Annotated in this window: 52 protein-coding genes, 2 tRNA genes and 1 pseudogene (1 of these 55 running past the window's edge); 18 read left to right on the top strand and 37 right to left on the bottom strand. The window is 71.5% G+C overall.

The window, feature by feature from the left end:
- On the top strand, window positions 1-404 hold the 3' portion of the coding sequence (locus tag AB0937_RS26995) for a type II toxin-antitoxin system PemK/MazF family toxin (protein ID WP_366714903.1). It extends 43 nt beyond the left edge of the window; only the last 404 of its 447 coding nucleotides appear in the window; its start codon lies beyond the left edge, outside the window; it ends in the stop codon at window positions 402-404.
- A gap of 126 nt (window positions 405-530) precedes the next feature.
- Here the strand turns inward: AB0937_RS26995 and AB0937_RS26990 are convergent, their stop codons facing one another.
- From AB0937_RS26990 to clpS, 7 genes are all read right to left on the bottom strand, one after another.
- Entirely contained in the window at window positions 531-1481 is a 951-nt protein-coding gene (locus AB0937_RS26990) for a cysteine synthase (RefSeq protein WP_366714901.1), read from the bottom strand.
- Between the two features lie 6 nt (window positions 1482-1487).
- Window positions 1488-1766: a MoaD/ThiS family protein gene (locus AB0937_RS26985; RefSeq protein WP_248507851.1), complete on the bottom strand. Its 279-nt coding sequence runs from the start codon at window positions 1764-1766 to the stop codon at window positions 1488-1490.
- 115 nt (window positions 1767-1881) lie between these two features.
- Window positions 1882-1977, bottom strand: coding sequence for a putative leader peptide (locus tag AB0937_RS26980; RefSeq protein ID WP_317926516.1), 96 nt, complete (start codon window positions 1975-1977; stop codon window positions 1882-1884).
- A 98-nt stretch (window positions 1978-2075) separates the two neighbouring features.
- Window positions 2076-2498 carry a M67 family metallopeptidase gene (locus AB0937_RS26975; RefSeq protein ID WP_031140077.1) on the bottom strand — a complete coding sequence of 141 codons (423 nt, stop codon included), beginning with the start codon at window positions 2496-2498 and terminating at the stop codon, window positions 2076-2078.
- A gap of 132 nt (window positions 2499-2630) precedes the next feature.
- The gene (locus AB0937_RS26970; protein WP_366714898.1) at window positions 2631-4055 is read right to left on the bottom strand and encodes an amino acid permease; all 1425 of its coding nucleotides are present in this window, start codon (window positions 4053-4055) and stop codon (window positions 2631-2633) included.
- A 365-nt stretch (window positions 4056-4420) separates the two neighbouring features.
- Window positions 4421-5029 carry a DUF2017 domain-containing protein gene (locus tag AB0937_RS26965; protein ID WP_366714896.1) on the bottom strand — a complete coding sequence of 203 codons (609 nt, stop codon included), beginning with the start codon at window positions 5027-5029 and terminating at the stop codon, window positions 4421-4423.
- A 32-nt stretch (window positions 5030-5061) separates the two neighbouring features.
- On the bottom strand, window positions 5062-5379 hold the full coding sequence (gene clpS, locus AB0937_RS26960) for an ATP-dependent Clp protease adapter ClpS (protein WP_010039975.1): 318 nt from the start codon (window positions 5377-5379) through the stop codon (window positions 5062-5064).
- Window positions 5380-5486: 107 nt separating this feature from the next.
- Here clpS and AB0937_RS26955 point away from each other — a divergent pair, with 107 nt between their 5' ends.
- On the top strand, window positions 5487-6833 hold the full coding sequence (locus tag AB0937_RS26955) for a nicotinate phosphoribosyltransferase (protein WP_366714894.1): 1347 nt from the start codon (window positions 5487-5489) through the stop codon (window positions 6831-6833).
- A gap of 122 nt (window positions 6834-6955) precedes the next feature.
- A complete protein-coding gene (locus AB0937_RS26950) occupies window positions 6956-7546 on the top strand; it encodes a nicotinamidase (protein ID WP_366714892.1) in 591 nt (196 codons plus the stop codon).
- A gap of 24 nt (window positions 7547-7570) precedes the next feature.
- Here AB0937_RS26950 and AB0937_RS26945 read toward each other — a convergent pair whose 3' ends face one another.
- Window positions 7571-7915, bottom strand: coding sequence for a hypothetical protein (locus AB0937_RS26945; protein WP_366714890.1), 345 nt, complete (start codon window positions 7913-7915; stop codon window positions 7571-7573).
- Between the two features lie 122 nt (window positions 7916-8037).
- The gene (locus AB0937_RS26940) at window positions 8038-10386 is read right to left on the bottom strand and encodes an immune inhibitor A domain-containing protein (protein WP_366714888.1); all 2349 of its coding nucleotides are present in this window, start codon (window positions 10384-10386) and stop codon (window positions 8038-8040) included.
- A gap of 466 nt (window positions 10387-10852) precedes the next feature.
- Here AB0937_RS26940 and AB0937_RS26935 point away from each other — a divergent pair, with 466 nt between their 5' ends.
- Window positions 10853-11125 carry a hypothetical protein gene (locus AB0937_RS26935; protein WP_366714886.1) on the top strand — a complete coding sequence of 91 codons (273 nt, stop codon included), beginning with the start codon at window positions 10853-10855 and terminating at the stop codon, window positions 11123-11125.
- A 44-nt stretch (window positions 11126-11169) separates the two neighbouring features.
- Here AB0937_RS26935 and AB0937_RS26930 read toward each other — a convergent pair whose 3' ends face one another.
- Window positions 11170-11901, bottom strand: coding sequence for an RDD family protein (locus AB0937_RS26930; protein ID WP_366714884.1), 732 nt, complete (start codon window positions 11899-11901; stop codon window positions 11170-11172).
- Window positions 11902-11962: 61 nt separating this feature from the next.
- Window positions 11963-13744: an RDD family protein gene (locus AB0937_RS26925; RefSeq protein ID WP_366714882.1), complete on the bottom strand. Its 1782-nt coding sequence runs from the start codon at window positions 13742-13744 to the stop codon at window positions 11963-11965.
- Window positions 13745-13990: 246 nt separating this feature from the next.
- On the opposite strand from AB0937_RS26925, the gene AB0937_RS26920 reads away from it, so the two are divergent.
- On the top strand, window positions 13991-14401 hold the full coding sequence (locus AB0937_RS26920) for an SsgA family sporulation/cell division regulator (RefSeq protein ID WP_366714880.1): 411 nt from the start codon (window positions 13991-13993) through the stop codon (window positions 14399-14401).
- A gap of 11 nt (window positions 14402-14412) precedes the next feature.
- Here AB0937_RS26920 and AB0937_RS26915 read toward each other — a convergent pair whose 3' ends face one another.
- The gene (locus tag AB0937_RS26915) at window positions 14413-15828 is read right to left on the bottom strand and encodes an FAD-linked oxidase C-terminal domain-containing protein (protein WP_366714878.1); all 1416 of its coding nucleotides are present in this window, start codon (window positions 15826-15828) and stop codon (window positions 14413-14415) included.
- A gap of 92 nt (window positions 15829-15920) precedes the next feature.
- Here AB0937_RS26915 and AB0937_RS26910 point away from each other — a divergent pair, with 92 nt between their 5' ends.
- Window positions 15921-17357, top strand: a complete 1437-nt coding sequence (locus AB0937_RS26910) for a tetratricopeptide repeat protein (protein ID WP_366714876.1) — start codon at window positions 15921-15923, stop codon at window positions 17355-17357.
- A gap of 155 nt (window positions 17358-17512) precedes the next feature.
- Here the strand turns inward: AB0937_RS26910 and hppD are convergent, their stop codons facing one another.
- Complete coding sequence (hppD, locus tag AB0937_RS26905; protein ID WP_366714874.1) at window positions 17513-18658, bottom strand: 4-hydroxyphenylpyruvate dioxygenase; 1146 nt, start codon at window positions 18656-18658, stop codon at window positions 17513-17515.
- Window positions 18659-18780: 122 nt separating this feature from the next.
- On the opposite strand from hppD, the gene AB0937_RS26900 reads away from it, so the two are divergent.
- From AB0937_RS26900 to AB0937_RS26870, 7 genes are read left to right on the top strand one after another with little or no spacing between them, the layout of a single operon-like run.
- Window positions 18781-19251 carry an Lrp/AsnC family transcriptional regulator gene (locus AB0937_RS26900; RefSeq protein WP_053669862.1) on the top strand — a complete coding sequence of 157 codons (471 nt, stop codon included), beginning with the start codon at window positions 18781-18783 and terminating at the stop codon, window positions 19249-19251.
- Window positions 19252-19270: 19 nt separating this feature from the next.
- Window positions 19271-19918: an ABC transporter permease gene (locus tag AB0937_RS26895; protein WP_366714872.1), complete on the top strand. Its 648-nt coding sequence runs from the start codon at window positions 19271-19273 to the stop codon at window positions 19916-19918.
- A complete protein-coding gene (locus AB0937_RS26890; RefSeq protein WP_366714870.1) occupies window positions 19911-21170 on the top strand; it encodes a betaine/proline/choline family ABC transporter ATP-binding protein in 1260 nt (419 codons plus the stop codon). Before AB0937_RS26895 ends, AB0937_RS26890 begins: the two co-directional genes overlap by 8 nt.
- Entirely contained in the window at window positions 21167-21967 is an 801-nt protein-coding gene (locus tag AB0937_RS26885; RefSeq protein WP_366714868.1) for an ABC transporter permease, read from the top strand. Before AB0937_RS26890 ends, AB0937_RS26885 begins: the two co-directional genes overlap by 4 nt.
- Window positions 21964-22929, top strand: a complete 966-nt coding sequence (locus AB0937_RS26880) for a glycine betaine ABC transporter substrate-binding protein (protein WP_366714867.1) — start codon at window positions 21964-21966, stop codon at window positions 22927-22929. Before AB0937_RS26885 ends, AB0937_RS26880 begins: the two co-directional genes overlap by 4 nt.
- Window positions 22930-22980: 51 nt before the next feature.
- Entirely contained in the window at window positions 22981-23556 is a 576-nt protein-coding gene (locus tag AB0937_RS26875; protein ID WP_366714865.1) for a helix-turn-helix domain-containing protein, read from the top strand.
- Window positions 23557-23569: 13 nt separating this feature from the next.
- Window positions 23570-23740: a hypothetical protein gene (locus AB0937_RS26870; RefSeq protein ID WP_366714863.1), complete on the top strand. Its 171-nt coding sequence runs from the start codon at window positions 23570-23572 to the stop codon at window positions 23738-23740.
- On the opposite strand, the gene AB0937_RS26865 is transcribed toward AB0937_RS26870, so the two are convergent.
- From AB0937_RS26865 to AB0937_RS26845, 5 genes are all read right to left on the bottom strand, one after another.
- A complete protein-coding gene (locus AB0937_RS26865) occupies window positions 23737-24528 on the bottom strand; it encodes a S16 family serine protease (RefSeq protein ID WP_366714861.1) in 792 nt (263 codons plus the stop codon). The two genes, AB0937_RS26870 and AB0937_RS26865, sit on opposite strands and share 4 nt — an antisense overlap.
- Window positions 24529-24712: 184 nt before the next feature.
- A complete protein-coding gene (locus tag AB0937_RS26860) occupies window positions 24713-25354 on the bottom strand; it encodes a helix-turn-helix domain-containing protein (RefSeq protein ID WP_031106728.1) in 642 nt (213 codons plus the stop codon).
- Between the two features lie 361 nt (window positions 25355-25715).
- Window positions 25716-27515 (bottom strand): DEAD/DEAH box helicase, encoded by a 1800-nt coding sequence (locus tag AB0937_RS26855; protein ID WP_366714858.1) that lies wholly within the window; start codon window positions 27513-27515, stop codon window positions 25716-25718.
- A 137-nt stretch (window positions 27516-27652) separates the two neighbouring features.
- The gene (locus AB0937_RS26850) at window positions 27653-28036 is read right to left on the bottom strand and encodes a type II toxin-antitoxin system death-on-curing family toxin (protein ID WP_366714856.1); all 384 of its coding nucleotides are present in this window, start codon (window positions 28034-28036) and stop codon (window positions 27653-27655) included.
- On the bottom strand, window positions 28033-28233 hold the full coding sequence (locus AB0937_RS26845) for a hypothetical protein (RefSeq protein WP_366714854.1): 201 nt from the start codon (window positions 28231-28233) through the stop codon (window positions 28033-28035). Before AB0937_RS26845 ends, AB0937_RS26850 begins: the two co-directional genes overlap by 4 nt.
- 293 nt (window positions 28234-28526) lie before the next feature.
- Between AB0937_RS26845 and AB0937_RS26840 the strand changes: the two genes are divergently transcribed.
- Both AB0937_RS26840 and AB0937_RS26835 read left to right on the top strand, forming a co-directional pair.
- Window positions 28527-28625 (top strand) — tRNA-OTHER (locus AB0937_RS26840).
- A 21-nt stretch (window positions 28626-28646) separates the two neighbouring features.
- Window positions 28647-28721: transfer RNA gene (locus AB0937_RS26835), tRNA-Cys, on the top strand.
- Window positions 28722-28777: 56 nt separating this feature from the next.
- Here AB0937_RS26835 and AB0937_RS26830 read toward each other — a convergent pair.
- Window positions 28778-29215 (bottom strand): annotated as a pseudogene (locus tag AB0937_RS26830) (DUF6083 domain-containing protein); the annotation flags it as partial.
- Between the two features lie 162 nt (window positions 29216-29377).
- On the opposite strand from AB0937_RS26830, the gene AB0937_RS26825 reads away from it, so the two are divergent.
- Window positions 29378-30670, top strand: a complete 1293-nt coding sequence (locus AB0937_RS26825; protein WP_366714852.1) for an LPXTG cell wall anchor domain-containing protein — start codon at window positions 29378-29380, stop codon at window positions 30668-30670.
- 10 nt (window positions 30671-30680) lie between these two features.
- Here the strand turns inward: AB0937_RS26825 and AB0937_RS26820 are convergent, their stop codons facing one another.
- From AB0937_RS26820 to AB0937_RS26775, 10 genes are all read right to left on the bottom strand, one after another.
- Window positions 30681-31847 (bottom strand): SUKH-4 family immunity protein, encoded by a 1167-nt coding sequence (locus tag AB0937_RS26820; RefSeq protein ID WP_366714850.1) that lies wholly within the window; start codon window positions 31845-31847, stop codon window positions 30681-30683.
- A gap of 333 nt (window positions 31848-32180) precedes the next feature.
- Complete coding sequence (locus AB0937_RS26815) at window positions 32181-34499, bottom strand: molybdopterin cofactor-binding domain-containing protein (protein WP_366714848.1); 2319 nt, start codon at window positions 34497-34499, stop codon at window positions 32181-32183.
- Window positions 34496-36775, bottom strand: a complete 2280-nt coding sequence (locus AB0937_RS26810; RefSeq protein ID WP_366714846.1) for a 2Fe-2S iron-sulfur cluster-binding protein — start codon at window positions 36773-36775, stop codon at window positions 34496-34498. The genes AB0937_RS26815 and AB0937_RS26810 overlap by 4 nt, the downstream gene beginning before the upstream one ends.
- Entirely contained in the window at window positions 36772-37665 is an 894-nt protein-coding gene (locus tag AB0937_RS26805) for an FAD binding domain-containing protein (RefSeq protein ID WP_366714844.1), read from the bottom strand. The genes AB0937_RS26810 and AB0937_RS26805 overlap by 4 nt, the downstream gene beginning before the upstream one ends.
- Window positions 37666-37924: 259 nt before the next feature.
- Window positions 37925-39547, bottom strand: coding sequence for a beta-N-acetylhexosaminidase (locus AB0937_RS26800; RefSeq protein ID WP_366714842.1), 1623 nt, complete (start codon window positions 39545-39547; stop codon window positions 37925-37927).
- Between the two features lies 1 nt (window position 39548).
- Window positions 39549-40394, bottom strand: a complete 846-nt coding sequence (locus AB0937_RS26795; RefSeq protein WP_366714840.1) for a carbohydrate ABC transporter permease — start codon at window positions 40392-40394, stop codon at window positions 39549-39551.
- Window positions 40391-41242 (bottom strand): sugar ABC transporter permease, encoded by an 852-nt coding sequence (locus tag AB0937_RS26790; protein WP_366714954.1) that lies wholly within the window; start codon window positions 41240-41242, stop codon window positions 40391-40393. Before AB0937_RS26790 ends, AB0937_RS26795 begins: the two co-directional genes overlap by 4 nt.
- Window positions 41243-41394: 152 nt before the next feature.
- Window positions 41395-42693, bottom strand: a complete 1299-nt coding sequence (locus AB0937_RS26785) for an extracellular solute-binding protein (RefSeq protein WP_366714838.1) — start codon at window positions 42691-42693, stop codon at window positions 41395-41397.
- Between the two features lie 211 nt (window positions 42694-42904).
- A complete protein-coding gene (locus AB0937_RS26780) occupies window positions 42905-43180 on the bottom strand; it encodes a DUF3039 domain-containing protein (protein WP_053669953.1) in 276 nt (91 codons plus the stop codon).
- Window positions 43181-43209: 29 nt separating this feature from the next.
- Window positions 43210-43782: a YqgE/AlgH family protein gene (locus AB0937_RS26775; protein WP_366714952.1), complete on the bottom strand. Its 573-nt coding sequence runs from the start codon at window positions 43780-43782 to the stop codon at window positions 43210-43212.
- A 252-nt stretch (window positions 43783-44034) separates the two neighbouring features.
- On the opposite strand from AB0937_RS26775, the gene murA reads away from it, so the two are divergent.
- Window positions 44035-45375, top strand: a complete 1341-nt coding sequence (murA, locus tag AB0937_RS26770) for a UDP-N-acetylglucosamine 1-carboxyvinyltransferase (RefSeq protein WP_234845601.1) — start codon at window positions 44035-44037, stop codon at window positions 45373-45375.
- Window positions 45376-45661: 286 nt separating this feature from the next.
- Here the strand turns inward: murA and AB0937_RS26765 are convergent, their stop codons facing one another.
- The 8 genes from AB0937_RS26765 to AB0937_RS26730 all read right to left on the bottom strand — a co-directional run bounded on the left by AB0937_RS26765 (window position 45662) and on the right by AB0937_RS26730 (window position 55749).
- Window positions 45662-45943: an HU family DNA-binding protein gene (locus AB0937_RS26765; protein WP_003990598.1), complete on the bottom strand. Its 282-nt coding sequence runs from the start codon at window positions 45941-45943 to the stop codon at window positions 45662-45664.
- A gap of 343 nt (window positions 45944-46286) precedes the next feature.
- Window positions 46287-47720 carry an NAD-dependent malic enzyme gene (locus tag AB0937_RS26760; RefSeq protein ID WP_366714832.1) on the bottom strand — a complete coding sequence of 478 codons (1434 nt, stop codon included), beginning with the start codon at window positions 47718-47720 and terminating at the stop codon, window positions 46287-46289.
- Between the two features lie 331 nt (window positions 47721-48051).
- Entirely contained in the window at window positions 48052-50349 is a 2298-nt protein-coding gene (locus tag AB0937_RS26755; RefSeq protein ID WP_366714830.1) for a UvrD-helicase domain-containing protein, read from the bottom strand.
- A gap of 125 nt (window positions 50350-50474) precedes the next feature.
- Window positions 50475-51305, bottom strand: a complete 831-nt coding sequence (locus AB0937_RS26750) for an anti-sigma factor (protein WP_281403871.1) — start codon at window positions 51303-51305, stop codon at window positions 50475-50477.
- The gene (locus tag AB0937_RS26745) at window positions 51305-51826 is read right to left on the bottom strand and encodes a sigma-70 family RNA polymerase sigma factor (protein ID WP_010039908.1); all 522 of its coding nucleotides are present in this window, start codon (window positions 51824-51826) and stop codon (window positions 51305-51307) included. Before AB0937_RS26745 ends, AB0937_RS26750 begins: the two co-directional genes overlap by 1 nt.
- A gap of 352 nt (window positions 51827-52178) precedes the next feature.
- Window positions 52179-52772 (bottom strand): ABATE domain-containing protein, encoded by a 594-nt coding sequence (locus AB0937_RS26740; RefSeq protein WP_366714827.1) that lies wholly within the window; start codon window positions 52770-52772, stop codon window positions 52179-52181.
- Window positions 52773-53020: 248 nt separating this feature from the next.
- Window positions 53021-54169, bottom strand: a complete 1149-nt coding sequence (locus tag AB0937_RS26735) for a uroporphyrinogen-III synthase (RefSeq protein ID WP_366714825.1) — start codon at window positions 54167-54169, stop codon at window positions 53021-53023.
- A 194-nt stretch (window positions 54170-54363) separates the two neighbouring features.
- Entirely contained in the window at window positions 54364-55749 is a 1386-nt protein-coding gene (locus tag AB0937_RS26730) for a nitrate/nitrite transporter (RefSeq protein WP_366714823.1), read from the bottom strand.
- A 179-nt stretch (window positions 55750-55928) separates the two neighbouring features.
- On the opposite strand from AB0937_RS26730, the gene AB0937_RS26725 reads away from it, so the two are divergent.
- Window positions 55929-56121, top strand: a 193-nt coding sequence (locus tag AB0937_RS26725) for a hypothetical protein (protein ID WP_366714821.1), incomplete at its 3' end; no start/stop codon positions are given.

Here is a 56121-nt window from a genome sequence, read left to right as displayed (position 1 = left end):
TCGCGCTCATCGCCACGCTCGTCGACGGCTGGGGCCGGGGCCGGCGGCCCACGGCCCGGCGGAGCCGGGCGGCCGGCCCCGTGCTCACGGAGAGCCGGCCGCAGCCGGCGGAGATCTGGTGGGCCGACGTGCCCTACGAGGACGAGGACCGTACGAAGGACCGGCCCTGTCTGGTGCTCGCGGTGCGCGGGGAGCGGGCGACGGTCGCGAAGATCACCACGCGGTTCCGCGACGAGCGCAGCGGGATGATCCCGCTGCCGCCGGGCTCGGTCGGCGACGCCCGGGGCCGCGCGAGCTACCTGGACACGGACGAGTTGCGGGAGGTCCCGGTGTGGGGCTTCCGGCGGCGGGTCGGCGTGGTGGATCCGACGCTGTGGGACCAGGTGCGGTACCTGGCGGGCTGACCCAGCGGAAGAGGGGCGCCCGAGCAGGAGCTGGGTGAACGGCACGGAAAAGGGCTGGAGTCGTGGACTCCAGCCCTTCGTGTCGGTGCCGCCGGCCGTTCCGGCCGCCGGGCTGCTCGCCGTCGGTCACGCCCAGAGCTGGCCCTGGAGCGTGTCGATGGCCTCCTCCGTCGTGGCCGCCGTGTAGACGCCGGTCGAGAGGTACTTCCAGCCGCCGTCGGCGACGACGAAGACGATGTCGGCCGGCTCCCCGGCCTTGACGGCCTTCTTGCCGACGCCGATCGCGGCGTGCAGCGCGGCGCCCGTGGAGACACCGGCGAAGATGCCCTCCTGCTGGAGCAGCTCGCGGGTGCGGGTGACGGCGTCCGCGGAGCCGACGGAGAAGCGGCTGGTGAGGACGGACGCGTCGTACAGCTCGGGGACGAAGCCCTCGTCGAGGTTGCGCAGGCCGTAGACCAGGTCGTCGTAGCGCGGTTCGGCGGCGACGATCTGGACGTCCGGCTTGTGCTCGCGCAGGAAGCGGCCGACGCCCATGAGGGTGCCGGTGGTGCCGAGGCCGGCCACGAAGTGCGTGACGGACGGCAGGTCCGCGAGGATCTCGGGGCCGGTCGTGGCGTAGTGGGCGCCCGCGTTGTCGGGGTTGCCGTACTGGTAGAGCATCACCCAGTCGGGGTTCTCGGCCGAGAGCTCCTTGGCGACGCGCACGGCGGTGTTGGAGCCGCCCGCCGCCGGGGAGGAGATGATCTCCGCGCCCCACATGCCCAGCAGGTCCCGGCGTTCCTGCGAGGTGTTCTCGGGCATCACGCACACGATGCGGTAGCCCTTGAGCTTCGCCGCCATCGCCAGGGAGATGCCGGTGTTGCCCGACGTCGGCTCGAGGATGGTGCAGCCCGGGGTCAGGCGGCCGTCCTTCTCCGCCTGCTCGATCATGTGCAGGGCCGGACGGTCCTTGACCGATCCCGTGGGGTTGCGGTCCTCCAGCTTCGCCCAGATGCGGACGTCGGCGGACGGCGACAGCCGCGGCAGGCGCACCAGGGGGGTGTTGCCGACCGCGGCCAGGGGGGAGTCGTAGCGCATCGTCGATCAGACCATGCCGCCGGCCACGGCCGGCAGGATCGTGACGTTGTCGCCGTCCGACAGCTTGGTGGTGATGCCGTCGAGGAAGCGGACGTCCTCGTCGTTCAGGTACACGTTGACGAAGCGGCGCAGCTGGTCGCCGTCCACGATGCGGGCCTGGATGCCCGGGTGCCGGGTCTCGAGGTCGTCGAAGAGCTCGGCGAGGGTGTCGCCCTTACCCTCCACCGCCTTCTGACCGTCGGTGTAGGTGCGGAGGATGGTCGGGATGCGGACCTCGATGGCCATGGCTTCAGGGCTCCTGTCGGGAGTAGTCAGTCGGGGCGCGCGGCAGCGCAGGAACAGCAGGTGGTGCGTGTGTGCAGCGCCGCGGCTCACGGCCGTACGGCGGCAGGGACCGGCGTCAACAGATGGCGCTGGCGAGCCTGCACAGGTCGACGTGCAGCCGCGCCACGAGCAGCGTGCCCGGCGTCTTGTCGCTCACGTCGTGGAAAACCATGGGGTCATCGTATCGATTCCCGGTCCGGGTACTGGAATGTGATCCCACATCGCGGACGATTTCGGATCGGGGAGTGAGACCGTGCTGTTCAGGGGCCCTCAGTAGGCCTCGACGACCTGGACCTCTTCCTCCGTGACCTCGCCCTCGACGATCCGGAAGGAGCGGAACTGGAACTCGCCGGCCCCGTCGGTGTCGGCGGTGGAGACCAGGACGTAGTGGGCGCCGGGCTCGTTGGCGTAGGAGATGTCGGTGCGCGAGGGGTAGGCCTCGGTGGCGGTGTGGGAGTGGTAGATGACCACCGGCTCCTCGTCGCGGTCGTCCATCTCGCGGTAGAGCTTGAGCAGGTCGCCGGAGTCGAACTCGTAGAACGTGGGCGACATGGCCGCGTTCAGCATGGGGATGAAGCGCTCGGGCCGGTCCGATCCGGCCGGTCCGGCGACGACGCCGCACGCCTCGTCGGGGTGATCCTTGCGCGCGTGGGCGACGATCTGGTCGACGAGGGCCTGGGTGATGGTCAGCATGCTCGCCAGGATAAGCAGAAGGGCCGTTCCGTACCGAGGGTTGGTACGGAACGGCCCATATGCCGGACGCCCTGAGCGGCGGCCGCAGGGAGTGCCACGAGTACTCCCTGCGGCGGGCGTCCCGCGGGTTGGTCAGCCGACCTGCTCGAACTCCGGGTCGCGGCGCTCGGTGAGCTGCGGGTTGCGGCGCTTGAGGAACGCCCAGCCGATGCCGAGGGCGACGGCCCAGCCGGCAGCGACGTACAGGCAGACCCGGGCGTCCTTGTCGTAGGCGATCATGCAGGTCACGCCGATGAGGAAGAGGAGCGCGACCCAGCTGAAGAGCGCTCCGCCGGGGGCGGGGAAGGACGAGGCGCGCAGCCGGCCCGCGTCGACCGCGGCGCGGTAGCGGATGTGGCTGACGAGGATCATCATCCAGGTCCAGATGCCGGCCGCGGTGGCGACGGAGGTGACGTAGAGGAACGCCTTCTCCGGGACGACGTAGTTCAGGACGACACCGATGCCCATGAGCGCCACGGAGACGGTGATGCCGACGGCGGGCGTCTTGCGGGCGTTGAGCTTGCCGAACGCCTGCGGGGCCTCGCTGTTGGCGGCCAGGTCGCGCAGCATGCGGCCGGTGGAGTACATGCCCGAGTTGCAGGACGACAGGGCCGCGGTGAGCACGACGAAGTTGACGATGCCGGCGGCGAGCGGGATGCCGATCTTGCCGAAGGCGTGCACGAAGGGGCTCTCGCCGGCGGAGAACTCGGTCCACTTGACGACGGAGAGGATCACCAGCAGCGCGCCGACGTAGAAGACGATGATGCGCCAGGGCAGGGTGTTGATGGCCTTGGGCAGGGTCTTCTCGGGGCTCTCGGACTCGCCCGCGGTGACACCGACGAGCTCGACGGCGAGGTAGGCGAACATGACGCCCTGGAGCGTCATCAGGCTGGAGCCGATGCCGTTCGGGAAGAAGCCGTCGTGCGACCAGAGGTTGGAGACGGCGGCGGTGTCACCGGCGTCGGAGAAGCCGAGGGTGAGCACGCCGAGACCGATGACGATCATGCCGATGATGGCCGTGACCTTGATCATCGAGAACCAGAACTCGACCTCGCCGAAGATCTTGACGGAGATCAGGTTGACGCCGAAGAGCACCACCAGGAACACCAGGGCGCTGACCCACTGCGGGATCTCGGGGAACCAGAAGTGGATGTAGATCGCGGCGGCCGTGAGTTCGGCCATGCCGGTGACCACCCACATGAGCCAGTACGTCCAGCCCGTGACGTACCCGAAGAACGGGCCGAGGAACTCGCGGGCGTACTCGGCGAAGGAGCCGGAGACCGGACGGTAGAGCAGCAGCTCGCCCAGGGCTCGCATGATGAAGAAGATGATCACGCCCGCGAGGGCGTACATGAGGATGATGCTGGGCCCGGCCTTGGCGATGTTCGCCCCGGCTCCCATGAACAGGCCGACGCCGATGGCGCCGCCGATCGCGATCATCTGGACCTGACGGCTGCCGAGTCCGCGCTCGTAGCCCTCTTCAGGTGCCTTCTCCGTGTCGACCTGCGCAGAGGTCATGTGTGGTGCGCCTTTCTCCATGCCGACCCGGGCCTCTCGTCGGCCTCGGATCGGGTTTCGATCCCCCCGGAATGATGGAGCTGAGCGGGCCCGCGAGCCCGCTCGTGCCTGGCCGGCGGTTGCCGGCTCGGTGGCGCACCCGGCTGAACATTCGGGTGGTGTTCTGCCGGGCGGTCGTGAAGATTTATCACGCCCGAAACACTGATCACGAGGGCACGATGTGGCGCACCACACAGGGAAAAGCAGACAAAACGCACCCGAAGTGGCCATAGAAGGCGGGTGCGGTGACGCGATCGTTATCCGGATTTGAGTGTCCTCTGAGCGAACACAGTTCGGTCACCCGCCGGTCACAGGACCTGCACCGATCAGGGCATAAGGGTTCCGACCAGCGTTTCCTGGAGTCCGCCCAGCCAGAGGTAGGCCATCACCATCGGCTTGCGCGGGTCGTCGTCCGGAAGGCGGTAGAGGAGGTCGGTGTCCTCGTCGTCGGTGATCTCCAGCCGGGAGCCGATCGCGAGCCGCAGGTCGTTCAGGGCCCCGAGCCACTGCTGGGACTCCGCCGGCGACAGCTTCAGCACCGCGCCGCCCTCACCGGCGGAGGCCGAGGAGAGCGCGTCGAGGGAGCGGATCACGGCGAGGGCGCTGTCGCGCTTGCCGGCCCGCAGGTCGTTCTCGGTGTAGCGGCGGAACTCCGCCGAGAGCGCCCGCTGCTCCTCGGCGTCCCGCGGCGAGGCGGGCTGCTCGGGGTCGCTGTAGGCGTCCGGGAAGAGCCGCCTGAGCACCGGATCGCCGGGGGGCTCGCTCGGCCCCTCGGCGAACAGCTCGGCGAGCGGGTCGTCGGAGGCGTCCTCGGCGGGGCCGGGGCCGATGAGCTCCAGGAGCTGGACGGCCAGCGACCGGATGATGGAGATCTCGACGTCGTCGAGGGCGACGGCCGCGCCGCCGCCGGGGAGCGGTTCGAAGGTTCCGGGCATGAACGCCTTTTCGCTGCTGGGCGGGATGCTGGCTACTTGCGGTCCTGCTGGAGGGTGGCCCACAGGCCGTAGCCGTGCATGGCCTGCACGTCGCGCTCCATCTCCTCGCGGCTGCCGCTGGAGACGACCGCCCGGCCCTTGTGGTGGACGTCGAGCATGAGCTTGGTGGCCTTGTCCTTGGAGTAGCCGAAGTACGTCTGGAAGACGTACGTCACGTAGCTCATGAGGTTGACCGGGTCGTTGTGGACGATCGTGACCCACGGGACGTCCGGCTCGGGAACGGCGAAGACCTCCTCCGCCGACTCGGTGCGTTCGATCTCCAGGGGCGCGGGTGACGTCACACTGCCCATGCTGCCACCCGAGGGGGGTAGTCGCACAAACGGGCCTGGCCGCAAGGCGATCGCGTGCCCGAGGACTGCAATCGTCAGATTGACGAAATGGGGGTACGCTCCCTTCCATGAACACAGCGGACCTTGGGCTGCCGGTGGACGTCCCCTCGACGGCGCTCTTCACGGACCAGTACGAGCTGACGATGCTGCGGGCCGCCCTCGAGGCGGGCACCGCCGAGCGGCGGAGCGTGTTCGAGGTCTTCACCCGGCGGCTGCCGGAGGGGCGCCGCTACGGCGTCGTGGGAGGCACCGGCCGGGTGCTGGACGCGGTGGAGAACTTCCGCTTCGACACGGGCGTGCTGACTTTCCTGCGCGAGCGGGGGATCGTCGACGAAGAGACCCTGCGGTGGCTCTCCGGCTACCGGTTCAGCGGCGACATCTGGGGTTACCCCGAGGGCGAGGTGTACTTCCCGGGCTCGCCGATCATGCGGGTCGAGGGCACCTTCGCCGAGTGCGTCCTGCTGGAGACGGTGATCCTGTCGATCCTCAACCACGACTCGGCGATCGCGGCTGCCGCCTCGCGCATGTCGGCGGCCGCGGGTGACCGGCCGCTGATCGAGATGGGTGCCCGGCGCACCCACGAGCTGGCGGCGGTGGCGGCCTCCCGGGCCGCGTACGTCGGCGGCTTCGCGACCACCTCCGACCTGGCGGCCGGCTTCCGCTACGGCATCCCCACCGTCGGCACCTCCGCGCACGCCTTCACCCTGCTGCACGACAGCGAGCGGGACGCCTTCCAGGCCCAGGTGCACACGCTGGGCCGCGGCACCACGCTGCTGGTGGACACCTATGACGTCGCCGAGGCGGTCCGCACGGCCGTCGAGGTCGCCGGGACCGAGCTGGGCGCGGTGCGGATCGACTCCGGCGACCTGCTGCTGGTCGCCCACCGGGTGCGGCAGCAGCTGGACGAGCTGGGCGCGAGGGACACGAAGATCGTCGTGACCTCGGACCTGGACGAGTACGCGATCGCCTCGCTGGCCGCGGCGCCGGTGGACGCGTACGGCGTCGGCACGCAGCTGGTGACCGGCTCCGGCCACCCCACCTCCTCGATGGTCTACAAGCTGGTCGCGCGGGCCGAGTCGTCCGACCCGAAGGCGCCGCTGGTGCCGGTGGCGAAGAAGTCCACCGGCGGCAAGACGTCGGTCGGCGGACGCAAGTGGGCCGCGCGGCGGCTGGACTCCCACGGGGTCGCCGAGGCCGAGGTGATCGGCACCGGGCCGGTACCGGGCGGGCTCGCGGACCGGCAGCTCCTGGTCGAGCTGGTCAAGGGGGGCGAGGTGGTGGCGCGTGAGCCCCTGGACACGGCGCGCGAGCGCCACACGAGGGCGCGCGCGGGGCTGCCGATGTCGGCCACGCAGCTCTCGCGCGGGGAGCCCGTCCTGCCCACGGAGTACCTGCACGACAGCTCGGGTAGCTAAAGGCGGTGTGCCGATGCGCCGAGCCGAGACCCCTCCCGACCGCTCCGCTTTGTCAATAGGCTCGGTGGTTCACCGGCCGGGCTTGCCGACCTCATAGACCTCAGAGCCGAAGGACACCGACCATGCGCCGCGCCTTGATCGTCGTCGATGTGCAGAACGACTTCTGCGAGGGGGGCAGCCTCGCGGTGTCCGGCGGTGCCGACGTGGCCGCCGCCGTCACGGAACTGATCGGGCAGGCCGCCGGGTCCGGCTACCAGCACGTCGTGGCCACCCGCGACCACCACATCGCCCCCGGCGGCCACTTCTCCGCCAACCCGGACTACGCCCGCTCCTGGCCCGCGCACTGCGTCGCCGGCACGGAGGGCGTCGGCTTCCACCCCAACTTCGCCCCCGCGGTCGCCTCCGGCTCGATCGACGCCGTGTTCGACAAGGGGGCGTACTCGGCGGCGTACAGCGGCTTCGAGGGCACCGACGAGAACGGCACGCCCCTGGCCGACTGGCTGCGCTCCCGCGAGGTCACCGAGGTCGACGTGGTCGGCATCGCCACGGACCACTGCGTACGGGCCACGGCCCTGGACGCCGCCCGCGAGGGCTTCCGAACGCACGTCCTGCTGGACCTGACGGCCGGAGTGGCCCAGGAGAGCACCGAGCGGGCCCTGGAGGAGCTGCGCGAGGCGGGTGTGGAGCTGTCGGGCAAGCCGGTCGTGCAGTAGTCCGGCGGCCCGGCCCCCGGTGGGTCAGGTGTGGGCCGGCGGGCGCCGCAGGAGGGCTCTGATCGGGCGCCACAGCTCCTGGACCAGGTCGGGGCCGGACGCGACACCGTTGTCGGGGGCCGTGCGCCATATGAGGCCGTCCGGGTGGTGCAGGACCGCGGTGATCTCGTCGGGGGTCGGCGGAGCGGCGTTGCCGCGCAGGTAGACCGATCGCAGACCGAGGTTGCGGAGCCTGGTCAGGGCCCGGGCGCGGTTCACGGAGTGAACAAGGACACGGACGGCGCCGGGGCCGTCGACGGCGGGGCTGGGCAGGTTCAGTGCCACCACCACGGTGCCGTTCGGCAGCTTGCAGAAGCCTCCTGCGGCCATGCGCTCATCCCCCCGTGTCGGTCGGTGTCAATAAGAGAGCCACAGGACGCACCTAAACACGGATCGGCGGTGACCCGCCAGTGGGTCACCGCCGATCATGTTCTGACCTGCAAGAACGCGGATTACTTACCCGCGGCGCCAACCTCCAGCTCGATCGTCGAGCCGTCCTTGGCTTCCTTGAGGATCTTGATCTTCGTGTTGGTGTCAGTGATCTTGACACCCGCGGTCGGGTTCGACTCGTCGTAGTAGTCGTTCTTCCGGTCGTTGAAGACCGAGACGCCCTTCGAGCCCGGGATGTACTTCGCCACGTCCGCCTTGTGCAGCGTCATGCCGTCGGTGCGGTAGAGGCTGAACGGCGAGTCGTAGGCCTGGACGCGGTTGCGCATCAGCGTGCCGTCGGCCCACTTCAGCTGGTCCGGGTGCGAGTCGATCGGCAGGACCAGACCGGTGCCCTTGTGCTGGCTGGTGTTGTTGTCCGCCTGGGAGGTGTCCCACTTCCAGATCAGCAGGCCGTTCTGGTACGCGTAGTGCTCCACCCAGTCCGGGCGCGCCGTGAAGCCGAAGTTGTACGGGCCGACCTTCAGCGTCTTGTCGTACGAGACGTACTGCCGGTTCTCGGCGATGTAGTACTGCGCGTAGTCCTTGGTGAAGGACGCGCCGATGCGGGAGAAGCCGTTGGCCTTCCACGCGGCGTCCGCGCTCTCGGCGTTGTCGGAGAAGACCGGCGTGCCGTCGGCGGTCACCGTGATCGAGTCGGCCGCGAAGCCCTTCTGGGCCACACCGCCGTCGGTCTGGTAGCGGAAGCGCAGGTCGATCTTCTTGCCGGCGTAGGCGTCGAGCGAGAAGGCGAGCTTCTTGTAGCCGTCGACCGTGCCGGTCAGGACCGGCTTGTCGCTGCCGTCGCGCGGGATCGGCTGGCCGTCCACCGTGCCGTCGAGAGCGGTCCAGTTGGCGCCGCCGTCGGTCGAGACCTCGGTGTAGAGGTAGTCGTAGTTGGCCTCGATGTCGTACCAGCCGTCGAGGGCCAGCTGCGCCTTGGACTTGCCGGTGAGGTCGACCGAACGCGTCAGCGTGTTCTTGAGGTTGTCACCGCTGCCGCTCCACCACTGGGTCTTGCCCTCGGCGGGGGCGACGATCTCGGTGGTGACCGCCTTCTTGGGCAGGTCGACGACCAGGGCCTGCTTGTGCTTGGTGTTGTACTCGGCCACGCCCAGCTTGTGCCAGGAGTTGACGCCGGCCTTGGCCTTGTCGTAGTTCAGCCAGCCGAGCTGCAGCTTGTCCCAGGCGGTCATGTCGCCGGGCAGGTCGCCGATCTCGTTCTTGCCGGTGCCGAGCCAGGAACCGGACGACATCAGCGTCCAGAAACCGGTGGAGTTCTCGCCGCCCGAGGTGTCGTAGTGGTCCGGCAGACCGAGGTCGTGGCCGTACTCGTGGGCGTAGACGCCGAGTCCGCCGTTCTCCGGCTGGACGGTGTAGTCGCCGACCCAGATGCCGGTGTCGCCGATCTTCGCGCCGCCGAGCTTGTTGTTCTCGGGGCCGGTGGCGCCGGCGTCGGTGCCGAAGGCGTACCAGCGGTGGGCCCAGATCGCGTCGGTGGCCTGGGCGCCGCCGCCCGCGGACTCGTCCTCGCCCGCGTGCACGATCTGGAAGTGGTCGATGTAGCCGTCGGGCTCGTTGAAGTCGCCGTCGCCGTCGAAGTCGTAACGGTCCCACTCGTCGAACCGGGCGACGTCCGCCTTGATCTGGGCGTCGGTGCGGCCCGCGGCCTTCTGCTGGGCGACCCAGGCGTTCAGACCGTCACTGACGACGTTCCACACGCTGGGGCAGTTGGTGTCACCGCAGGCGTTGTTGCCGTAACGAGCCTCGTTGTAGGGGACCTTGACCCAGTCGGAGACCTCACCGTCGACGGAGTAGCGGCCCGAGGACTGCTTCTCGTAGTAGGTCTTGACCGAGTCGACGCCCTTGCCGTGACCGAAGTACAGGTCCTGGAAGTACTCCTGGTCGTAGTCGGCCCTCCACGCCGTGGAGTTGTCCTTCTTGCGGTCGGGCTTGGGTATCGCGTTGTGCAGCGGGCCCGCGGTGCCGCCGTAGCGGCTGTCGACCTTGTCCCCGAACTCGACCAGGATCGTGAAGATCTTGTCGGTCTTCTCGCGGCCGAGCTCGACGTACTTGTCGTCGCCCTTCTTGCCCTTGAGCTGGACGACCTTCGAACCCTCGCGGTTCTTGACCTTGTTCTTGCCCGATATGACCTGCTTCAGGGCCTCCTGGCGCTGAGCGTCCTGCGTCTTGCTCAGCGGGCCTTCGAGGTCGTGCTCGTCGTGGTGACGATCCGCCGGGTCGTGCCGGTCCACGGTGGTGGACCGGGGGGCCGAGGCGTCGTCGGCCACCGCGTACGTGGAGGCGGTGGCGGTGGCCGCCGCGAGCGCCACGCTTATGGCGGCCGCTCTGAACGTCCAGGGTCTACTGGTCACTTGAGATCCTCCCCCGCGTTCGGGCGCGCGGCAGGCAGGGTCCCGGTCATGGAAATCCGCGCGCGCGTGATCAACGCGTGTAGTCAAGTGACGACATTTGACTAGAGGTTTAGAAGAAAAGACAGACCTTGACTTGGACAGGTCAAGTGCACTATGCGGAGGCAACGTTCGTTTTACGGACAACCAAACGGTTGTCCCGCGACCCTCCCCACCGGCCGTGCGGCACCGTCCCGTCGGCCGTGCCGGGCCGCCCCACCGGCCGTGTGGGCGCGTGCACCTGTCCACTGGATGGACATCATGACTCCGTGCGCCCCCTGTGCACCGCCCTTGTTGATTAGGTCACGCTTACCGCCGGTTCCGGTCGGGCACCCTGCCCGAGAGAATGTCGTTCGGCAAAACGCCCGGAAGCCGGCGGAATGCCAGGCCGACACCCCCGTGGACCCCCACTTTCGAGGACATGATGGCCATGCCCCGTCCGACCGCCGCACAGCTCGCCTACGGCTCATGCACCGTGATCTTCTCGACCCTCGCCATGCTGCTGCTGTCCCAGACGAGTTCGGGTGCGGGGATCGCCATCATCGCCCTCGCGGCACTCGCCCTGGGGCTGCTGGTCGCCATGACCGTGCCACTGCCCGGGAAGCGCCCGGCCGCGGTGGAACAGCCCGCGCCCCCCGAGCCGCTCCGGGCCTCGGTCCCTTCACAGGCCCCGGAGCCGGTCCGCGAACGGGCGGCCTCCTGACCGCCCGCTGACCCTTCTTCACCGACTGCGGTTCGCCGGCTCCCTCATCTGGTGCTGACCACGACCGTCTTGGCCGCCTTGTCGTGCAGGCCCTGCTTGTAGGGCCGGTCGAAGTAGCTCCAGCCGCCCGAGATCGCGGTCCAGAAGCAGAAGCAGCAGAAGGCGAACGGGATCCACAGCACCGCGGCCCGCAGCAGCGCCATCTGCACGGAGGGCGTCGCACCGTTGTCCAGGTTGGCCACGCGCATGCGCAGCAGCTGCTTGCCGAGGGTCTGGCCGTTCCGCGCGGTCATGACGGTGTCGTAGGCGATGTAGAGGACGGCGGCGACGGCCGCCTGCCAGAGCGACTTGCCGACCTCGATGCGGTTGCTGTCCACGTCGTACTCGTCGACGTTCAGGGCCCAGGTGAGCAGCCAGACGACGGCACCCACCAGGATCATGTCGATGATGCGCGCGAGCGTGCGCAGGACGCTGTCGCCGAGCGGGGGCATGCCGGCGAGGGGGTCGGTGGGATAGGGGCCGCCGCCGTAAGGGCCACCGCCGGGGGGAACGCCACCACCAGGGGGACCGCCGCCGGGGGGACCTCCGCCGAAGCCGCCGCCCGGGCCGTCGGCAGGACCGCCGGGACCGCCCGGGCCGCCGCCCCCGTAGGGCGGGGGTTCGCTGCCGTAGGGGGGTCCCGTGCCCTCGCCCGGAGGCTCGTTCGGGGGGCGCTTCCTGAACGGGTCGTCTTCCGGCGGTTCCTGACCGGGGCCGGGGGGCGGTTCACTGCTCATGGCCCGAGTCGACCGCGAACCCCCGGGCTCCGCATCCGGCGGACGGCTGTCCGAGGGAGCCTCAGCCCGCCACGAACGTGTGCGCCGCCTTGTCGTGCCAGCACTGGCGCCAGGGCCGGTCGAAGAGGCACCAGGCGACGCCGACGATCCCGACGACGAGGAGCCCGGGCACGCTGTAGACCAGCCAGCGGCGCAGGGCCGCGCCGAACTCCGGGGAGTCGTGGGCCTCGATGTCCCGCACTTCCAGGCCCATCAGCTTCTTGCCGAGCGTGCGGCCCCACTTGGCGGTCGGCAGCACCTCGCACAGGACACCGGCGAGCAGCAGGACGGCCAGGATGATGCCGAGGTGGACGGAGGTGGTGCCGTCGAGCAGCCAGACCGTGACGGTCTCGCCGGAGAGCTTGGCCGCGTCGATCTTCTCGTTGACGTGGTCGATCGCCGCGGTGCCGAGCGGTACGGCGGCCGTGGCGGTGAGGGCCGCGAGCACGACGGTGTCCAGCAGCCGGGCGGCCAGGCGCTTGCCGAGCCCGGCGGGGCGTGCCTCCGCCTGGCGCCGGGCGGCCGCCTGGAACACGTCCTCGACGGGCGGTTTCCAGGGCGCGACGGGCTGCTCGTCCCCGCCGGCGGCTCCGGCCAGCCGGTGCACCTGCTGCGCCCAGGAGGACTGGCCCCCGCCCGGGCCCGGGCTGAGCGGGGTGCCGGACGGGGAGGCGGCGGTACCGGGCCGGGCGGTGCCGGGTCCGCCGGACTGCGGAGGGACGGTGGGTGCCGCCTGGGGTCCGGACAGTGCGGCCGGGGCGGCCCCGGAGGCCGGTGCGCCGGCGCTCCCGGCCCCTGCCTGAGCGGTGGTGGCCCGGGCGGCGGCCGCCTTGCCGGCGCCGAAACCGGGCCCCGCGGAACCGCTCCCCGGACCGGTCGGCCCGGCCTGCGGGCCGAACGTGGGTCCCGACGGGCTCCCGCCGGAGTCCGCCGAACCGGGCCGGCCTCCGAAGGCCGGCGCCGCACCGCCCGAGCCGGGCGGCCCGAAGCCACCGCCGGACGCCCCGCCCTGCGCGCCGAACCCGGACGCCGCCGAGCCGCTGCCCGATCCGCCCGCACCCGCCGGTCCGAAACCCGGAGCCGGAGAACTGCCCCCGGAGCCACCGGCACCGCCCTGCGCGCCGGCCGCGGCCGCGCCACGGTCCCCGGCCCCCGGTCCCCCGGCCGGTTCCGCACCGCCGGCCGGGCCCGTACGCGGGGACACCGCGCGGAACGTCATCGTGCCGTCGTCGGGCGCGTCGGCCGGCGCCCCTCCCCCGGACTTCCCCGTCGGGCGGCGGAACACGAACGTGCTGCCCCTCGCCGCGGCGTTCGCCTCCCGGTCGGCCGGGGAGGCGTCCGTCGTGCCGGTGCGCGCGGACTCCCCGTCGGGTCGCTGGCCGGTGTGCGGCAGCCTCGGGTCGGCGCCCTGGGCGCCCTGCGGGGCCGCGGCCTGTGCACCCTGCGGCGCGCCCCACGAGACACGGCGGTCCTGGCCGCCGCCGAAGCCGGACTGGCGGGAACGGTCGGCGCCCCAGGCCGAGGCCGGTTCGGGACGGCTGCCGTGCTGGGCGTCGGCGGCGGACGGCTCCTCGACCGGGTCCTCGTCGAAGAAGTGCGGGCCGGTCTCCTCGACCGGGGCGGGCTGCGCCGCACCCGCTCCGGGCGGCGGCGCGAGCGACTCGCCCTCCCCGGGCGCCGGACGGCTGGTGCCCGGCACCCAGGAGGCACCGTTCCAGTACCGGACATATCCAGGAATGGAAGGGTCCGGGTAATACCCTTCGCGGGGCCTGTCGTCACCGGGGGCCGGGGTTGGGGCGCTCATGTCCGTCGTCCCGTATCTGCTCGGGGGTCAAATGGGGGCCTCCACATCTATCAGACCCGCGCAAGCCACACCGCCGCTCCCACCGGACCCGACCCTTTCGAGCACCGATGTGCTACGCACCGCACCGCCGCCGCGGATCCCCCTGCGGGAAAACTCCCGGCAAGTCGCGTAATGCCGCGGCCGTGGCCCGCTCTCTCCTCCTGACCGGCCCGCAACGGGCAGCCGTCAGGAGAAGGGAAGACCGCCATGCACACCGTCGTGGAGCGGGAACTGGAGCTGAAGCTCGTCCTGTCGCCCGCACGCAGGGTCCCGGTGCCCGCCCGGCTCGGGTACCTCACCGACGACCCCTACGCCGTCCACGTCACCTTCCACATCGACACCCAGCACCCGGTGTACTGGACGTTCGCCCGGGACCTGCTGGTGGAAGGCGTCTTCCGGCCCTGCGGGCAGGGGGACGTGCGGGTGTGGCCGACGAAGACGGAAGGGCGCGGCGTCGTGCTGATGGCGCTGAGTTCACCCGACGGGGACGCCCTGCTGGAGGCTCCGGCGGCGGCGGTGTCGGCCTGGCTGGAGCGCACGCTGCGGGTGGTCCCGCCGGGGACGGAGGGCGAGCAGCTGGGGCTGGACGACGAGCTGGCCCAGTTGCTCGCCCAGTGAGGGCGGGGGCTTCAGAAGAGCTTGCCCGGGTTCAGGATGTTCAGCGGGTCGAAGGCCTGTTTGACGGCCCGTTGCATCTCCATGCCCACGGGGCCGATCTCGCGCGCCAGCCACTCCTTCTTCAGGACGCCGACGCCGTGCTCGCCGGTGATGGTGCCGCCGAGTTCCAGGCCGAGGGCCATGATTTCGTCGAAGGACTCGCGGGCGCGCCGGGACTCGTCGGGGTCCGCCGGGTCGAAGCAGACCGTCGGGTGGGTGTTGCCGTCGCCCGCATGGGCGACGACGCCGATGGTGAGCTGGTACTTCCCGGCGATCCGGTCCACCCCTTCGAGCATGGCGCCGAGCCGGGAGCGTGGCACGCACACGTCGTCGATCATCGTCACGCCCTTGACCGCCTCCAGCGCGGTGAGCGACAACCGCCGGGCCTGGAGCAGCAGTTCGGACTCGGCCACGTCGTCGGCGGGCACGACCTGGGTGGCGCCGGCCGCCTCGCACAGGGCACCGACGGCGGCGAGGTCGGCGGCCGGGGCGGTGGTGTCGAACGCGGCCAGCAGCAGGGCCTCGGTGCTCTCGGGGAGGCCCATCTGCGCCATCGCGTTGACGGCCTTGACCGTCGTACGGTCCATGAGTTCGAGGAGTGACGGGACGTGGCCGCCCTCCATGATGCGGCAGACGGCGTCGCAGGCCGCCGCGGCGGAGGCGAACTCGGCGGCCAGCACCAGCTGCTCGGGCGGCTTGGGGCGCAGCCCGAGGACGGCCCGTACGACGACGCCGAGCGAGCCCTCCGAGCCGACGAACAGCCGGGTCAGGTCGTAACCGGCGACGCCCTTGGCGGTGCGGCGGCCGGTGGACATGAGGCGGCCGTCGGCGAGGACGACGTCGAGGCCGAGGACGTACTCGGCGGTCACGCCGTACTTGACGCAGCACAGGCCGCCGGAGGCCGTGCCGATGTTGCCGCCGATCGTGCACATCTCCCAGCTGGAGGGGTCCGGCGGATAGTAGAGGCCGTGTGCGCCGACGGCCCGGGACAGGGCGGCGTTGATCACGCCCGGTTCGACGACGGCGACGCGGTCGACCGGGTTGATCTCCAGGATCCGGTCCATCTTCGTCAGGGAGAGCACGATGCAGCCGTCGGAGGCGTTGGCGGCGCCGGACAGTCCGGTGCGGGCGCCCTGCGGGACGACGGGGACACGCAGGGCGGTGGCGGTGCGCATCACGTGCTGGACCTGCTCGGTCGTGCGGGGCAGCACGACCACGGCCGGGGTGCCGGCCGGGCAGAAGCTCGCCATGTCGTTGGCGTAGGAGGCCGTGACGTCGGGGTCGGTGAGGACCGCTTCGGCCGGGAGGCCGCTGAGCAGCAGGTCCACGAGGTCGCCGGTCGCTGCGGTGTCCTCGGAGCTGGGCGCTTCGATACGGCTCATGATCAAAGGTTCGCACCCGGGGCCATCGGTGTGAACCCCGTCGGCGGCACCCTTCGGCTGCCCGGGTGGGGTCGTCGTACTGACGCACAGTGAGGCCCATGGAGAACCAGCAGGAGGGCCCGGTGGGGCCGGAGAGCGGCTGGAAGCGCCGCGTGCGCTCGCGGCCGGTGCTGATCGCTTCCGTCGCCGGGTGTGCCGTACTGGGCGGGGTGCTGGTGCTGGTGCCGCGGGAGCGGCCGGCCGGACCCGCCGCGCCGTCTCCGGGGGCGCCGGCCATGGCGGCGCTCGACAGCGGAGTGCCGGCCGCGCTGCCCGACCTGGCGGAGCTGGTCGACGAGCGGGCCGGGGCCGTGCGCGAGCGGCCCGGGGACGCGGCGTCCTGGGCGGTGCTCGGGACGGCCTATGCGGAGCAGGGGCGGCGCCTCGCGGACCCGGCGTACTACCCGCGTGCCGAGAAGGCGCTGCGGACGTCGCTGAGGGTGCGGCCGCAGCGCAACACCCGTGCCCTGGCGGGTCTTGCCGCGCTGTCGCTCGCCCGCGGGGACTTTCCGGCCGCGCGCCGGTGGGGTGAGGCGGCGCTGGAGCTGGAGCCGCGGCGGTGGGCGACGTATCCGCTGCTCATCGACGCGTACACCGGGCTCGGGGACCAGAAGGCGGCCAAGCGGACGCTGGACCGGCTGACCGGGGTGCGCTCCGGCCCCGCCGTGCTGGCGCGGGCGGCCGCCGTCTACCGGGACCGGGGCTGGCGGGAGGACGCGGCGGCCTCGCTGGCGGACGCGGTGGCGGGCGCGCGGGCTCCCGCCGAGCGGGCCGCCTATCTGGAGCAGGCGGGTCAACTGGCGTTCGAACGAGGGGATCCCGGCGTCGCGCTGCGGCACTTCCGGGAGGCGGTCCGCCTCGACGCCGACCAGCGGGCCGCGCAGGCCGGGCAGGGCCGTGCCCTGGCCGCCCTCGGCCGGCCGACGGAGGCACTGAACGCCTACCGGGCGGCCCTCGCCCGGCAGCCGTGTCCGCGGTACGCCCTGGAACTCGGCGAGTTGTACGAGTCGCTGCGCATGCCGGACGCGGCCCGGGTGCAGTACGACCTGCTGCGGGAGCGGGTGCGGGGCGCTGCCGCGGGCGGGGCCGACGAGGAGCTGGTGCTGGGGCGGTTCGAGGCCGACCACGGCGATCCGGGGGCGGCGGTACGGCGTCTGCGGGCGGAGTGGAGGCGCCGGCCCGCGACGGAGGTCGCCGACGCACTGGGGTGGGCGCTGCACCGTGCCGGGCAGTCCCGGGAGGGCCTGCGGTTCGCGCTGGTGGCGACTGATCCCCTGCGCGGGGGCGGGATGAAGGACGCGGTGGCCATGTACCACCGGGGCGTGATCGAGCGTGAGCTGGGGCGCGACGGCGCGGCCCGCCGGCGCCTCACGGAGGCACTTCGGATCAACCCGCACTTCTCCCCGCTGGGGGTACCCGCGGCGCGGGCGGCACTGAAGGCGCTGGGCGAACCACCGGACGGAGGAGTGCCACAGATGGACGGCGGGGCGGGATAGCCGGGCTCGGCCGGCTCACACCGCCACGGCCTCGCCGCCATCCGGCGAGGCACGGGCCCGCACCACGCCGACCGGCCCCGGCGGGACGGGCCCGCGCGGCGTCGGCGGGTCGTGCGGGTGCCCCGTGACACCCGCACGACCCTGGGTCGCGGCGGCTACAGGTTGCCGCGGCGGTCCTGCTCGCGTTCGATCGCCTCGAACAGGGCCTTGAAGTTGCCCTTGCCGAAGCCCATCGAGCCGTGGCGTTCGATGATCTCGAAGAAGACGGTCGGACGGTCCTGGACCGGCTTGGTGAAGATCTGCAGCAGGTAGCCGTCCTCGTCACGGTCCGCGAGGATCTTCAGCTCGCGCAGGGTGTCGATCGGGACACGGGTCTCGCCGACCCACTCCCCCAGCGTGTCGTAGTAGGAGTCGGGCGTGTTGAGGAACTCGACGCCGGCCGCGCGCATCGTGCGGACGGTCTGCACGATGTCGCCCGTGTTGAGCGCGATGTGCTGCACGCCCGCGCCGCCGTAGAACTCAAGGTACTCGTCGATCTGGGACTTCTTCTTGGCGACGGCCGGCTCGTTGATCGGGAACTTGACCTTGAGCGTGCCGTCGGCGACGACCTTCGACATCAGGGCGCTGTACTCGGTGGCGATGTCGTCGCCCACGAACTCCTTCATGTTCGTGAAGCCCATCACCTTGTTGTAGAAGCCGACCCATTCGTTCATGCGGCCGAGTTCGACGTTGCCCACACAGTGGTCGATCGCCTGGAAGGTGCGCTGGGCGGGCGGCTCCACGATCGGCTCGGCGGCGACGTAACCGGGCAAATAGGGGCCGTCGTAGCCGGAGCGTTCGACCAGGGTGTGACGGGTCTCGCCGTAGGTGGCGATGGCGGCCAGGACGACCGTGCCGTGCTCGTCCTTCAGCTCGTACGGCTCGGCGACCGAGCGGGCGCCGTGCTCCAGGGCGTAGGCGTACGCGGCGCGCGCGTCCGGGACTTCGATGGCGAGGTCGACCACACCGTCGCCGTGCTCGGCCACGTGCTGCGCGAGGAAGTGGCCCCAGTCGGTGGTGGGCTTGATGACCGAGGTGAGGACGAAGCGGGCGGAGCCGTTCTCCAGGACGTACGCAGCGGTCTCGCGGCTGCCGTTCTCCGGTCCGGAGTAGGCGACCAGCTTCATGCCGAAGGCGGTGGAGTAGTAGTGCGCCGCCTGCTTGGCGTTGCCCACGGCGAAGACGACCGCGTCCATTCCCTTGACCGGGAAGGGGTCGGCCTGCCGGGCGGTGTCGGGAGTGTGGTCTGTGGTCTGCGTCATAGCCGCAGCGTCTCCCTGCCCGGCAAGGTGCGCAATAGTTTGTGTTTTGACTGGGCAATCTGTTCAGCAATACGGCCGTAACGGCCGCCTTTCTGTACATGATGACCATGCCGGAGGCTGCTGTGGCGATCGATCATCTGGACGGCCGGATCATTCTGCTGCTCGCCCGGGAGCCGCGGATCGGGGTGCTGGAGATGTCCCGGCGGCTGGGGGTGGCCCGGGGCACCGCGCAGGCGCGGCTGGACCGGCTTCAGTCGAACGGAGTCATCCGCGGATTCGGACCGCAGGTGGATCCGGCCGCGCTCGGCTACCCGGTCACGGCGTTCGCCACGCTCCAGATCCGGCAGGGGCAAGGGCCCGATGTACGGGCCCACTTGGCGACCGTGCCGGAGGTGCTGGAGCTGCACACGACCACCGGCACCGGGGACATGCTGTGCCGTCTCGTGGCCCGCTCCAACGCCGATCTCCAGCGTGTGATCGACAGGGTCGTCGGTTTTGATGGCATCGTCCGGGCCTCCACGGCGATCGTCATGGAGAACCCCGTTCCGCTGCGGATCATCCCGCTCGTGGAGCAGGCCGCGGAGGAGACCTGACGTGGAGGGGTGAGCGCGTGTGAACTTCTGGGAGTACCTGGTCAACCGGCACCAGCAGCTCCTCACGGACGCCTACCAGCACGCGAGCGTGGTCTTCCAGTGCATGGTCGTGGCGACCGCGATCGGGGTGCTGATCGGCGTGGTCACGTACCGCAGTGAGTGGGCCGGGAACCTCGCGACCCTGACCACCGCCACCATCCTGACCGTGCCGGCACTCGCCCTGATCGGTCTGCTCATCCCCCTCGTGGGCCTCGGCGTGCCGCCCACGGTGATCGCACTGACGCTGTACGGGCTGCTGCCGGTCGTGCGCAACGCGATCGTCGGGCTGCGCGGGGTCGATCCCGCTCTGGTGGACGCGGCCACGGGCATCGGGATGTCCCGGCCGGCCCGGCTGCTGCGGATCGAGCTGCCGCTGGCCTGGCCGCCCATCCTGACCGGGATCCGCGTCTCCACCCAGATGCTGATGGGCATCGCGGCCATCGCAGCGTACGCCTCCGGCCCCGGGCTCGGCAACGTCATCTTCCGCGGCCTCGCCTCGCTGGGCAGCGCCAACGCGCTCAACCAGGTCCTCGCGGGCACGCTCGGCATCATCATCCTGGCGCTGCTGTTCGACGCCGGGTACGTCCTGCTCGGACGGCTGACCATTCCCAGGGGGATCCGTGCCTGAGACCGGCGACCACGGCGCCTCGATCGAGCTGGAGAACCTGACCAAGCGCTACCCCGGCGGTGCGCAGCCGGCCGTGGACAACGTGAGCATGCAGATCAAGGCGGGCGAGGTCGTCGTCTTCGTCGGCCCCTCGGGCTGCGGCAAGTCGACCACGCTCAAGATGATCAACCGGCTGATCGAGCCGACCGGCGGCCGCATCCGGATCGGCGGCGAGGACGTCACCGACATGGACCCGGTCAAGCTGCGCCGCAAGGTCGGCTACGCCATCCAGTCCGCCGGGCTCTTCCCGCACATGACGGTGGCGCAGAACATCGGGATCGTCCCCAGGATGATCGGCTGGCCGAAGGCGCGGATCAAGGAGCGCACCGAGGAACTCCTCGATCTCGTGGGCCTCGACCCCGGGGAGTTCCAGGGCCGCTACCCGCGCCGGCTGTCCGGCGGGCAGCAGCAGCGCGTGGGCGTGGCCCGGGCACTGGCCGCCGATCCGCCGGTGCTGCTGATGGACGAGCCGTTCGGGGCGGTGGACCCGATCACCCGGGATCACCTCCAGGACGAGCTGATCCGCCTCCAGCACGAGCTGCACAAGACGATCGTCTTCGTCACCCACGACTTCGACGAGGCGATCAAGATCGGCGACCGGATCGCCGTGCTGCGCGAACGGTCGCACATCGCGCAGTTCGACACCCCCGAGGCGATCCTCACCAACCCGGCGGACGACTTCGTGTCCGGGTTCGTGGGCGCCGGCGCGGCGCTGAAGCGGCTGAACCTGACCCGCGTACGGGACGTGGAGATCACCGACTATCCGACGGTCACGGTCGACGACCCGCTCCAGGAGATCTTCACCCTGCTGCGCACCAGCGGCAGCAACGAGATCCTGCTGCTCGACCGGCGCCGCCGCCCCTACAAGTGGCTGCGGCGCGGCGATCTGATGCGGGCCCGGGGCTCGCTGGCCCGCGCCGGGACCCTGGTGAGCGACACGGTCACCCGGGACGCGACCCTGCGGGACGCGCTGGAGGCGGTGCTCACCGACAACGCGGGGCGGGTGGCGGTGACCGGGCGGCGCGGGGAGTACACGGGCGTCGTCGACATGGAGACCCTCATGAACTCCGTGCACGAGATGCTGGAGGCCGACCGCCTCGACGCGATGGAGCACCAGCACGAACTGGAGTCGCTGCGGGCCTCCCAGACGCACGCCGAGCAGGAGGGGGCCGAAGGCCCGGCGGGCGTGGGCGGCCCGGCGGCGGAGCGGTGACGGCGACGGGGGTCGAGGAGACCTCCGAGCCCGTCGCGCAGGCGCCTTCGGCACAGCGCCCGCCCGCTCGTCTGACCTGGCAGAAGCTGACGTTCCTGCCGGTCGCCCTGATCGCCGTGCTGCTCGCCACCTGGCTCTGGTTCCAGCAGGCCGACCTGGACGCGCTCACCCGCAACGCCCTGTCGGGCGGCCAGGTCACCAAGGCGCTGTGGCAGCACATCCAGCTGACCGTGATCTCCACGTTCTTCGTGCTGATCATCGCGATTCCGCTGGGCATCCTGCTGACCCGCGGGGCGATGAGCAGGGCCACGCCGGTGGCGATGGCGTTCGCCAACACGGGCCAGGCGACCCCGGCGATCGGTCTGCTCGCCCTCCTGGTGATCTGGCTGGGCATCGGCCGCAGGGCCGCCCTGATCGGCATGATCGTCTACGCCATCCTGCCGGTGCTCTCCAACACGATCACGGGCCTGAAGGCAAACGACCCGACCCTGCTGGAGGCGGCCCGCGGCATCGGCATGTCCCCCTCGGGGGTGCTGAGGAGGGTCGAACTCCCCCTCGCGGTCCCGCTGATCCTCGCGGGTGTGCGCACGGCCCTCGTCCTGAACGTCGGTACGGCGACCCTGGCGGTCTTCGGCGGGGGCGGCGGCCTCGGTGTGCTGATCACGACCGGGATCACCAACCAGCGGATGCCGGTGCTGGTGCTGGGTTCGGTCCTCACGGTGGTGCTGGCGCTGCTGGTGGACTGGCTGGCGTCGATCGTCGAACTGCTGCTGCGGCCGCGGGGCTTGCAGCCATGAGGAGGCGTACGTGCCTGGCGGCCGCGGGTCTGCTGCTGGCGGCCGCCGGTTGCGGCCTGACCAGCGGCTCTCCCTTGACCGACGACGTGAAGCCGGGCTCGATCGGCCGGGGCGAGCCGCTGAAGGGGGCTCATCTGACGGTGACGTCGAAGTCGTTCACCGAGCAGCTGATCCTCGGCTCGATCATGGGCATCGCGTTCGAAGCGGCCGGCGCGGACGTGATCGACCGCACCGGCATCCAGGGGTCCATCGGCAGCCGCGAGGCGGTCCGCAAGGGCGACGCGGACGCCGGGTACGAGTACACGGGCACGGCCTGGATCACCTACCTCGGGCACAGCAAGCCGATCACCGATCCGCAGGAGCAGTGGGAGGCGGTGAGGAAGGAGGACGCGGGCAACGGGCTGGTCTGGCTGCCGCCGTCGAGGCTCGACAACACGTACGCGCTGGCGATGAACCAGCAGAACGCGAAGAAGTACGGCACGAAGACCATGTCGGACGTGGCCAAGCTGGCGATGTCCGACCCGGGGGCCGTGAAGCTGTGCGTGGAGGTCGAGTTCGCCAACCGGGCGGACGGGCTGCCGGGCATGCAGAAGGCCTACGGCATGAACGTCCCGGCGCGGAACATCACGCAGATGGACACCGGGATCATCTACACGCAGACCGCGAAGGGCAACTGCACGTACGGGGAGGTGTTCACCACCGACGGGCGCATCAAGTCGATGAACCTGGTGGTGATGGACGACGACAAGAAGTTCTTCCCCAACTACAACGCCGCCCCGATGATCAACGCGAAGTCCATGAAGGAGTGGCCGGCGATCGCGGAGGTCCTGAACCCCGTGACGGCGAAGCTGAACAACTCCATGGCGCAGACGCTGAACGCGAAGGTGGACGTGGACGGGGAGGATCCGCACCAGGTGGCGCTGGACTGGATGGTGCGGGAGGGGTTCGTCAAGGAGGGGTGAGTTACAAAGAGACCGTTGCAAAGAGAGCTTTGCAACGCTACCTTTGCATGCATGCCCGACGAACCGGCTCCCCGTCTGCTCGACGCCCGCTCCCTGCGCGGCCTGGCCCATCCCCTGCGGATGCAGCTGCTGGTCGCACTGCGGCACGGCGGGCCCGCCACCGCCTCGCACCTGGCGGAGAAGCTCGGCGAGTCCAGCGGCGCGACCAGCTACCACCTACGACAACTCGCCGCACACGGCTTCGTCGCCGACGACCCGGGGCGCGGCAAGGGACGGGAGCGCTGGTGGAAGGCGCTGGACGAGGGCATCCGGATCGACGAGACCCTGATCAAGGACCCGGACCCGACCGTGCGGGGAGCCGTCGCCCTGCTCCGGTACGAGATGGCCAACGTGCACACCCGGGAGATCGCGACGTGGCTCGGCAACATCAGCGGCTGGGGCGAGGAATGGGACGGCGCCACGGACCTCAGCGACTTCAGCCTGCGGCTCACTCCCGAACTCGCCCGTGAGCTGGTCGGAAAGATGCACGAGCTCATCCAGAGCTACCGCCCGGCCCCCGAGGGCACCCCGGACGCCGAGACGGTACGCGTCCACACGCACGTCTTCCCCACCCAGACGACGCCGTGAAAGGCCTGCACCCATGCACCCGGACATCCACCTGTCCCTGCACCACGCCCGCGCCGCGGAACTGCGTGCCGAGGCCGGGCCCCGCCCCACACGCCGTCCAGACATCCGTACGCGGCTGGGCTGGACCCTCGTCGAAGTGGGCCTGAGACTCGCCGCCCGCCCCGGAACGGCAACCGCCCACTAACAACTCGGCACGGAGCCCTTTCCCGTCTCCAGGGCCACCAGGGAACTCACCGTGCTCTTCAGGGTGGTCACCGGAATCAGCCGCAGCCCCTTCGGAAGCTCGGCGCGAGCGTCCCCGCACTCCGCCTTGGGGACCAGGAACACCGTCGCCCCGTCCCGCTTCGCGGCCTGTGTCTTGAGGGCGACGCCCCCGACCGCACCGACCCGGCCGGCCGCGTCGATCGTGCCCGTGCCGGCGATCACCCGGCCACCGGTCAGATCCCCGCCCGTGCCGTCGCCGTCGAGCTTGTCGACGATGCCGAGGGAGAAGAGCAGCCCCGCACTGGGCCCGCCCACGTCCGCGAGCTTCAGGCTGACCTCGACGTCCTTGTCCTCGAGGCCGAGGTATCCCAGCGCGGCCTGCGTCGCCGCGTCCTGGGACTCCTTCATCTGCTTCTCGTTGTGCCGCTCGATCTCCTTGACGCTGTCCCCGCTCGGGTAGACGGAGTCGCGCGGCATGACCGCCTGGTCGGTGCGGAACCAGCTGTCGATGACGTCGGGGAGCGTGACCCGGGTGTCCGGGGAGGTCGCCTCGATGGTGGTCATCCGCAGCTGGCCCTCGGTGTCCCGGACCGGCGCACCGGAGATGGTGATCACCTCCGTGCCCTTGTTCTCGCCGAGCACGTTCGCCGTCAGGCCCGGCTGCGCCACCGAGAACGGCAGCGGCGCGAACACCGCCGTCGCGAGCAGGGCCACGACGGGCAGGGCGCAGACGGCGACGGCCTGGGGGCGCGTGAGGCGAGAGAACACGGGATCAATCTAACGCGGAGGCGCGATACCACCGTGACCAGGGCGTCGGGGGCCGGTGCGGGAGGCCGCAGACGTCGCGCAAGGCTTCCAGGCCGCCGGTGCGGGGAGGCCGCAGGCCTTCAGGACAGGACCTCCGGGGACGCCGGTGTCAGGGGGCCGGGGTGAGGTGGCCGCAGGTCATAGGTCAGCGGAGGGCCTCTGCGACCTCGCGGGCCGCGTCGACGACTCGGGGGCCCACTCGTTCCGGTACCGCCTCGGCCAGCATCACCACGCCCACGCTGCCCTCGACGCCCGTCACGCCCAGCAGCGGCGCCGCAGCCCCCCAGGCGCCCGCCTCCAGCTCGCCGTGGGTCAGCATGTAGCCGGGGTCGGTCATCGGGTGCTGCCGGGCCGCGAGTATCGCCTTCCCGGCGGCGCCCCGGTCCAGCGGGTGCCGGAAACCGGCGCGGTAGGCGACGTGATAGTCCGTCCAGGTCGGTTCCACGACGGCCACGGCCAGCGCGTCCGCCCCGTCGACCAGCGTCAGGTGCGCCGTCGCGCCGATGTCCTCGGCCAGTGACCGCAGCGCCGGCATCGCGGCCTCCCGCACCAGCGGATGGACCTGGCGCCCGAGCCGCAGCACGCCGAGCCCGACCCGGGCACGTCCGCCGAGGTCACGGCGTATGAGGGCGTGCTGTTCCAGCGTGGCGAGCAACCGGTACACGACGGTCCGGTTCACGCCCAGCCGGAGGGAGAGCTCGGTCACGGTCAGCCCGTGGTCCGTGTCGGCGAGCAGCTTGAGGACTCGCAGTCCCCGGTCGAGCGTCTGGGAGGTCTCCGCGGTCACGACGCCCACTCCTTAGTGGTGAGGTCGGCGGCTCCCCGGTCGGCGAATGCGTCACCGAGTCCCGTCGGTCACGCGCTTCAGAGGCCGCCGATCGGCCGGCGGCCCGGCCTGTCCGGACCGCGTCGCTTCACGGCTGCGCTCCGCGGCGGCGCTGCCACGGGGCGTGTGCGTAGCCGGACAGTAGCGAAGCAGGTTCGCTGAGCGGAAGTCTCCGTCCAGAATCCGGGCACGGGACGGGGCGTACTGCTGGAGTTTGCGGCGGTATGGGCGCCCCCGTAGGAGCGCGGGGCTCTGCCGGTGCACGGCACCGCCCCGCGGGCGCGACCAGCCACGCACGAGCCGCAACCGAAGCGAAGGGAACTCACTTCATCCGGGTCGCCCACTCCTGCACCTTGGCGATCCGCTGCCGCAACTGCCCCGCCGTCGCCTCCGCCGCCGGCGGCCCCCCGCACACACGGCGCAGCTCGGTGTGGATGACCCTGTGCGGCTTGCCGCTCTGGTGGACGTACGCACCGACCATGGTGTTGAGCTGCCGCCGCAGCTCCATCATCTCCTTGTGGGAGACCACGGGCCGCCGTTCCGCAGGCACTTCCAGCAGGTCGGCCTCCTCGTCCGGCTTCCTGCGGCTGTGCGCGATCTGCCGGGCCTGCCGCTTCTGCAGCAGCAGCTGCACCTGGTCGGGCTCCAGCAGCCCGGGGATGCCGAGGTAGTCCTGCTCCTCCTCGGAGCCGGGATGGGCCTGCATGCCGAACTCGGCGCCGTTGTACATGACCCGGTCGAAGACGGCGTCGGACTCCAGCGCCTCGAAGGGCAGCATGTCCTGCTCGCCGGTGTCCTCGTCCTGCTCCCGGTTCGCCTCGTCCATCTCCTTCTCGGACTCGGCGTACGGGTCCTCCTCGCCCTCCTTCTTGGGCTTGTCGAGGACGTGGTCGCGCTCGCGCTCCATCTCGTTGGCGAAGCCCAGCAGGTCGGGCACGGTCGGCAGGAACACGGACGCCGTCTCGCCGCGCCGCCGGGACCGCACGAAACGCCCGACGGCCTGCGCGAAGAACAGGGGCGTCGAGATGGTGGTGGCGTACACCCCCACGGCAAGCCGGGGCACGTCGACCCCCTCGGACACCATCCGCACGGCGACCATCCACCGGTCGTTGTTGCCGCTGAACTCGTCGATCCGCTCGGAGGCGCCGGAGTCGTCCGACAGCACGAGGGTGGCCTTGCTGCCGGTGATGTCCCGGATGAGCTTGGCGTAGGCACGCGCCGAGTCCTGGTCGGAGGCGATGACGAGGGCGCCCGCGTCCGGGATGGCCTTCCGTACCTCCGTCAGTCGCTGGTCGGCGGCACGCAGCACCGACGGCATCCACTCGCCGCGCGGATCCAGCGCGGTCCGCCAGGCCTGGCTGATGGCGTCCTTCGTCATGGGCTCGCCGAGCCGGGCGGCGATCTCGTCACCGGCCTTCGTGCGCCAGCGCATGTTGCCGCTGTAGGAGAGGAAGATGACCGGCCGGACGACGTTGTCGGCGAGGGCGTTGCCGTAACCGTAGGTGTAGTCGGCCGCCGACCGCCGGATCCCGTCGTTGCCCTCCTCGTACGTCACGAACGGGATGGGGTTGGTGTCGGACCGGAAGGGCGTACCGGTCAGGGCGAGCCGCCGGGTGGCCGGCTCGAAGGCCTCCAGGCAGGCCTCGCCCCAGGACTTGCTGTCACCGGCGTGGTGGATCTCGTCGAGAATGACGAGCGTCTTGCGCTGCTCGACCCGGTTGCGGTGCAGCATGGGCCGCACGCCGACACCGGCGTACGTCACGGCGACGCCGTGGTACTCCCGGCCGAGCGGCCCGGCGCTGTACTCCGGGTCGAGCTTGATCCCTATGCGGGCCGCGGCCTCCGCCCACTGCTTCTTCAGGTGCTCGGTCGGGGCCACCACGGTCACCTGCTGGACGACGTGGTGGTGCAGCAGCCAGGAGGCCAGCGTCAGCGCGAAGGTCGTCTTGCCGGCGCCGGGGGTGGCGACCGCGAGGAAGTCCCGCGGCTGCTCCTGGATGTACTTGTCCATCGCTCCCTGCTGCCAGGCACGCAGCTTGCTGGCGGTACCCCAAGGGGCACGGCCGGGGAACGCCGGGGACAGGTGGTGCGAGGCAGAGCTGGTGCCGGCGGTGGTAGTCACGGTCTCCGTTGGGGGTCGGGCGGCTCGTTCGAGGGAGCCTGACGGCTCGGCTACGTATGACAACCGGGCCACCCTACCGGCGCCCCGGACCCGTCAACGCGCGGACCGGGCCGGGGCACCCGGGGGTGGGACCGACGTCACAGCTCCCTCAGCCGCCCCGCGATCCTGCCGACGTCCCCCTCCGCCCCGGACGCCACGTCGACGACCAGCGTGTACGCCACGTCCTGGTCCACCCCGGCCAGGTCGACGCCGTTGAGGGCGAGGAAGGTGGCGGTGGCCAGCCAGGCGGTTCGCTTGTTGCCGTCGACCAGGGGGTGGTTGGCGGCGACGGCGTGCAGGAGGGCGGCGGCCTGCTCGTACAGGTCGTCGTAGGCGGCCGTCCCGAACATCCGGGCACGCGGGCGGTGCACGGCGGAGGCGAGCAGCCCCGGGGCACGCGCCTCGGGCGGCCGCCCGCCGAAGGCGGTCTCGGCGATGGCGGTGACCTCGCCGACGGTCAGGTACCGAGTGTCCCTGGTCATGCGCCGAGCCTCCGCAACAGGTCCGCGTGGCGCAGCGCGAGCCCCTCCGCGACGGTCCGCACGCGTCCGGTCTCCTGCCGCAGGTATCCGCGTACGGCGTCCAGCGTCACGTCCTCGGGTGCGCGCCCCTGCGCATCGGCGAGGTCGTCGAGGGCGGCCCGCAGGGCGGGGTCGAGGGGCAGAAGGATCTCGGACATGGGCAGAGGCTACGAGCGGGCGGAGACGACAGGCGACCGCTTTACGCCGTCGCTCCGCAGCCGGGGGCACGCGACAGCCTCAGGCCCGCCGCTCCCGCGGCAGGGACGACAGGCGACCGTCGCCTGCCGTAAGACGGTCCCGACCTGGGACCTTGGCCGTACGCCCTCCCCTTCACCCACCGCCTTTCATGAACGGCGTGTGGCAGTCGCGTTGCACCCCACCGGATGCTCTTGAGCCGCCCTTCGAGGGCACCGTACGGTCACTGCACCGAGTTCGACGTGAAGTCCTAACACGGCCGTGTGCCCGAGTGGTTCAGGGGCTCGCCTGCGCTGCATCCCTCAGCGAGCTCCACTCGCGGGGAGTTGCGCGGGTTCGAATCCCGCCACGGCAGTGAGCAGTCGAACTCGGTCACGGCCGTGTGCCCGAGTGGTTCAGGGGCTCGCCTGCAAAGCGAGTTACGCGGGTTCGAATCCCGCCACGGCCTCCATTGCCGGCCCGCCGAGCGGCGGCCCCGGTCGGGTCGGTGTTCCCGTCGGCCTTTCGTCCGGCCCTGCGCGCGTTCTCCTCGCGCACGGCGTCCAGCCATCGCCACAGGCCCGCCTCCCCCGGGCTCGGACCGGGGCAGGCGATCCGGTGCGGGACGCGGCACGCCGCACCGGGTTCGGGCTCGTCCTCGCGGCTGTTCCACGCCGTTCCGTTGGAGTCCACGTACCAGCGGTGCCAGGCGGGCACCATGTGCGCGGGAGCCGACATGTCCGGTTCGAGGAGGACATGAGTGCCGTAGTAGGTGGCGTGCCGTTCGCCGACCAGGCCGCAGTCGGGGCACTCGGGTGGAGCGGGTGGCTCAGGGCCGGTGGCGCCTTCCAGTACTGCCTGGGCGCGGTCCGTCTTCTCCCAGGGGCGCGGCGCGTCCGGTGGGCGTTGCCGGTGTCCGTCGGGGTCGGGTAACGGGATGAGGCTCGATTCGTCTGTCTCCCCCATGGCCCGAGCATGTGCGGGGGGCCGGGGGTTGGGAAGGGCGCGTTCAGGGCGCAACGGGGCAATACGGCGGATGCCGCAGGTCATTGCGGTCCTTGCTGGGTTCGCTGCCCGCACCCGTGGGGAGTCCCGCACAACCCCGAGCACCTCTCGGGTGTCCAGGACATGACCGGTAGCCGATGCTCCGGTCCGTCCGCCCACTGTTTCGACGAGGAGAACCCCGTGCACCTCCGCCCCTCGGCAGCCGTTCCGGCCGCCGTCGTGCTCGCCGTCGCCGGTCCCGCTGTCGTCGCGCCCCTGGCGCACGCCGAGGAGGGTGCGCCCCAGGTGGTCGTGTCGGCTCTGCCGTCCGCGGCTCCCGAGCCGGGGGATGTCTACGACCAGTCCGTCACCCTCACCAACAAGGGCACGGCCGCCGTGGACGGGGTCACCTTCCGGGTGCGTCTGACGCGCGGGCTGGACTTCCCCGGGCAGGTGAAGGGCTGCACCTACTCGACCGTCAAGGACCGGGTCCGGCAGGCGGTCTGCGAGCTCGACACCGTCATAGAGCCCGGTGGCTCGGTCACGACCCCCGTCCGGTTCAAGGCCCTGGACAACGCCCTGATGGAGGCCGTCGAGTACGGCACCGGCGCGACCGGTGACGCCCCGGGCGAGGGGTTCGACGACAGCTACCGGCGGCTCACCCTGACCGCGGACAACACCGCCGATCTCGTCGCCGTCGGTGAGGAGATGGAGGCGCTGGCCGGCGGGGAGCAGTCGGTCACGGCGACCCTGCGCAACGACGGCCCGGGCTGGGTGCAGAATCAGGAGAGCGACGACCTCCCCGCCCTGCAGGTGCAGATCCCGCCGGGCACCACCGCCGTCGGGGTGCCGAAGGACTGCGCGCCGTTCGGGATCGACGGGCCGAGCGGACCGCAGGGGACCCCGGGCAAGCCCAAGTACGTCTGCTGGCCGCAGAACGGGACGATCGACGCCGGCCAGTCCCTGGCGTACACCTTCACGTTGAAGATCAAGAAGTCCGCGCAGGACACCGAGGGCGAGATCAAGGCGTCGTCCGTCTACGACATCGCCCCCGCGTACGACAAGAACCGCGCCAACAACATCGCGTCGATCGGCATCGACGTGCCGAGCGACTACGAGCCCGGGCCGAGCCCGTCGGACGGCACCGACGGTGGTTCCGGCAACGGCGGGAACGGCAACGACCCCGAGGGCCAGGCCGCCGGCGGCACGGGCGCCACTGCCTCTCCCTCCGCCTCGGCGTCGGACTCGGCGGGCGCCTCGGCCGCTGGCTCCACCGGCACCACGACCGGCAGCACCACCGGGGGCAGCCTCGCCACGACCGGCTCCGACGGCACCCCGCTCCTCGCCGGTGCCGCGGCCGCCGCAGCGGTGATCGGCGGCGGTCTGGTCTTCGCCGTGCGTCGCCGAAGCGCCGCCCGGTCCGCCGGGTCCGCCTGACGGCAGCCCGTCAGAGCACCCCGCCGGCCTCGTCCTGGAAGGCGTCCGTCCAGTAGTGACGGACGGTTCTGTCCGCGGTGACGCCGGTGGGGTCCACCGTCGAGAGCACCTGAAGCATCGTCATGGCCAGCTGGTCATAGGTGTCGGTGGTCAGCTCGTGGGACGACCCGGCGTCTATCGCGCGCTCGCGGTGCAGGAGCCAGAGGGTGAAGGCGAGGGTCGACACGTCCGTGTTGAGCGGATACAGGGTCGCCTCGGGTTCGCTCCAGTTCAGCACCGCGCCCGTCGCTCCGTCGACCACCAGGCTGTTGTCCTCGACGAGGTGGCCGAGGCGGATCAGGCGGTGGGCCCCGGCCGGGAGTTCCACCGGGGTGTCGGTATCGGCGTAGTACTCGGTGAGCGTCGCCAGGGGGACGTCGGTGTCCAGGGAGAAGACATGGGCGTCCTCCGGCAGGCCCACCTCGCGCAGGAAGCGGCGGGTCGGCTCGTGCGTGAGGGTCGCGGGGAAGTCGACGTCCTCGAAGCGCGCCACCTTGCCGGGGCCGAACTCCTGGTCCAGGAGGCGGTGCGGGAGGTCCAGGGAGAGGCCGGACGCGCCGCCGCGGCCCGCCACCAGGGACAAGGGGCGGATCAGCGCCGCCATCTTCCAGAACGGGGCCGGTTCGCCGTCCGCGCCGTCGCGGAACACCGCCAGCAGGTGCTGGGACGCCTCCGCCACCGCCTTGGGGCCGTAGCGGCCCGCGTAGGAGGCGAACTGGCCGCGCAGGCCGGCCAGTTCGTCCGTGGCCTCGGCGAAGCGGACCAGTGTCCGCAGCGAGGGAGCCAGGGGGCGGCGGTCCATCAGGTCGGGGCGGTCGTGCAGGACGTACGCCGTCGAGATCTCGCCCGTCGCGCCGTCCAGCAGGACCGATTCCGTCTCCAGGGCGCCCGGGCCCAGCAGTCCGCCTATCACCAGCTGCTCGCGCAGCTCGGCCGGGAGGCGGCCGTCCGGGTCGGCGGTCGAGTCGGCGACCGTGCGCAGGCCGTCGCGGCTCAGCTCGGCGAAGCTCAGCACACCGCTGTCGCCGGGCAGTCCGGGGCCGGTCAGCCAGTGCCGCGTGGACGCGTGCGTGACCCACGGGTCCAGGTCGGACTCGGTCAGGGTGATCACCGCGCAACCGGCGTCGGTCGTACTCATGGGCTCCCCCGCATGTGCTCGCTCACCGTCCCCCGGCGGGGCACGGCGGAATCGCCCGGCCCAGCCCGGCAGCCGTTCCCCACTGCCCAGAACAGTACGCCCCACCACTGACAACGCCCCGGACCGGCGACGCGCGCCCGGCGACACGGCGCGCTCACCTCACAAGACGCTCGGAGCACCCTCTCGCGTTCCCTCTTCGCATGCTCAACTTCCGTTTTCAACCAACGGGCTTGGGACGCCGCGCCCCGGGCCTCACCCATAGGGCGTCAGGCGTCAGGCGTCAGGCGTCAGGCGTCAGGCGTCAGGCGTCAGGCGTCAGGCGTCAGTACAGCCTCAGCCCCGTTCCGTGACCACCGCCGCCTGGGGGCGGATCGGGAGGCGGTTCACGGGGCGGCCCGTCGCGGCGCGAACGGCGGACGCGATGGCCGCCGGGGACGTCACCACCGGCACCGCGCTGACCGCCTTGGCCCCGAAGGGCGCGACCACGTCCCGTTCCTCGACCAGCCGGACGATGCGGATGTCGGGGGCGTCGAGGGCGGTCGGCAGGGCGTAGCCGGTCAGGTCGGGGTGGCGGATCAGGCCGCGCGGCGTGCGGAGGTTCTCGGTGAGCGCGATACCGACGCCCTGGGTCACCCCCGCCTCGATCCGGGCGGTGAGCTGGGCCGGGTTCAGGACACGGCCCACGTCCTGCGCGACGGCCAGTTCCACGACCCGTACGGACCCGATCTCGATGTCGACGTCCACCACCGCGCGGATCGCGCAGAAGGCCATGCCTACGAAGGCGTCGCCCTGGCCGGTCTCGTCCAGCGGCTCGGTCGGGTGCGGGCGGCACTGCGCGGTGGCCCACAGCTCCTTGCCGTCCAGTGCCTCGGTGACGGTCGTGGAGAGGACCCCGTCGTACGACGTGATCTTGCCGTCGGTGATCTGGAGCAGCTCCGTCGACATGCCGAACTTGTGCGCGAGCGGCTGCAGAAGCTGCGTGCGGACCATCTTCGCCGCGCGCTCCACCGCCCCGCCCGAGACCCAGGTGTGGCGGCCGCGGCAGCCCGCGCCCGCCGGGGGCTGGTCGGTGTCGACCGGCGCCACGTGGACCTCGTCGATGCCGAGGGTCTCCTGGACGATCTGCCGGGCCAGCGTCGTGAAGCCCTGGCCGGTCTCGACGGCCGCGCACAGGACCGTCGCGACCCCGTCGTGGACCTTCACGGTCGCCGTGGAGACCTCGTCGGCGCCCTCCGCGCCGAGCATGTGCACCATGCCCACGCCGTAGCCCACGCCCCGGCGCACCGCGCCCGGCTCCCCCGCGCCCTCGGGTCCGCCGGGCAGCAGCCACTCGTCCTCGGGCGTGTCCTTGGGCAGTGGCGGCAGCTCGAAGTCCCTTACGGCCTGGAGGAGTTCGGCGACCGGGGCCGGGCAGGTCACGGTCTGCCCGGTCGGCAGCACGTCGCCGGTCGCCAGGGCGTTGCGCAGCCGTACCTCCGCCGGGTCGATGCCGAGTTTCCGGGCGATCTTGTCCATCTGCGCCTCGTAGGCGGCGCAGACCTGCATGGCGCCTTCGCCGCGTACGTGACCGGACGGGGGGTTGTTGGTGCGTACGGCCCAGCCCTCGATGAAGGCGTTCGGGACGACGTACGGGCCGCAGGCGAACGCGACGGCGGCGGCCAGGGCCTCGGAGGAGGTGTCGGCGTAGGCGCCCGCGTCGAGCAGGATCTGCGCCTCGACCTTGACGAGTCTGCCCTCGGCGTCGGCGTGGTGGCGGTAGCGCAGCAAGGTGGGGTGCCGGTGGACGTGGCCGAGGAACGACTCCTCGCGCGTGGCGGTGAGCTTCACCGGGCAGCCGGTGCGCAGCGCGAGCAGCCCGAGCGGGAGCTGGAAGCCCTGGTCCTCGCGGTCGGCGGTGGCACCGGGGACCCCGGTGACGACGATCTTGACGCGTTCGGGTTCCAGAGCGAAGGCGGCTGCGGCGGCGTCGCGGTCGGCGTGCGGGTCGGTGGAGGCGAGGTACAGCTCCACCCCGCCGTCCGGGCGCGGTACGGCCAGGCCCGCCTCGGCGCCGATGGGCGCGGGGTCCTGGCGGCCGATGCGGTACAGGCCCTCGACGACGATCTCGCCGGCCGCCTCCGGGTCGCCGTGGCGCAGCGGGATGTGCCGGATCAGGTTGCCGTCGGGGTGCAGCGGCTCGGCCTCGAAGGCCTGTTCCGGGTCGGTCACCGGGTCGAGCACCTCGTACTCGACGATGACGGCGGCCGCCGCCATGCGCGCGGTGTCGGGGTGGTCGGCGGCGACGGCGGCGATGGGCTCGCCGTGGTGGCGCACGACCTCGGAGGCGAAGACGGGGCGGTCGGCCGTGCCGCGGCCGTGCAACCGGACGCCGGGGACGTCCTCGTGGGTGACGACGGCGCGGACGCCGGGCATCTCGCGCGCGTGGGTGGTGTCGATGGACAGGATGCGCGCGTGCGGGTGCGGTGAGCGCAGCACGGCCGCCCACAGCAGGCCCTCGGCCCACAGGTCGGCCGCGTACGGGAAGGTGCCCTCCGTCTTGGCGCGGGCGTCGGCGGGCGGGAGCGAGGCGCCGATGCCGTGCGGGAGCGGTTCCGGGGCGGGCGCGGCCTCCGCGGCCTGCGCGGCCTGTGCGGTGGCTGCTTCGTTGCTCACGCGGGGCCTCCGTCCTGGCCGTAGGGCTGGTCATGCGCTTCCGGGGAGTGCGGCCCGGGGGCGTGCGGTTCCGGGGGTGCCCCGAAGGCCGACGCGTTCACGCCACCGGCGCCCGGGCCCGCCTGGTGCGGGATGCGGGCCTCGTCGGTGTCGCCGTCGCCGGGCGCGGAGTGGGTCTCGCGTTCGGCGACGACTTCCTTGACGGCGTCCACCACGCCCCGGTAGCCCGAGCAGCGGCACAGGTTGCCGCACAACGCCTGCCGGGTCTCCAGCTCGGTGGGCGCCGGGTTGCCCTCCAGCAGGTCGTGCACGGTCATCGCCATGCCGGGGACGCAGAAGCCGCACTGCACGGCACCGCAGCGGGCGAGCGCCCGCTGCACGTCCGACGGCTGCCCGTCCTCGGCCAGGCCCTCGACGGTCCGGACCTCGCTGCCGGCCGCGGTGACGGCCGGGACCAGGCAGGACGCCACGAGCCGGCCGTCGACCTGGACGTTGCACGCGCCGCACTCGCCCTGCGAGCAGCCGTCCTTGGCGCCCGCGAGTCCGAGCCGCTCACGCAGCACGTACAGCAGGGACTCGCCGATCCACGCTTCGGTGACGGGGCGGTCGGTGCCGTTGACGCGCAGGACGTAGGAGGCGAGGGGGTGTTCCTCCTGGGGGGCCGCGGGGGGCACGTCGTGGGGGGCGGCCGCGGACGGGGTGGCCGCGGCGGTGGCCGGCTCCTGGTCCGGGGCCGGGTCTTCGGCCGGGGTCTCGCCGTCGACGGCCTCCGGGCCGGTGCCGGCGTCGGTGTCCGCGAGGTCCGGGAGGGGCCCGGCAGCGGGCTCGGAGGGGCCGTCGGCGGCCTCTGGGGCCCCTGGAGTGTCCTCGGTCGGCTCGGAGGGCGCACCGGCCTCACCGAGGCCGGGAGCGGCCTGTGAGGCGTCCTGGGCGTCCGGCGCCGGCGCGGCGGATTCCGGGTGCGCCTCGGGTACGGGCTCCCCGGGGAACCCGTCATGGGCCTCGCCGTACGGCTGCCCGGGCGCGTGACCGGCGGTGCCGGGCCCCTCGGGCCCGTGCTCGGCGAAGTCCGGGTGCTCCGGGCCGTGCTCGGCGAAACCGGACGGCTCGGCCCCGTGGTCTTCGAAGTCGGACGGTTCGGCCCCGTGGCCGGCGTAACGGGACGGGTCGACGGCGTGACCGGCCGTCCCGGGCTCCCCCGGCGCGTACGCGGCGGCCTCCGGCGGCTGCGGCGCGTGGCCGTCGCCCGGCGTCTGCGGCCCGTGGCCGGCGTTCCCGAGGGGCTCCGGCCCGTGGCCGAACTCCCCGGGCCGATGCGCGTGACCGTGGCCGGTGTCCTCGTGGGCGCCCGGCGCCTGAACGTCCTGCGCGTGGTGCCCGGGCCCGGTCTCCGGGCCCGCCTCCTGCGGCAGCGGCCCGGCGGCCTGCTGCTCCGGGGCGTATCCGGGGTCCGGGGCGTACCCGAGGGCGGGGGCGGCGTCGCCCTGGTCGTCCCCCTGCTCGTGGGGGAAGCCCGGCCGGGCCTCCTCCTGCCCCGCCGTGTCCTGCGGGTCCTGCCCCCACGGCCGGCCCGTGGCCTGCGTCGCCCAGGGCGCGGGCGCGCCACCGGGCAGTGTGGCCGGTGGGGTGCCGCCCCACTGCTCGACCAGCGAGGACGTGGTGAATTCGCCTGACTCGTCCGGAAGGTCGCCCCCGGCGACGGGGATCGACCACTGCCCGGTCACGTCATGGCCGGGCGCGCCTTCGGCGGGGGTCCCCGCGGTCTCCTCGAAGTGCCACTGCCCGGTCGCCCCCGGGTTGTACGTGAACCGGTCGTCGCCGTGCGGCCGTGCCGTCGCGTCGGGGCCGTAGGGCGTACCGGGGTCGTAGGGAGCTTCGGAGCCGCCGTAGGGCTGCTCGGGCACGTCGTGGCCCTGCTGGTGGGCGCCCTGCCCGGGGCCGTGCTGCTGATGCGTGCCGTGCTCGTGACCGTGCTGCTGGTGTGCGGCGTTCGGGTCGTGCCACTGCGCCCCGTCGACCGGCGCGCCGGGCACCGGCCAGGCGCCCGTGGCCGCCGGGTCGGTTCCGGCCGTCGTCGCGGGGGCGACCGTTATCTGCGGCGGCACGTAGCCGTGGCCGGGCGCGGCGAGGGGGCTGTCGGCGGCCAGCAGGGCGTCGACGCCACCCTCAGGCAGTTCGACGAAGGCGGTGGCGCCGTCGTCGTACTCGCCCTGGGGCAGCGGGTCCCAGCGGCTCCGGCCCCGGGGCGTGCCCTCTCCGTGCTGGTCGTCGGTCACGACAGCGCCCTCCCCAGTGCTCGTCGGGCCAGCGCGGCGACGGTGCGCCGCAGGTGCAGTACGGCGGGCGGCAGCTGCGGGACCGAACCGTCCTCGGCCGGCGCCGCGTCGGGGATGCAGGCCGCGGCGACGTACTCCCCGAAGGCGGTCAGTGCCTCCGGGACGAGCGCGCGGTTGTTGTCCCAGTCGATGAGGCCGGCGACCCACTGCTCCGCCTCCAGGGGCCGCAGCGGCATCGGCGCTATGGCGCCCACCGCGCAGCGCACGCCCCGGCGGGCGGGGTCCAGGACCAGGGCCACGGACGCCACCGCGCGCCCCGGGCCGGTCCGGCCGGTCGCCTTCAGGAACACCTGCGGGGCGTGCAGCAGCGGCACGCGCACATAGCCGATGAGTTCACCGGCGCGCAGCATGTCCATCCCGGCGAGCAGGTGCGAGACCGGGATCTCCCGGCGGGCTCCGGCCGGGCCCGCGACGATCAGGGTCGCCTCCAGGGCGGCCAGCACCGGCAGCGCGTCGCCGGTGGGGGCGGCCGAGGCGATGTTGCCGCCCAGGGTGCCCGCGTTGCGGATGTGCGGCGGGCCCGCCGCGCGCGCCGCGGCGGCGAGCGCCGGGATGAGGGCCGCGAAGTCGGGGCGGCCCATGCGCGCGTGCGTGAGGCCAGCGCCGAGCAGCGCGTGGCCGTCCAGGTACTGCCAGCCGCGGATCTCGCTGATCCGGCCGAGTCCCACCAGGGCGGCGGGCCTGAGCTGCCCGGAGTTGACGGCGGCCATCAGGTCGGTGCCGCCCGCGACGGGTACGGCGGCGGGCACGGCGGTGAGCGCCGCGACGGCCTCGTCCAGCGTCGTGGGCAGCGTGACGGCCTGCGCCGCCTGCGGTGCGTGCGTGGTCAAACCGGCTGCCCCTTCCCGCTGCCCCACCTGGTCCCACCTGTGCTGCCGTACGGTACGTGCTGACAGGGCGGACGTGGCAACTCTGGCACATCTTGGCGAGAGCCGAAGACACGGGTCCGCTAGGAGGCATTCGCCCACCTCACCGGCGAGATGGTCCGTTTTCGCACAGGTTCGATAGTGCATGCCGATTGGCACTTTCGGTGACCCTTGTGCGCTTTTTCCGTGGCTTGTTCGAGCTGTTCGGTCGCGACCGGTCCGGCTACCGGCTGGGCGGCGGGCCGTCGATCGGGCGGCCGAGCACCCCGGGGCGCCGCTGCCAGGGCAGCGGGCCGGTGGGTGGCCGGTAGGCGACGCCCAGGGCGTCGAGGCGCCGGTAGTGCGCGGCCATACGGCGCTGGAAACCGGCGAAGTCCCGTTCCGCCGGGGCGGGCAGGGCGCTCCAGGCGACCTCGGCGAAGGCCGCGAGGCGGGGGAAGGCCTGGTAGTCCACGCGCGCCTGGTCCTCCATCACCTCGGTCCACAGGTTGGCCTGCGTGCCCAGCACGCGCCGGGCCTCCCCGGGCGTCAACTCCGGGGGAACGGGTTCAAACCGGTAGACGTCCTCCAGGGTGCGCACCCACCCGATCGGTACCGGCTCCTCGGGGCCCCCATCCTGACGGTGGTCCAGGTACACGTGCTGCTCCGGGCACATGACGACGTCGTGTCCGGCCCGGGCGGCGGCAATGCCTCCGGCGTAGCCGCGCCAGGACGACACGGCCGCGCCCTTCGCCAGGCCGCCCTCCAGGATCTCGTCCCAGCCGATCAGCCGCCGCCCGCGCGCGGCGAGCCAGGTGTCGAAGTGCCCGACGAACCAGGACTGGAGTTCGTCCTCGTCGGCGAGCCCGAGTTCCCTGATGCGCGCCTGGGCCGTCTCCGACCGCCGCCACTGCCCCTTGGGACATTCGTCGCCGCCGATGTGCACGAACTCCGAGGGGAACAGCCGGAGCACTTCCTCGAAGACGCCTTCGTAGAAGCGCAGGGTGTTGTCGGTGGGGGCGAGTACGTTCGGGCTGATTCCCCAGGTGTCCCAGACGGAGAGGTCCTCGGTGCCGATGACGTCGGTGTTGCCGAGTTCCGGGTACGCGGCGATGGCCGCCTGTGAGTGGCCCGGTACGTCGATTTCGGGGACGACGGTGATATGCCGGTCGGCGGCGTAGGCGACGATCTCCCGGATGTCGTCCTGGGTGTAGTGGCCGCCGTGCGGCTTGTCCTCCCACAAGGGCGAGGCTCGGTGGCCGGTTTTCGTGCGGTCCCGCCAGGAGCCGATCCCGGTCAGCCGCGGATACCGCTCGATCTCGATGCGCCAGCCCTGGTCGTCCGTCAGATGGAAGTGGAAGACGTTGAGTTTGTGCACCGCCATCAGGTCGAGGTAGCGCAGCACGCCTTCCTTGGGCATGAAGTGCCGCGCGACGTCGAGCATCAGGCCGCGCCAGCGGAATCGGGGGGCGTCCTCGATCGTGAGGTGGGGCACGGTCCAGGTGCGCTCGCGATCGAGCGGGGCCCTGCGGTACGCGTCGGGGCCGAGGAGCTGGCGCAGGGTCTGGGCGCCCCAGAAGACACCGGCCGCGTCGCCGCCCTCGACGAGGACGCCGGAACCGTCGCTGACGAGGCGGTACTCCTCGGGGCCGAGGCCGGGGCCGAGTCGCAGACCGATGCCGCCCTCGGCGTCGCCGGGCTCCCGCCCCTCGCGCAGCGGCAGGCCGGTGGCCTGCCGGAGGGCGGCGCCCAGCCAGCGGGCGACGCCCTCCGTCGCGGTGTCGGCGCAGAGCCGGGAGTGGCGCGTCAGCCTTGCTTCGCCGGAACCGGCGACGGCACCGCGGGGCGCCGGGATCAGTTCGGTCACGTCAGTCCTTCACCGCTCCGCCCAGTCCGGAGACCAGGCGCCGCTGTACGAGTACGAAGAAGACCAGGACCGGGATCGTCATGACCGTGGAGGCGGCCATGACTCCGCCCCAGTCGGGGTCGTCGGGCTTGTAGAAGACGAGCAGGGCCATCGGCAGCGTCGACTGCGAGGTGTCGCTGATGATGAACGACTTGGCGAACAGGAAGTCGTTCCAGGCGGAGATGAACGAAAACACGCTGGTGGCCACGAGACCCGGCAGGACGAGCGGGAAAAGGATCTGCCAGAGGAATCGCGCCCGGCTCGCCCCGTCGATGTACGCGGCCTCCTCCAGCGCCTCCGGAACGGCTTTCACGAACCCCCGCAGCATCCAGATCGCGAAGGGCAGCGAGAAGGCGATGTGAGGCAGGATCAGCGAGCCCAGGGTGTTCAGCTGACCGGCGTCCCGCATGAGGAAGAACAGGGGGATCGTGAGGGCTTCCACGGGCACCGTCTGGGCGATCAGAAACATGATCAGAAGGCTGGTGCGAAGGCGGAAGCGGAATCGTGTGACGGCGGTCGCGGCGAGAAACGCGATCAGCCCGGAGACGACCACGACACAACCCGCCACGACGAGGCTGTTGAGGAAGTAGCGGCCGAATTCCTGCTGCCCGAAGACACGCCGGAAGGAATCCAGGGAGGGCGCGAGCGTCCAGGGCCTGGCTTCGCTCGACTCGATCTCCCCGGCCGGTTTGAAGGCGCTGAGTACCATCCAGTACAGGGGGAAGGCGACGACGGCCGCGATCAGCAGGGTGGAGGCCTCGGCGGCCAGGCGGCCGGGGCGGCGCACACGGGCGCGCAGCGGATTCACCGTTCCTCCCCCTGACGGCGCAGCAGCCGCAGGTACACCAGCGTGACGGCGAGCAGGATCAGCAGCATCACGATCCCGATGGCCGAGCCCAGGCCGTACTGCGAGGACGCGAAGGCCTGCTGGTAGGCGTAGACGTTCAGGACCAGGTTCTGGCCGGCGATGCCGCCGCCGTTCGTCATGACGTAGATCTGGGTGAAGACCTTGAAGTCCCAGATGACCGACTGGATGGTGACGACGACCAGGATCGGCCGGAGCATCGGGGCGAGTACGGAGCGCCAGACGCGCCACTGCGAGGCGCCGTCCAGGGCGGCGGCCTCCAGCACCTCGCCGGGTACGGCGCGGATCCCCGCGTACACGGTCACCATCACGAACGGGAAGGAGCACCACACCACTTCGAGAAGCACCAGGAAGAACGCGCTGAGCCGGCCGTAGGTCCACGAGTGGTCGCCGAGGCCCAGCATCCGGTTGACCGGGCCGAAGTCCGGGTCGAAGAGGAACAGCCACACCGTGGAGCCGGTCACGGCCGGGGTCGCCCACGCGCCCAGGGCGGCCAGCATCAGCGTGAGACGCGGCACGGCCCGGACGCGCGTGAGGAGCACGGCCAGCGCGCAGCCCACGGCGAGCGTGGAGACGACACAGGCCGCCGCGAACAGCACGGTGGCGAGCAGCACCTGCCAGAACTGCGGGTCCCCGAACAGTTCGCCGTAGTTCCCGAACCCTTCGAAGGTGGCCGGCTCCCCTCCGCTGACCTGCGCCTGGGTGTACTCGAAGAAGGAGATCAGCCCGAGCTGGTAGATCGGGTAGACGAGCAGCGCCCCGAGGACGAGGAGTGCGGGCGCGAGATACAGCCAAGGGGTCCAGCCGCCTCTGCCGCGTGCGGCTCCCCGCGGGGTGCGCCCGCCCCGTGCGTCAGCGGTCCTGCTCAAGGGCCGGGGGGCGCTCGCGGTCGCCACGGCGGCGGCCGCGGGGGTTTTCACGGCGCTGCGGCCGTTCACCGGGCTCACCCCGCGGAGCCGAACGCGGAGTTCATCTTCTTCGCGGCGTCCTCGGAGGCCTTGGTGACGTCCTTCTTGCCGCTGATGACCTCCTGGAACATCGTCGGCAGGACGAGGGAGGAGTCGATCTGTGCCCAGGCGGGCGACGCGGGGACGAACTCGGTGCCCGCGGAGAGGGTCCGCACGAAGGGCTTCACGAACGGCTCCCGCCGCGCGGCCTGCTGCCGGACGTCCGTGAAGGTGGGCAGGAAGCCCATCGCGTCGAAGAGTTCGCTCTGCGTCCTCTTCGACGCGAGCCGCTCCATCAGCGAGACGGCGAGCGTGCGGTGGGACGTGCTCTTCAGGACACCGATGTTGTTGCCGCCGGCGAAGGCCGGAGCGATCGAGCCGGCTTTCACCCCCGGCAGCGGGACGACGGCGTACTTGCCCTTGACCTTCCCGGCCTCGACGGCGGTGTGGCTGAAGTCGCCGCCGATCGCCATGCCCGCCTTCCCCGCGGCGAACGCGGAGACCGTGTCGTTGCCGCCCATGCCCGCGCACTTGGCGGCGGGGCAGTTGTCGTCGCCGAAGAGGGATGTGTACGCCTTGATGCCCTTGCGGGACTGCGGGCTGTCGATGCCGGACGCGTAGGAGCCGCCCTTGCCGCTCGCGAGTTCACCGCCGTTGGCCCACACGAACGGCATCGCGCCGTAGGTGTAGGCGCCGCCGACCACCAGCCCGTACAGCTCGGGCCGGGCGGCGCGGATCTCGCGGGCCGTGGCGGCGAGTTCGTCCATCGTTCGCGGGACGGACAGGCCGAGCTCCTCGAACACGTCCGTGCGGTAGTACAGGGCGCGGACGCCCACGTAGAACGGGGCGCCGTAGAGCCTGCCGTCCACCGTCACCGACTGCTTCGCCGTCGGGTCGGTGTCCTTCGCCTCGGCCCAGTCGCCGAACTCCTCCGTGACGTCGAGGAGTCCGCCGTCCTTCACGTAGCCGGCCGTGTCGGTGTTGCCGTACTCCATCACGTCGGGCGCGGAGGCCGGGTCGTTGAAGGCGGCCTTGACGCGCTGGGCGCGGGTGTCGACCGGGATGTACTCGACGTCGACCTCGGTGCCCTGGTGCGTCTTCTCGAAGTCGGCGACGACACGGTCGACGACTTTCTCCTTGGGGGCGTTGCCGACCTCCCGGAAGAGCCACACGCGCAGCGTGCCGGTCTTCTCGTCCTCGTCGGAGGAGGAGTTCGAGGAGGTCTGTGGCGCGCAGGCGGTGGCGAGCAGGGCGGCGAGCGCGGCGAGCCCGGCGGTACGGACGGACAGCTTCATGGAGTGCTCCTCCGAAGGTGCGTTGCAACATGCGCAATGAAGGTTTCGCTGTGCACAACACCTCGGAGGCTAGGGACTGCATGAACATGCCCACAAGAGGTCTCAACCACTCTGTGACCGGGGGACGCACCCTGCGCAACGCCCGGACAGCACAAAAGCCCCCAGGGCGCGCACAACGCACCCTGGGGGCCTCACGGCCCGCAGTCCGGACCTACTGGTCGCCCTTGCCCTCGTCCCCGGAGCTCATGGACTCGTAGATCTCCTTGCACATGGGACACACGGGGTACTTCTTCGGGTCGCGGCCCGGTACCCAGACCTTGCCGCACAGCGCCACGACGGGAGTGCCGTCGAGGGCGCTCGCCATGATCTTGTCCTTCTGGACGTAATGGGCGAAGCGCTCGTGGTCACCGTCACCGTGGGAGGTCTGCGGCGTCGGCTCAACGAGGGTCCCCGTACCAGTCCCGCGCTCGGGCTCGAGAGTGCTCATAGGGCCAAGGGTACTGAAGCTCACACGCATCAGTTGAGCGAAGGGTCGTCCGGGTACGTCGCCACCATCGCCAGCTCGTTGCGCTGGCGGCGCAGCACCTCGCGCCAGAGCCGCTCGGGAGACGGGCACGAGACGTCACCGGGCTCCGACTCGACCACGTACCACGCGCCGTCCACCAGCTCGTCCTCCAGCTGGCCCGGGCCCCAGCCTGCGTACCCGGCGAAGATGCGCAGGGAGCCGAGGGCCGAGGCCAGGAGCTCGGGCGGGGCCTCCAGGTCGACCAGGCCTATCGCGCCGTGCACCCGGCGCCAGCCCAGCGGGGCGGCCTCCCCGGCCGCGCCACCGGGGACGACGGCGACACCGAGGGCCGAGTCCAGTGACACCGGGCCGCCCTGGAACACCACGCCGGGCTCACCGGCGAGATCCCCCCAGCCCTCCAGGATGTCGCCCACGTCCACCGGGGTGGGGCGGTTGAGGACGACGCCGAGCGAGCCCTCCTCGTCGTGGTCGAGGAGCAGCACCACCGCGTGGTCGAAATTCGGGTCCGCCAGGGCGGGGGTGGCCACGAGCAACCGCCCTGTGAGCGAGGACACCTCGGTCATGGCAGACATGATCCCGCATTCTCCCCGCGCGTGGGGAGGCAATGCGGCACGGAGAGGGAACGCAGCTCAGGGCGCAGTGAAGCATCCCACGCGCACGAAACCGGCCGTGACCCCATGTGTCCGGTACGGAACGGTTCGTGTTGTGACAGAGCTATGACGTGGCTGGGTCCGACTCAGGCATACAGAAGGGGGGTGGAGGGCGATTACCCTTTCCCTCCTGGCCCCTGCCCGACTCCATGGAACGCGAGATTCATGACCGTCAACGACGATGTCCTGCTTGTCCACGGCGGAACCCCGCTGGAGGGCGAGATCCGTGTCCGCGGTGCGAAGAACCTCGTACCCAAGGCCATGGTCGCAGCGCTGCTGGGCAGCGCTCCGAGCCGGCTGCGCAATGTTCCGGACATCCGCGACGTCCGAGTCGTGCGGGGTCTGCTGCAGCTGCACGGTGTGACGGTCCGCCCGGGTGACGAGCCCGGCGAACTGGTGATGGATCCGACGCGCGTGGAGAGCGCGAACGTCGCTGACATCGATGCCCACGCCGGTTCGAGCCGTATCCCGATCCTGTTCTGCGGACCGCTGCTGCACCGCCTCGGCCACGCGTTCATCCCCGGCCTCGGCGGCTGCGACATCGGCGGCCGGCCCATCGACTTCCACTTCGAGGTGCTGCGGCAGTTCGGCGCGAAGATCGAGAAGCGGGCGGACGGCCAGTACCTGGAGGCGCCCCGGCGGCTGCGCGGTACGAAGATAGCCCTGCCGTACCCGTCCGTCGGCGCGACCGAGCAGGTGCTGCTGACGGCCGTCCTCGCCGAGGGCGTCACGGAGCTGTCCAACGCGGCCGTCGAGCCGGAGATCGAGGACCTCATCTGCGTGCTGCAGAAGATGGGCGCGATCATCGCGATGGACACCGACCGGACGATCCGCATCACCGGTGTGGACCAGCTCGGCGGCTACAACCACCGCGCCCTCCCGGACCGCCTGGAGGCCGCGTCCTGGGCGTCGGCGGCGCTGGCGACCGAGGGCAACATCTACGTCCGCGGCGCCCAGCAGCGCTCGATGATGACGTTCCTGAACACCTACCGGAAGGTGGGCGGGGCGTTCGAGATCGACGACGAGGGCATCCGCTTCTGGCACCCCGGCGGCCAGCTGAAGTCCATCGCGCTGGAGACGGACGTCCACCCCGGCTTCCAGACCGACTGGCAGCAGCCGCTGGTGGTGGCGCTCACGCAGGCCACGGGCCTGTCCATCATCCACGAGACGGTCTACGAGTCCCGCCTCGGCTTCACGTCCGCGCTGAACCAGATGGGCGCGCACATCCAGCTCTACCGCGAGTGCCTGGGCGGCTCGAACTGCCGCTTCGGCCAGCGCAACTTCCTCCACTCGGCCGTCGTCTCGGGCCCGACCAAGCTGCAGGGCGCGGACCTGGTCATCCCCGACCTCCGCGGCGGCTTCTCGTACCTGATCGCGGCCCTGGCAGCCCAGGGCACGTCCCGCGTCCACGGCATCGGCCTGATCAACCGCGGCTACGAGAACTTCATGGAGAAACTGGTGGAGCTGGGCGCGAAGGTCGAGCTGCCGGGCAAGGCACTCGGCTGATCCCGGCTCCACGGCCACGCCCGTCCTCCGGCTGGGGGTCCGGGGGTCACCCCCCGGGCAAGCACAGCATGGAGAAACCGGTCGAGCCGGGCGCGAAGGTCGAGCTGCCGGGCAAGGCGCTCGGGTAGTCATGTGGCGCATACGCCGAGGGGCGGCCACCTGGAATCAGGTGGCCGCCCCTCGGCATGTGGTGCGACTGTGCGTGGCGCGCCCGAAGGGGCGCGGGGAACTGCGCGGCCGGCCACTGGCGGGCCCGCAGTTGCCCACGGCGCACGCAACGGGCCGCTTACTTACCCTTGGCCGCTTCCTTGAGCTTCGAGCCCGCGGAGACCTTCACGCTGTAGCCGGCGGGGATCTGGATGGGCTCGCCGGTCTGCGGGTTGCGGGCGGTGCGAGCGGCACGGTGGGTGCGCTCGAAGGTCAGGAAGCCGGGGATGGTGACCTTCTCGTCGCCCTTGGAGACGATGTCGCCGACGACGTCGGCGAACGCGGCCAGCACGGCGTCGGCGTCCTTGCGGGTCACCTCGGCGCGGTCGGCCAGCGCGGCCACCAGCTCACTGCGGTTCATGTTGTTACTCCCGTGTTCATCTTGCCGTTGAGGCGTCAGATCGAAGCCGATGCTGCCAGGGTCCTCGTTGAGTCCCCGGACCCGGGTCCGTCGTCAGACCCTCGCGCCCAGGGACGCATCCTGCCCCTACCTGCGGCGGGAAAGCCAATCCGGCACCCGCCGGAGTCGTGAGAACACCCTTGGGGAGTCACACGAAAAGAGGGCCTGAGCCTTGCGCCACGATAGCTCCGCTGCTGACAGGGTTCTTGCGACGCGCCGGGTTCCAGGCTGCCGTGGGGTTACTCACAGTCCGGGCCCACGGCTGCCCGGGCCCCCGCCCCGGGGGCCCGGCCCCGCCCCGGCCTCAGACGCCGGCCGGGCTGCCCGCCGTCGCGCCGACCGCCTTGGCGGCCTCCCGCACGGCACCGGCGACCGCGCCCGCGACCTTGTCGTTGAAGACGCTCGGGATGATGTAGTTCGGGTTCAGCTCGTCCTCGCTCACCACGTCGGCGAGGGCCGTCGCGGCGGCCAGCATCATCTCGGTGTTGACGGTCCGGGACTGCGCGTCCAGCAGACCGCGGAAGACACCCGGGAAGACCAGCACGTTGTTGATCTGGTTCGGGAAGTCCGAGCGGCCGGTGGCGACAACGGCCGCGGTCTGGCGGGCGATTGCCGGGTCGACCTCGGGGTCCGGGTTCGCGAGCGCGAACACGATGGCGCCGTCGGCCATGGCGGCCACGTCGTCGCCGTCGAGGACGTTCGGGGCGGAGACGCCGATGAAGACGTCGGCGCCGTGCACGGACTCCTTCAGGGTGCCGGTGAGGCCCTCGGGGTTGGTGTTGTCGGCGATCCAGCGCAGCGCCGAGTCCGGGGCGGCGTCGACGAGGTCCTCGCGGCCCGCGTGCACGACACCGTGGATGTCGGCGACGACGGCGTTCTTGACGCCCGCGGCGAGCAGCAGCTTCAGGATGGCCGTACCGGCCGCGCCGGCGCCGGACATGACGACACGGATGTTCTCCATGGTCTTGCCGGTGACGCGCAGCGCGTTCGTCAGGGCGGCGAGGACGACGATGGCGGTGCCGTGCTGGTCGTCGTGGAAGACGGGGATGTCGAGGGCCTCACGCAGCCGGGCCTCGATCTCGAAGCAGCGGGGGGCGGAGATGTCCTCGAGGTTGATGCCGGCGAACCCGGGGGCGATCGCCTTGACGATCTCGACGATCGCGTCGGTGTCCTGGGTGTCGAGGCAGATCGGCCAGGCGTCGATGCCGGCGAACCGCTTGAAGAGGGCCGCCTTGCCCTCCATGACGGGCAGCGCGGCCTTGGGGCCGATGTTGCCGAGGCCCAGCACGGCGGAACCGTCCGTCACGACCGCAACGGAGTTGCGCTTGATGGTGAGGCGGCGGGCGTCCTCGGGGTTCTCGGCGATGGCCATGCAGACGCGGGCCACGCCCGGCGTGTAGACCATGGAGAGGTCGTCACGGTTGCGGATGGGGTGCTTCGACGCCATCTCGATCTTGCCGCCGAGGTGCATGAGGAAGGTCCGGTCCGAGACCTTGCCCAGGGTGACGCCCTCGATGCCGCGGAGTTCCTCGACGATCTCGTCCGCGTGCGCGGTCGACGTCGCGGCGATGGTGACGTCGATACGGAGCTTCTCGTGACCGGATGCGGTGACGTCGAGGCCGGTCACCGAGCCTCCGGAGGACTCCACGGCGGTGGTGAGCTGCGAGACGGCGGTTCCGCTCGCGGGCACCTCCAGCCGGACCGTCATCGAGTAGGAGACGCTGGGCGCCGTTGCCATGGCCGACTTCCTCTGCTTTCACCTGACGCTGAGTTGTGCCGTCCGATCGTCGCACCTACCGCTGAGTAGCAGGTAGCCGCCCTCGATTGCGAACGTTTTGTTCGCGGAATGGGGCAGCAAAAAGAGACCCACGTCACTGGGACGTGGGTCTCTTCACACATAAGTGGCACCGACCCGCCATGCTCGCCTCGCGGCAAGTGGTCGCTCGTAGCGACGAAGGTTGGGCCCGGGGGCTTGGATCGAGCCGGTGCCACATCCAGGCTAACAAACAGATTCCGTAAGGCCATTCCCGTAGCGGTAGTTCATTTCGCCGGCGACTGGGTAGGGGGCGTCAATCCCTGAGCAGGTCCGGAACTCCCGCCGCGTCGGGCTCGTCCCGGCCGGCCGAGACGACCGTGAGCTGCTGGGTGGCCCGGGTCAGCGCGACGTAGAGGACGCGCAGGCCGGCCGGTGACTCGTCGGCGATCTCCGCCGGGGAGACCACGACCGTCGCGTCGTACTCCAGGCCCTTGGCCTCCAGGCTGCCGAGGGCGACGACCCGGTCGCCGAGGCCGGTGAGCCAGCGGCGGGCCTCCTCGCGGCGCTGCATGGCGACGACCACGCCGACGGTGCCGTCGACGCGCTCCAGCAGGCGGGCCGCCTCGTCGCGGACGGTGGCGGCCAAGGTGTCCTCGACGACCGTGAAGCGCGGCTCGACGCCGGTGGAGCGGACCGCCTTCGGCGACACGGAACCGGGCATGGCGAGGGCGAGGACCTTCGAGGCCAGCTCGGCGATCTCGGCCGGGTTGCGGTAGTTCACCGTGAGTTCGAAGCGGCGGCGGGGGCGGGTGCCGAGCGCCTCGTCGTGGGCCTCGGCCGCCTCGTCCGGGTCGGACCAGGAGGACTGCGCCGGGTCGCCGACGACCGTCCAGGTGGCGTGCCGGCCGCGGCGGCCGACCATCCGCCACTGCATCGGGGTGAGGTCCTGGGCCTCGTCGACGATGACGTGGGCGTACTCGACGCGCTCCTGGGCGAGGCGTTCAGCCCGCTCGCGCTGCGACTCCTCGCGCACCGGCATCAGCTCCTCCAGGCCGGTGAGCTGGTCGAGCGGATCGAGTTCGCGCTTTCTGCGGGGACGGGCCGGGGCGCCGAGGACGGCCTGGAGCTCGTCGAGCAGGGCGATGTCGTGCACCGAGCGGCCCTCGCGCTTGAGCGAGCGGGCGACCTTGCGGACCTCGCCGGGGTTGAGGATCCGGCGGGCCCAGCGGCCGAGGCGGCGTTCGTCGGCCATCGCGTCCAGGACGGCGGCCGGGGTCAGCTCCGGCCACCAGGCGTCGAGGAAGGCGATGAAGTCGTCCTCGGAGGTGATGTCCTCGTCGAAGGAGGAGCGCAACTCGGCGGCGAGCTCGGGGTCGGTGTGCCGGCCGGCCGCGCCGGACCGCTCCCACAGGGCGTCCAGGAGGAGCTTGCGGGCGCGGGGGCGCAACAGGTTCACGGGGGCGGTGCCGCCGAGTGCGGCGCGGCGGATGCCGTCCAGTTCCGTGGCTTCCAGCTCCAGGCGGCGGCCGAAGGCGACCACGCGCAGCCGGGCCGGCGGGTCGTTCAGCTCCAGGGCGCCGCGCGCGGCCTTGCGCAGCACCCTGAGCATGCGCGAGGAGCCCTTGGCGCGGGCCACGGACGGGGAGTCGTAGAGGGTGGCCTCGCTGCCCTCGACCAGGGAGCCGATGGCGCGGATGGCGACCTGGCCCTCCTCGCCGAGGGAGGGCAGCACGCCCTCGGTGTAGGCGACGAGCAGCGGGGTCGGGGAGACGATCAGGATGCCGCCCGCGTAGCGGCGCCGGTCCTGGTAGAGGAGGTAGGCGGCGCGGTGCAGGGCGACGGCGGTCTTGCCGGTGCCGGGGCCGCCCTCGACGTACGTCACGGAGGCGGCGGGGGCGCGGATGACCAGATCCTGCTCGGCCTGGATGGAGGCGACGATGTCGCGCATCGTGTGACTGCGGGCCTGGCCGAGCGCGGCCATCAGGGCGCCGTCGCCGATGACGGGCAGCTCGCCGCCGTCGAGGTACGCCGTCAGCTCGGGGCGCATCAGGTCGTCCTCGACGCCCAGCACCCGGCGGCCCTTGGAGCGGATGACGCGGCGGCGGACGACACGGCCGGGGTCGACCGGGGTGGAGCGGTAGAAGGGGGCGGCGGCCGGGGCCCGCCAGTCGATGACCAGCGGCGCGTAGTCCTGGTCGAGGACTCCGATGCGGCCGATGTGCAGGGTTTCGGCGATGTCGGCGGTGTTGTCGGGGCGTACGGCGCCCTCCGCCGGCTCGATGGCGGTGTACGCCCCGTCGGGGCCCTTCTTGCCGTCCTTGCCGGTCAGGAGGTCGATACGGCCGAAGAGGAAGTCCTCGAACTCGTTGTTGAGCCGGCTGAGGTGGATGCCCGCGCGGAAGACCTGCGCGTCCCGCTCGGCGAGTGCGCCGGGGGTGCCGACCTGGCCGCGCCGGGCCGCGTCCTGCATCAGGAACTCCGCCTCGTGGATCTTCTCCTCGAGGCGCCGGTACACCCGGTCCAGGTGTTCCTGTTCGACGTGGATCTCCCGGTCACGAACCGAGTCGTGCACCGAACCGACCGCGTCTTGTCTGTGAGCCTGAGCGGCCACCGGGCCCCCTTCTGACGTGCTGGGCAGCCGTCAACCGTACGCGAAGGGGGCCCCTGGAGGCTACGGGCCGGCGGCAGGCGCGGGGCTGTTGCCCCCAATGGCGCCTGCCGGACGACCGGACGGGTCTACGCGTCGACCTCGACCAGCCGCTTGCCGTCGAAGGTCACGACCTCGAAGTGGTCGATCTCGTTCGGCTCGAAGGCGGCGCCGCCCTGGACGTACAGGGGCTCCTTGGCCTTGTCGGACTTGGCGTCCGGGAGGCCGTAACCCCACTCCGGGACGGACCAGGAGGACAGGGTCTCGCGCTCGCCGTTCTTGCCGACCGCGACGAGGGCGCACTTGAGCGGGCCCTTGACGTTCTTCAGCTCCAGGACCATGCCCGTGCCCCAGTCCTTCTTCTGCAGGGCGACGGTGGCGGAGACCTTGGTGTTCGGGTCGGTGGCGGTGATCTTGTCGGAGATGCCGTCGAAGGCGGCCTTGGCGGGGCTCGCCGCGAGCGGGCGGTTCTCGGCACCGCCGCCGCTGTCGCCGCCGTTCGTCGCGACCGCGACGAACGGGCCGCCGATGATCAGCGCGCCGGCCGCGGCCACCATGTAGAAGCTGCGGCGGCGCTTCTGGGCGCGGCGGTCGGCGACCTCGTCGACCAGCTTCTCCACCAGGCGCGGCCTGGGCTTCGCGGACAGCGAGTCGCCGATCGCGGGTGTGCTGCCGGAGCCGGGCAGATCGGCGAGCGCGGCGAGCATGGGCTCCATGCCGGCCAGTTCGTCGAGCTGCTGGGCGCACCATTCGCAGGTCGCGAGGTGGGCCTCGAATGCGGTCGCTTCGGCGTCGTCGAGGATGCCGAGGGCGTAGGCGCCGACGGTCTCGTGCTCGTTCGGCACCGGAGATTCCTGCATGGGACCAGACATACCCATGCCTCCCGTGCCGAACCCCTGGTTACCCCCGTAAACACTCATCACGCCGTCACCCCCCGCTCCTCCAGTGCCAGCTTCATCGAACGCAGGGCGTAGAACACCCTGGAGCGGACGGTGCCGCTGGGTATGCCCAGGGTCTCGGCCGCCTCATTGACGGTACGCCCCTTGAAGTACGTCTCGACGAGCACCTCCCGGTGGGCGGGGGTCAGGTCGTCGAGTGCGTCCGAGAGAGTCATCAGCCACAGCGCCTTGTCGATCTCGTCCTCCGCGGGGATGACCTCCAGCGGCGACGGGTCGACCTCCTGCGGCCGGGCCTGCCGGCTGCGGTGGCCGTCGATGACGATGCGCCGGGCGACCGTCACCAGCCAGGGGCGTACCGAACCGGTCGCTCTGTTGAGCTGACCGGCGTTCTTCCAGGCACGGATGAGCGTCTCCTGCACGACGTCCTCGGCGCGCTGCCGGTCTCCGGCGACCAGGCGCAGGACGTATGCCAGCAGGGGTCCGGCGTGTTCGCGATAGAGCGCACGCATCAGCTCCTCGTCGGGTTCCGAGGGCTGGGACATGCGATGTCGGGCCCTCGGTGCACGTTCATTGGCCACGACGGAATCCTTGCGCACGCCCACCTCCGATGTCCGGGGGTTCCCCCAGTCGGTCGCTCCACATGCCGTACGCAAACGAGAGGTTGGGCGTTCAAAGGGATCCGACATATTTCTTCGAGATGACGTGACGAGCGGGACATGGGGTCACATTCCAACCCCGCGTTCTTTACATTTCCGCCACATCGGCAAGATCGAGCCAGGCCTTCCCTACGGTGCCGTAGGTAAACGACATGTAACCGAAATCACTTTGGCGGCGCGGTCGCAGAAGTGGCATTTAGGACAAGGGAATTGAGTGCACGGACCACTCAATTCCGTTTCACGCGCGCGTGAGTGCCGCGCGGCGGCGATGCCGGGCGACGCGCTCGCGGTTCCCGCAGACCTCGCTGGAGCACCAGCGCCGTCTGCGCCCGCGTGAGGTGTCGAGGTAGACGATGGGGCAGTTGTCGCCTTCGCACTGGCGCAGCGCCGCGCGGGCGACGGGGTCGGTCAGCAGGTCGACGGCGTCCCGGGCGACGACCGCGAGCAGGGCGGCGCAGCCGGGTGGGCCGTCCAACCGCCGCAGCAGCTGGCCGTCTTCGCCGCGGACCGCGCGCGGGGCCGGGGGCGCGGTGCGGGCCAGGTCATTGACCCGGGCGAGGGCGAGGTCGTACGTGGCGACCCCCGGTCTCGGCCGGCAGCGCACCAACCGGTCGACCTGGTCCCGCAGTTCACGGAAGGCGAGCAGCCAGCCGGTGTCGGCGTGGGCCAGGCCGGTGCCGGCCGGGACGAGCCCGGAGCCGGTGATCCAGGCGCGCAGCACGTCCACGGAGTCGAGCCGCTCCTCGGGGTGCGTGGTGGAGAGCAGGTCAAGACAGATCCGCCCGGCGTCGAAGCGCAGCTCGTGGGAGGCCGTGGCCGTACTCAGTGCCATGTGCCTGTCACCGCCTAGGGGTTCACCCCGGTCGCGAGGGCATCGGTGGGACACCGGTGAGAGGGCCGGTGGACCGCTCCCTCATACAGTGCCTGCCCGCGGCGGAGCCGGAAACCCCTCGCACACACCTGTGCGGCACGCGTTCCGGCCACGCCGGCGCATTGCGCCACGCCCCCGCTGAGTCCCCGGACGGGCCCCACGTCTTGCGACATCAGATCGGCGGGTTCCGGCTCAACCCCGGGGCCGTCTCACGCGTCCGCGTACTTCGTCTCCGCGCTCGGGTCCAGTGCCAGGCGGTAGCCCCGCTTGACCACCGTCTGGATCAGCTTCGGGGTGCCGAGGGCCGTGCGGAGGCGGGCCATGGCGGTCTCCACCGCGTGTTCGTCACGGCCGGAGCCCGGCAGGGCGCGCAGCAGGTCGGCGCGGGCGACGACCCAGCCGGGGCGCCGGGAGAGGGCACGCAGGAGGGCCATGCCGGCGGGCGGGACCGGTTTGAGGTCGTCGTCGACCAGGACGGCGTGGCCGCGGATCTCCACGCGGTGCCCGGCGACGGGCAGGGAGCGTGCCCGCCCGGGGAGTTCCTGGCAGAGGAGCTGGACCAGCGGGCCGAGCCGGAAGCGCTCCGGCTGGATCGTGTCGATGCCGCGGGACTGCAGGGGCAGGGCGGTGACCGGCCCCACGCAGGCCGGCAGGACGTCGTGGCTCAGTGCCGCCAGGACCTCGTCGAGCAGTCCGCGGTCCTTCGCCCGGGACAGGAGGGAGGCCGCGGCGGGGGCGCTGGTGAAGGTGACCGCGTCCAGGGCCCGGGCGAGAGTCGCGTCCAGCAGCCGGTCGACCGGGGCGATGTCCTCCGGCGGCATCCAGCGGTAGACCGGCACCCCGACCACCTCGGCCCCGCCCTCCCGCAGCGCCTCCACGAACCCCGGCAGCGGCTCACCGTGCAGCTGGATCGCGATCCGCAGCCCGTCGACGCCCTCCTCCAGCAGCCGGTCCAGCACCTCCGCCATGGACTCCGACGACGGCGACCACTCCTCGGTCAGCCCGGCCGCCCTGACCGCGCCCTTCACCTTCGGACCGCGCGCCAGGATCCGTACGTCGCGCAGCCGCGCCAGCAGCTCCTCCCCCAGCCCCCAGCCGTCGGCGGCCTCGACCCAGCCCCGGAAGCCGATCGCGGTCGTGGCCACGACGATGTCCGGCACCTGCTCGATGATCTCCTTCGTCGCGGCCAGCAGCTCGCTGTCATCGGCGAGCGGCACGATCCGCAGGGCAGGGGCGTGCAGGACGGCGGCACCGCGTCGCTGCAGCAGCACGCCGAGCTCGTCGGCCCGGCGCGCTGCCGTCACACCCACGGTGAAACCCGCCAGGGGTCCGTGGTCCGGTCGCTGTTCTTCGTACATGGCTCTCGTCCCGCACTCGAGTCGTCGTACTTCATGGGTACGGCGTACCTGCATGCCGATCGAGCCTGTCAACGGCTCGTGACAGGCTCGGATCGGTGTGATGTCCACGGTGTTACCGATGCCGTTTTCCGCCGGCCCGACGGCCACGGGCTTCGGCCGGGGGCCCGGGGGTCGTCCCCCGGATCAGCACAGCGTCACACTTCGGCGTAGCTGAGCTGCGGCTCCGCCTCCGAGGTCGTCGTGGTGACGGGTACCCGGGGAGCCGTACGGCGAAGGTATACGGCCCAGGTGACGACGAAGCAGACCGCGTAGAAGGCGAGGAAGGCGACGAACGCCCCGGTACCCGAACCGTAGGAGAGGAAGGACTGGCGGAAGGCGAGGTTGATGCCGACACCGCCGAGCGCGCCGACCGCACCGATCAGGCCCATGGACGCCCCGGACAGCCGCCGCCCGTACGCCGCCGCCTCCTCGCCCTGGAGCCCCTTGGCCAGGGCCTTGTTCTGGAAGATGCCCGGGATCATCTTGAACGTCGAGCCGTTGCCGAGCCCGCTGAGCACGAACAGCACCACGAACGCCCCGGTGAACAGCGCCAGCGACTTCTCCATGGAGGCGCCGATCAGGACCGCCGTGGCGACACCCATGGCGACGTAGTTCCACAGGCTGATCTTCGCGCCGCCGTACTTGTCGGCCATCCAGCCGCCCAGGGGCCGGATCAGCGAGCCGAGGAGCGGACCGATGAAGGTGACGTACGCCGCCTCCAGCGGGGTGCGTCCGAACTGGTTCTGGAGGACCTGCCCGAAGGCGAAGCTGTAGCCGATGAACGACCCGAACGTGCCGATGTAGAGGAAGGACATGATCCAGGTGTGGCCGTCCCGCGCGGCGTCCTTGGCGGCGCCGGTGTCGTTCTTGACGTTCTCCAGGTTGTCCATGAACAGCGCGGCCATGACGGCGGCCACGACGATCAGCGGGATGTAGATCCCGAGCAGCACTCGCGGCCCGCCGCCGGCGCCGATGATCCCGAGCGCGGCGAGCTGGATCACCGGTACGCCGATGTTGCCGCCGCCCGCGTTGAGGCCGAGAGCCCAGCCCTTCTTCCGCAGCGGGAAGAAGGCGTTGATGTTGGTCATGGAGGAGGCGAAGTTGCCACCGCCGATACCGGCGAGCAGGCCGACGAGCAGGAAGGTGGAGAAGGAGGTGCCCGGCTCCATCACGGTGAACGCGGCGCAGGTCGGGATCAGCAGGAGGGCCGCGGAGATGATCGTCCAGTTCCGTCCGCCGAAGATCGCCACGGCGAAGGTGTAGGGGACGCGGACGACGGCGCCGACCAGCGTGACCATCGAGGTCAGCATGAACTTGTCGGCCGGGGTGAGCCCGTACTCCGGGCCCATGAAGAGCACCAGCACGGACCACAGGGTCCAGATCGAGAATCCGATGTGCTCGGACAGGACGGAGAAGTAGAGGTTCCGGCGGGCGACCTTCTCTCCGGTCTCCTTCCAGAACGTCTCGTTCTCCGGATCCCAGTGCTGGATCCAGCGTCCGCCCTTGCTCGGGGGTGCGGGTGCCGTGCCAGGGCCTGTCATGACGCCTCCACTGTGCTCCGGGACTCGGTCGTACTTCCGGTGACTGACCCCGAAGGTAGAGAGGGCGCGTTTCCTGCCTGTGGCAGCGGGTGACCGCGAGGGAACTTTGCTCTCACCCCGCGCTCGGGCGGGATGAGAGGTTCCGGGAGGTTTCCGCGTCAGTGCTGCGGGGGCTGCCAGTGGGGGTTCTGCTGAGGCTGGGACTGCGGCTGGTGGTACGGCGGGCCGTACGGCCCGGGGGGCTGCGCACCGTAGGGGCCCGGCGCGGGCTGGGCCGGGTACGGAGCCTGCGCGGGCTGACCGGCGTACGGACCCGGGGCGGGCTGAGCGGCGTACGGGCCCGGGGCGGGCTGAGCGGCGTACGGGCCCGGG

The sequence above is a fragment of the Streptomyces sp. NPDC047880 genome, assembly GCF_040706515.1.
Taxonomy (GTDB): domain Bacteria; phylum Actinomycetota; class Actinomycetes; order Streptomycetales; family Streptomycetaceae; genus Streptomyces.
This window is presented reverse-complemented; position numbering and strand designations above follow the sequence as displayed.

Coding starts and splice junctions, on each gene's coding strand:
- AB0937_RS26825 (WP_366714852.1), top strand. CDS start 29,378: ATGACCGGTAGCCGATGCTCCGGTCCGTCCGCCCACTGTTTCGACGAG.
- AB0937_RS26935 (WP_366714886.1), top strand. CDS start 10,853: ATGCCCCGTCCGACCGCCGCACAGCTCGCCTACGGCTCATGCACCGTG.
- AB0937_RS26740 (WP_366714827.1), bottom strand. CDS start 52,772: ATGGCACTGAGTACGGCCACGGCCTCCCACGAGCTGCGCTTCGACGCC.
- AB0937_RS26965 (WP_366714896.1), bottom strand. CDS start 5,029: ATGCCCGGAACCTTCGAACCGCTCCCCGGCGGCGGCGCGGCCGTCGCC.
- AB0937_RS26950 (WP_366714892.1), top strand. CDS start 6,956: ATGCGCCGCGCCTTGATCGTCGTCGATGTGCAGAACGACTTCTGCGAG.
- AB0937_RS26745 (WP_010039908.1), bottom strand. CDS start 51,826: ATGTCCCAGCCCTCGGAACCCGACGAGGAGCTGATGCGTGCGCTCTAT.
- murA (WP_234845601.1), top strand. CDS start 44,035: ATGACCGTCAACGACGATGTCCTGCTTGTCCACGGCGGAACCCCGCTG.
- AB0937_RS26730 (WP_366714823.1), bottom strand. CDS start 55,749: ATGACAGGCCCTGGCACGGCACCCGCACCCCCGAGCAAGGGCGGACGC.
- hppD (WP_366714874.1), bottom strand. CDS start 18,658: ATGACGCAGACCACAGACCACACTCCCGACACCGCCCGGCAGGCCGAC.
- AB0937_RS26920 (WP_366714880.1), top strand. CDS start 13,991: ATGCACACCGTCGTGGAGCGGGAACTGGAGCTGAAGCTCGTCCTGTCG.
- AB0937_RS26765 (WP_003990598.1), bottom strand. CDS start 45,943: ATGAACCGCAGTGAGCTGGTGGCCGCGCTGGCCGACCGCGCCGAGGTG.
- AB0937_RS26875 (WP_366714865.1), top strand. CDS start 22,981: ATGCCCGACGAACCGGCTCCCCGTCTGCTCGACGCCCGCTCCCTGCGC.
- AB0937_RS26880 (WP_366714867.1), top strand. CDS start 21,964: ATGAGGAGGCGTACGTGCCTGGCGGCCGCGGGTCTGCTGCTGGCGGCC.
- AB0937_RS26820 (WP_366714850.1), bottom strand. CDS start 31,847: ATGAGTACGACCGACGCCGGTTGCGCGGTGATCACCCTGACCGAGTCC.
- AB0937_RS26970 (WP_366714898.1), bottom strand. CDS start 4,055: ATGACCTCTGCGCAGGTCGACACGGAGAAGGCACCTGAAGAGGGCTAC.
- AB0937_RS26975 (WP_031140077.1), bottom strand. CDS start 2,498: ATGCTGACCATCACCCAGGCCCTCGTCGACCAGATCGTCGCCCACGCG.
- AB0937_RS26775 (WP_366714952.1), bottom strand. CDS start 43,782: ATGACCGAGGTGTCCTCGCTCACAGGGCGGTTGCTCGTGGCCACCCCC.
- AB0937_RS26870 (WP_366714863.1), top strand. CDS start 23,570: ATGCACCCGGACATCCACCTGTCCCTGCACCACGCCCGCGCCGCGGAA.
- AB0937_RS26985 (WP_248507851.1), bottom strand. CDS start 1,766: ATGGCCATCGAGGTCCGCATCCCGACCATCCTCCGCACCTACACCGAC.
- AB0937_RS26955 (WP_366714894.1), top strand. CDS start 5,487: ATGAACACAGCGGACCTTGGGCTGCCGGTGGACGTCCCCTCGACGGCG.
- AB0937_RS26945 (WP_366714890.1), bottom strand. CDS start 7,915: ATGGCCGCAGGAGGCTTCTGCAAGCTGCCGAACGGCACCGTGGTGGTG.
- AB0937_RS26850 (WP_366714856.1), bottom strand. CDS start 28,036: ATGACCAGGGACACTCGGTACCTGACCGTCGGCGAGGTCACCGCCATC.
- AB0937_RS26990 (WP_366714901.1), bottom strand. CDS start 1,481: ATGCGCTACGACTCCCCCCTGGCCGCGGTCGGCAACACCCCCCTGGTG.
- AB0937_RS26845 (WP_366714854.1), bottom strand. CDS start 28,233: ATGTCCGAGATCCTTCTGCCCCTCGACCCCGCCCTGCGGGCCGCCCTC.
- AB0937_RS26910 (WP_366714876.1), top strand. CDS start 15,921: ATGGAGAACCAGCAGGAGGGCCCGGTGGGGCCGGAGAGCGGCTGGAAG.
- AB0937_RS26930 (WP_366714884.1), bottom strand. CDS start 11,901: ATGAGCAGTGAACCGCCCCCCGGCCCCGGTCAGGAACCGCCGGAAGAC.
- AB0937_RS26760 (WP_366714832.1), bottom strand. CDS start 47,720: ATGGCAACGGCGCCCAGCGTCTCCTACTCGATGACGGTCCGGCTGGAG.
- AB0937_RS26925 (WP_366714882.1), bottom strand. CDS start 13,744: ATGAGCGCCCCAACCCCGGCCCCCGGTGACGACAGGCCCCGCGAAGGG.
- clpS (WP_010039975.1), bottom strand. CDS start 5,379: ATGGGCAGTGTGACGTCACCCGCGCCCCTGGAGATCGAACGCACCGAG.
- AB0937_RS26735 (WP_366714825.1), bottom strand. CDS start 54,169: ATGTACGAAGAACAGCGACCGGACCACGGACCCCTGGCGGGTTTCACC.
- AB0937_RS26785 (WP_366714838.1), bottom strand. CDS start 42,693: ATGAAGCTGTCCGTCCGTACCGCCGGGCTCGCCGCGCTCGCCGCCCTG.
- AB0937_RS26980 (WP_317926516.1), bottom strand. CDS start 1,977: ATGGTTTTCCACGACGTGAGCGACAAGACGCCGGGCACGCTGCTCGTG.
- AB0937_RS26780 (WP_053669953.1), bottom strand. CDS start 43,180: ATGAGCACTCTCGAGCCCGAGCGCGGGACTGGTACGGGGACCCTCGTT.
- AB0937_RS26750 (WP_281403871.1), bottom strand. CDS start 51,305: ATGAGTGTTTACGGGGGTAACCAGGGGTTCGGCACGGGAGGCATGGGT.